Here is a 56,158-nt window from a genome sequence, read left to right on the forward strand (position 1 = left end):
GCCTTATTAAAATTAAATAACTAAAAAAGATGATAAATCTGAGAGTAATCTCAAGTTTATCATCTTATATATCCGACTCATCAGTCCGATTTGACAAAGAGCCTTAATTGCTTGAGTCAAGTTCGTTCATAGCTGATGAGAGTACACCATTAATAAAACGGCGAGATTCATCGTCACTAAATGTTTTGGCAATTTCTAATGCCTCGTTTAAAGAAACTTTGTTTGGAATATCTGAAATAAATAACATCTCAAATAACGCTAATCTTAAAATCACTAAATCTGTTTTAGCAATACGATTGACTTTCCAATTTTTCAAATGTTTTTCAATTACTTTATCTAATTCTTCTTGGTGCTCTTTAACACCTGTCACAACTAATTCCACGTATTGAGGAATTTCTTGTTCTTCTTGCTCTTCATATACATCTAATACATTTTCAATTGCTTCTAAAATTTCTAACTCATCACTATAAAGCATTGAAAAACTTGCTTGAAAAGCGACTTCTCTTAATTGATGCCTAGTTAAATCCACTCTATTCTTCCTCATCTTCTGAATCAAACAACTCGTCTAAATCTGGTAGTGTTACTTTTTCAGGTACAACTCCCACAACATGAATGTTAACTTCAGAGATTTCTAAGTCAGTCATGTATAAAACTTGTTGTTTCACTTTTTCTTGCATATCCATTGCTACTTTCGGCACTGAAACACCGTAATTTAAATAACAGAATAAATCAATTTTGATATTTCCATCATCATTTCTTAAAGAAACACCTTTGTCATGAACAGAGCCACCAAATAATTCTGTTACATTTGAAGCTAAGTTGCCACGCATTGCGTAGACACCTTCTACTTTTGATGCTGCAATCCCAACAATAATTTCTAATACTTCAGGAGCAACAACAATTTCGCCACCGACTTCTTGATTATTGTTACTTAAAACTAAATTTTTATTTTCTGCCATCGATCTCTTCCTCCTTAAGTTAGCGTCCTACGCTCTAGAAACGTAAGAACCATCACTTGTATTGATAATCAAGCGATCATCTGCATTAATAAAGAATGGTACTTGTACCACTAAACCTGTCTCCATTACTGCTGGCTTAGAGCCACCAGATGATGTATCACCACGAATGCCTGGTTCTGTTTCTTTAACATTTAACTCAACTGTATTAGGTAAATCAACACCTAAAGTTTCTGAACCATACATAATGATATTACACTCACTATTTTCCAACAAGTATTTTAATTCGTCTTCAATAACGTCTCCTGGTAATTCAATCTGCTCATAAGTATTTAAATCCATGAACACATGATTTCCGGCTGATTCATACAGATATTGCATTTTTTTGTTGTCGATTTGAGCTTTCGCTACTTTTTCGCCACCACGAAATGTTTTTTCTGCGGTATTACCATTTCTTAAATTCTTTAACTTCGTACGAACAAACGCTGCGCCTTTTCCTGGTTTCACATGTTGAAATTCAATAACTCGAAAAATATTGCCATCAAATTCAATCGTCAAGCCTGTTTTCAGATCATTTACTGATATCATCAATTGCCTCCTGACTGTTCACTTCCCATGAAAAAGCGAACGATTCCTATTCTATAAAATAATAAGCTCTTTTTCAGAGTGTGTCAATCGCTTAATACCATTCTCTGTTACTAACATATCATCTTCAATTCTAACGCCACCAATACCTGGTAAATAAATACCTGGCTCATTAGTAATGATATTTCCTGGCACAAAGGCTTTTTCAGCTAATTTAGATACATTTGGTCCTTCATGAATTTCTAAACCAATCCCATGTCCTGTTGAGTGACCAAAAGCTTCACCATATCCTTTAGAAGCAATATAATCTCTTGCTACTGCATCAAGTTCCACACCAGTCATTCCAGGTTTAGCTACATCTAAAACTTTTTGTTGCGCTTCTTTTACAACATTATAAATTTCTCTTAATTTATCACTTGGCTCACCTAAACTGATTGTTCTAGTCATATCAGATACATAGCCATTATAATAACAACCAAAATCAATCGTAATCATGTCGCCTTGCTCAATTACCTTTTCACTAGCAACTCCATGAGGCATTGCTGATCTAAGACCACTAGCTACAATTGTCTCAAAAGAAACACTACTTGCTCCTAAACTTCTCATGTAAAAATCAAGTTCATTAGCTACTTGAATTTCTGTCATTCCTGGTTTGATATAAGTTAAAATATGAGAAAAAGCTTTATCTGCAATTTCGCAGGCTTTTTCGACAATAGCGATTTCTTCTTCATCTTTAATTTCTCTTAATTCTTCTACCATACCTGATACTGGAATTAAATCCACTTCTAGTAATCCTTCTAATTCAACATATTGTTTAAAGGAAACAAAACTCTCTTCAAACCCAAGATTTTCAATGTTTTTTGATTCTACTAAGTCAGCTACAACTTCTAAAATCGGACCAACATTTTTCACGATTTCAAAGCCGACACATTGTTTAGCAGCTTGTTCTGTATATCTAAAATCTGTAATAAAGAAAGCTTCCTCTAAACCAATAAGTGCTAGCCCTGTTGTTCCTGTAAAACCTGTTAAATATCTTAAATTATAAGGACTCGTTATTAAAAACGAAGAAATTCCTTCTGATTTCATTTGTTCTCTTAAATTGTTTACGCGATTTATCATCTAAAACCTTCCTTTCAAATCTATTCATCCCTATTATAACAAACTAACTTATCAAATAAAACCGATGCATAGATTGAAATAAAAAAACAACTCGTTAAAATAACGAGTTGTTTAACTAAATTATTTAGCTACTGGGTATACAGATACTTGAGTTTTGTCGCGGCCTTTACGTTCGAAACGTACCACACCTTCAACTTTTGCGTATAAAGTATCATCTCCACCACGACCTACGTTTTCACCTGGGTAGATTTTAGTACCGCGTTGACGGTATAAAATTGAACCACCTGAAACAGTTTGTCCATCAGCACGTTTAGCACCTAAACGTTTTGATTGTGAATCACGGCCGTTAGAAGTAGAACCTCCACCTTTTTTAGTCGCGAATAATTGTAAATTCATTTTCAACATGAGTAAAGCACCTCCTCTATATAGTCTTCACACGAATATATTTATTATATTCTTTTTCGATATCTTTTAATCCAATTAATAAACTGTTTAATAAAATAGATGTTACTTCACTTTGTTTACCTGATAAATCAGACAAAGGTTCAATATACAAATACCCATCTTCCACTTCAACAATTGGTTGATAACCAGCTAATTGTTCAATACTATTGACTGCATTTATAGATAAACTAGAAGCTGCAGCACACACAATATCTGAACCCATTTCAGCAAAATCAGCATGACCAGTCATTTCAAAAGAAATAATCTCATCATTTTCTTTTTGTTTAAAGGTAGCTTTAATCATCAAGATACCAACTTTCTAAATTCTTAATTAAGCGTTAATAGCATCGATCATTACTTTAGTGTAAGGTTGACGATGACCTTGTTTACGATGTGAATCTTTTTTAGCTTTATATTTGTAAGTAACAACTTTCTTTTGTTTTCCTTGTTTTTCAACAGTTCCTTCAACAGTTGCACCTTCAACAGTTGGAGCACCAATCTTTGTTGACTCTCCACCTACTAAAATGACTTCGTCAAACACAACTTTTTCGCCAGCTTCAACGTTTAATTTCTCAACGTAAATAGCTTGACCTACTTCAACTTTTAATTGTTTACCACCAGTTTTAATAATAGCGTACATGTTTGCTTCGCACCTCCTTCTTTTTTCTTAGACTCGCCAGCTTAAGCGCCATACACAAGGTATGAACTGAATACTTAGTTTGCGCGGTTGTAGCTGTGGTGCACACAAATACAACATTAATATGATATCAAAAAAAGAAAGCTAGGTCAATAAAAATTTAACCTAACTTTCTTAAAATCTTTAGTCCATTTTAGCAACAAAAAATTCTTCTAAACCAATCTCAATAAACAATTCTGATTTGAACAATTTAGAAACATTTGTCGCCATGTAATGATTTGCGTAAATTTTCCCTTCGACTACCCAAGCATCGGCAATACCTAGTAGTGCGTACACTAAGAAATTATTTAATAATTCTTTTGGTGTTTTTCTTACTGGAATTGAATTACCATAGCTTACATGTTCTAAAATGTAATCATACATTTTATCACTAAATAGTAAACGATATTCTTCTGCATCATTTTCTTTTAATAATGTAACAAAGAATTCTGGTGATTCACCAATATAATCAAATACTCTATCTAAAACAATCTTAGGAATTTTTTTATCTTCATTTCCCTCAAAAGGTACATATTCAACTACATGATCATAAAAATCTTCAATGATTTCTTCCATGATTGTTTCAACAAATGTATCTTTATCGCGGTAATGTAAATAAAAAGTACCTCTTGTTACTCCTGCTTGATTTGTTAAATCTTTAATGTTCATTTCCATTAATTGACGTGTTTTTAACAAATCTAGAAATGCTTGTCTTAATTTTTTACGAGTTTTCACAACTCGTGGATCAATTTTCCCCATTTTACATTCTTCCCCTTATTAAAATTAATATTAAAACAGATTATAAGATAGTTTCCCACAACTTCTAATAACACTCCAACGATTATATATCACATCATACCTTTTTGTCTAGTAATTTAATCTAGAATTGATTTATTATCTATTTATTCCCATTTCCTAATAAATAGACCCTTTTATGCAAAAAAGTTTTTTAAATTCTTTTTAAACTTTATTTAATTTTACTGTTGACATTCACATCAAGTTTTATTATGATATTCATGTTGCTTAAAGCAAACCAGTCGCAGTAGCTCAGCTGGATAGAGCATTCGCCTTCTAAGCGAACGGTCAGGGGTTCGAATCCCTTCTGCGACGTTATATTAAAAAAGCAAAAGACAAATGTCTTTTGCTTTTTTTGTTATATAATAATAGTTTCAACATCTTTTGAAATCATTAATACACCATCACCAAGAGGTAAGATAGTTACAGTTAAATCTTCGTGATTTAATACCACATCATATAATTCATTCAGTTTGCGATAAATGGTTCGCTGACTTCTAGGGATTTCTTTTATGTCATGCATAATGGTTCCTGCTTGAAAGACATCATCAATCATTAAAACTCCATCAACTTTTAATAATCTCAAACATTCAGGTAAAAATTCTATATATTTTGATTTAGCACTATCCATAAAAATAAAATCATAAGGACCTTCCAAAGTCGGTAAAACTTCTTTAGCATCTCCTTCAAGTAATGTCACTTGTTCTTTCACACCTAATTTTTCAAAATTAGCTTTCGCTTTTTTTATCATAACATCAAAGCGGTCAATTGTTGTTACATGAGAGCCTTCTCCCATAGCATCCAACATTAGACTAGCAGAAAAACCTATTGCTGTTCCAACTTCTAAAACATTTTTCGCTTTAATTTGTTTTAAGAAGAATTTTAAAAAACTCGCTGTTTCATTTGGAATAATCGGTACATTATCTATTGTCGCTTGAGCTTGGATTTCCCCTAAAGTTCCAGAAACTTTATTTTGTCTATTTCTAACTAAATCCAATACTTCGTCTTTTAAAACCGGACGATGCATCATTTCATTTCTCATCTTGTCACCCTTCCTTTATTTTCCTTGTTGATTATACAAAGTTTCACTTCATAACACAATTGAAACTTACTTTATGATAATTGGTATAGATTTGACTAAAGTTAAATTATAGCCTATCATAATTTTAAAAACTAATAGAGGTATATTTAAGATATGATAGAAAAAGATAAGTATTTTGATCTGTTAAGTACAAAATTCCAATCTTCAGATGAGATAGTTAGTGAGATTATCAACTTAAAAGCGATTCTTGATTTACCTAAAGGAACCGAACATTTCGTTAGCGATCTCCACGGAGAGTACAGTGCCTTCCAACATATTTTACGTAACGGTTCTGGAAATATTAAGGAAAAAATCAAAGATTTATTCCACCAAACTTTAACTTCTGAGGAACAAAAAGAGTTAGCAACACTTATTTACTATCCTGAAAAAAGGTTAAAAGTGATTACTTTACAAACTTCTGAAGAATGGTATAAAACAACTATTGACCAATTAATTCAATTGATTCGTTTTTGCTCTTCTAAATACACTCGTTCAAAATTAAGAAAAACTTTCCCCAATCGTTTTTCTTATATAATAGAAGAATTATTATCAGAAACAAATGCTCACAATGATAAGAAAAATTACACCAACCAAATTATCGACAACATCATTTCTTTAAATCAAGCAGACAAATTAATCATTGATTTAAGCTACATTATCCAACGATTAGTTGTTGACCATTTACATGTTGTTGGGGATATTTATGACCGTGGCCCTGAACCAGATAAAATTATTGAAAGATTAATGACTCATCATTCTCTTGATATTCAGTGGGGAAATCACGATATTATTTGGATTGGGGCTGCAGCTGGTTCTCCTATTTGTATGATGAATACCATTAGAATTTCAGCTAGATATAATAATTTATCTATCATTGAAGATACTTACGGTATTAATTTACGACCTTTACTAACTTATGCAGAAAAATATTACGAGGATAACCCAGCTTTTAGACCAAAATTAGAAGCAGATCATACTTTTAGTGAAGAAGAAATCTTAGAAACAACCAAAATTCATCAAGCAGCAGCTATTTTACAATTCAAATTAGAAGAACAATTAGTTAAAAGACGTCCTGAATTTATGATGGAGCACCGTTTTTTGCTTAGTAAAACAGATTTTGATAACCAAACAATCACAATTAAAAACCAAACTTATGATTTACACAATACCTGTTTTAATACAGTTAATCCAGAAGCCCCTTCCGAATTAACAACAGAAGAAGCAGAAGTAATCGAGCGTCTTTTACATAATTTTATTTATTCTGAAAAATTAAAAAGACATATGAACTTCTTACTTGAAAAAGGAAATATGTATTTGGTCCACAACGAAAACTTATTAATCCATGGATGCGTTCCTTTAAAAGAAGATGGTAGTTTTCAATCTATCCAATTAAATGGTATCAATTACAACGGTAAGGCACTTTTAGATTTTTTTGAGGTGTCATTAAGAAAAGCTTACCAAACGCCTCATATCCCAGATAATTACGAAACTGATGCTCTTTGGTATTTATGGTCAGGGGAATGTTCTTCTTTATTTGGAAAAAAAGAAATGACTACTTTCGAAAGGTATTTTATTAAAGAAAAAGAAACTCACATAGAAGAAAAAAACGCCTATTACGCCTTAAGAGAAGAAGAAGAAACTATTCGCAACATTTTAGCTGAGTTTGGTTTAAAAGGCACTGACAGTCATTTAATTAACGGTCACACACCAATCAAGGAGATTAAAGGTGAAAACCCAATTAAAGCAAACGGTAAGTTAATTGTTATTGATGGCGGTTTTTCTAAACCTTATCAAAAAACAACTGGTTTAGCAGGTTACACTCTTTTATATAACTCTTATGGCATGCAGTTAGTCGCTCACAAACCTTTTTCATCTATTAAACAAGTCATTGAAGAACAAGATGATATTTTATCCATGAAACGACTAGTTGATCGCCCTGTAGAAAGAAAATTAGTAAAAGACACATCCGTTGGCAGAAAACTACAAAATGAAATTGATGAATTGCAATATTTACTAGATTACGTTAATTATTATTATCAGAAATAACAAAAAAACTATTGGAGGTTGATCAAGGCAATCAATCTCCAATAGTTTTTTTAAGTTATTCCAGTTACTTGAAGCATGACGTTGTTTATTTCACCTTTTGTTATCAGGATCTAAACAACTGCTTCTGCGGTAACTTCATAACTTAAACTCAATCGAAAAAGCCGATTGGTTTTAAGTTCTTCCAGTCACTTGAAGCATGACGTTGTTTATTTCACCTTTTGTTACCTGACCATTTTTTTTACTTTTTCAATGGTATTCATTTTATGTTGCCAACACTCCATAGATAAATCTACTGGGTATTTTTGAGGGTTTAAGTTTCTCTTATATTCTTCCCACAATGACTCTAAATTACTTTGCGCGTAAGCTTTAATATCTTGTAATGCAGGCAAGTCATATACACGTTTACCTTCAATATAGATATCTTGTAAAAGCGGTCTAGCATAGAAATCACTAACTGTTTTATTAATAAATGTATGAACTGGATGGAACATGTATAATTCTTCCTGATCACGTGGATCTTCATGCCAAAGAGTGACATAATCTCCTTCAGACTTACCATCTTTATTACCAGTAATACGCCAAACTTTCTTTTTACCAGGTGTTGTTACTTTTTCAGCGTTACTAGACAATTTAATTGTATCAATCATTTCACCACGGCTATTTTCAATTGAAACTAGCTTGTATACCGCCCCTAAAGCAGGTTGATCATAAGCTGTAATTAATTTTGTTCCAATACCCCAAACATCAATTTTGGCTTTTTGCATTTTTAAATTCAAGATAGTTGCTTCATCTAAATCATTGGAAGCATAAATTTTTGCTTCAGTGTAACCCGCTTCATCTAATTGTCTTCTTACTTTTTTAGAAATATAAGCCATATCACCACTATCAATGCGAACGCCTAAGAAATTAATTTTATCTCCCATCTCATTAGCAACACGAATAGCATTTGGAACACCTGATTTTAATGTATCAAAAGTATCCACTAAAAAGACACAGTCTTTATGTGTTGATGCATAAGCTTTAAATCCTTCATAATCATCTAAATAAGATTGGATTAAACTGTGAGCATGAGTTCCAGAAGCTGGCATACCAAATATTTTAGCCGCTCTAACGTTACTCGTTGCATCACAACCACCAATATAAGCAGCTCTAGTCCCCCAGATAGCCGCATCCATTTCTTGGGCACGTCTTGTACCAAATTCCATCACTAAATCATCTTCACAAACAGCACGAACTCTAGCCGCTTTTGTTGCGATTAAGGTTTGATAGTTAATAATATTTAAAATAGCTGTTTCTATTAATTGACATTGAGCTAATGGCCCTTCAACTTGGAATAAAGGTTCATCATTAAACACCATTTCACCTTCTACAACAGATCTAACTGTACAAGTAAATTTAAAATCTTTTAAGTACGTTAAAAACTCTTCTGGATAATCTGTTGTATCTCTTAAATAGGCAATATCACTATCTGAAAATGTTAAATTATCTAAATAATTAATCGCTCTTTCTAAACCAGCAAAAATAGCATATCCATGTTTAAATGGCATATCTCTAAAATAACACTCAAAAACAGCATGTAAATCAGCTCTATCTAATTCCCAATAGGTTTTCATCATATTCAATTGATACAAATCTGTGTGAAGCGTCAAACTATCATCATTATACATTTTTTTCGTCTTCTCCAATTCTGTTCTCTTTGTATTCTCCCCCTTATTTTACGTCTTAGGAAAAACTTTCTCAACCTTTTTCAATTTTTATTTCATTTACTTCTCATTTCCAAAAGTTTATACTAAGTTTTTTTATTTTTAAGCAACAAAAAAAGGCGAGACAAAAGTCTCACCTTTCAAGCTTTTCACTATAAAAATTATTTTACAGTTACTGAAGCTCCAACTTCTTCTAAAGAAGCTTTTAATGCTTCAGCATCGTCTTTAGAAACGCCTTCTTTGATTGGTGCAGGAGCGCCATCAACTAAAGCTTTAGCTTCTTTAAGACCTAAACCAGTTGCTTCACGAACTGCTTTGATAACTTTAACTTTTGAATCTCCAGCAGAAGTTAATTCTACAGTGAATTCAGTTTGTTCTGCAGCAGCAGATGCTTCACCAGCACCAGCAGCGGCTACAGGAGCAGCAGCAGATACACCAAATTCTTCTTCGATAGCTTTTACTAAGTCATTTAATTCTAAAATAGTTGATACTTTTAAATCAGCAATGATTTGCTCAATGTTTAATGCCATTTTGTTTTCCTCCGTTGTAATCTTTTATAAGATTAATTTTTTATTTTTTTAGTTGAAGATTAAATTACAATTAAGCAACTTCTTCTTCTTTTGAATCTGATACAGCTTTAACTGCGTACGCAACGTTTCTGACAGGAGCTTGTAATACAGAAAGTAACATAGAAAGTAAACCTTCACGGCTTGGTAATTTAGCAAGAGCAACGATTTCTTCAACTGAAGATACGTTTCCTTCGATAATACCACCTTTAATTTCTAACTTGTCTGCATTTTTAGCAAAATCATTCATGATTTTAGCTGGTGCAACCACGTCTTCGTTACTAAATGCTACTGCAGTAGGTCCAACGAATACGTCTTCCATACCTTCTAATCCAGCAGCTTCAGCAGCACGGCGTAAGATACCATTTTTGATAACTTTCATCTCAATGTTTGCATCACGTAATTGTTTACGTAAATCTGTTACTTGTTCAACTGTTAAACCACGGTAGTCTACGACTACAACTGATGCAGCTTCTTTTAATTTAGCAGTAACAACTTCAACTTCTTGAGCTTTTTTAGCGATTGATGCTTCACTCATTTATTTCACCTCCGTAATTATTAGATGGTGGAATTTTTTTACACAAAAAAACCCCATGCCACCGTTGACATAGAGGGACCATTGATTTCATTCAATATCGTCCTCGGTAGGAAATTAAGACTTACGTCACCTACTGTCTTCGGTACAGTTATTATTTAACCTAGACAACTATAACACAGATAGTTGTCTAGGACAAGTTTTTTTCAGAAAAAAATTATAGAGATAAGCTTTCCACTTTAACTCCAGGACCAAATGTAGTAGTCACTGTTAAGTTTTTAATGTAAGCACCTTTTGTTGCAGCAGGTTTTGCTTTAAGGATTACATCATGGATAGCTTTGAAGTTTTCAATTAATTTGTCATCTTCAAATGATACTTTTCCGATTGGTACATGGATGTTACCTTGTTTGTCAACGCGGTAAGTTACTTTACCAGCTTTAACTTCTTCAACAGCTTTAGTTACGTCCATAGTAACAGTTCCTGTTTTAGGGTTAGGCATTAATCCTTTAGGTCCTAATACACGTCCTAATTGACCAACTTGAGCCATCATGTCTGGAGTAGCTACAACTACGTCAAAGCCAAACCATCCACCTTTAATTTTTTCAACCATGTCAGCATCACCAACAAAGTCAGCTCCAGCAGCTTCTGCTTCTTTAGCTTTTTCACCTTTAGCGAAAACTAAAACAGATTGTGTTTTACCAGTTCCGTTAGGTAAAACCATAGCTCCACGGATTTGTTGATCAGCTTTTTTAGGATCAACGTTTAAGTTGTAAGCAACTTCTACAGTTGCGTCAAATTTTGCAATATTAGTTTCTTTAGCTAAAGCAACCGCTTCTGCTGCAGAATAATGTTTTGTTGTATCTACTTTTTTCAATGCATCTTGCATTTTTTTACTCTTTTTAGCCATTTTGTGTTTCCTCCTTGATTGTGGTTATAACGGTCGAACCTCCCACGGAATTTATATCTTTCAATATAAACCGACTGAGAAGCTACTTCTGATATCAATAGAATAAAATTATCCTACAGTGATACCCATGCTTCGTGCAGTACCTTCTACCATGCGCATTGCTGCTTCAACGTCAGCTGCGTTTAGGTCTTGCATTTTTAATTCAGCAATTTCTTTTACTTGTTCTTGAGTTACGTTAGCAACTTTTTTAGAATTTGGCTCACCAGAACCTTTTTCGATTTTAGCAGCTTTTTTAAGTAATACTGCAGCTGGTGGTGTTTTTGTAATAAATGTAAATGAACGGTCTTCATATACAGAGATTACTACAGGAATGATTAATCCTGCTTGGTCAGCAGTACGAGCGTTGAATTCTTTTGTGAATCCCATAATGTTAATACCCGCTTGTCCTAATGCTGGTCCAACTGGTGGTGCTGGAGTTGCTTTCCCTGCTGGGATTTGTAACTTAACTAATTTTTCTACTTTTTTTGCCACGAGACATACCTCCTTAAGTCCGTGATGTGGTTTAATGGGGATGAAAATTTCCCCTCCCACGCTTCTTTTCATATAAAAAGAAGCACGTGTTCAAAACACGTACCTTGATATTATATAAGCTAACGAAATAAATAGCAAGTCTATTTCAGTATTTTCTTTTAATCTTTTTCTACATCACTTTCATTGCAGTAAAAATAATGCCATGATACAGTAGATTAAGTTTTACAACACAAGAGAGGGATGTTTTTATGATACGATTAGCCGATCCAAAAGATGCTAATCAAGCAATGGATTTAGTGATGATTGTTTTAGAGGATATGGAATTAAATGTTTTTAACCAATTACCTAAAACAAAAATAAAAGAATTATTGATTCAAGGATTTATTGAAAAACCAACTTATCGTTATGGCTTTCAAAACGCTATTATTAAAGAAATAAATAATGAAGTCGTAGGTGTTGCTTTTGGTTATCCTGATTCTTTAGAAGAAACTATTGATCAAGATTTTATTGATTTATTAGCTGAAAATGACTTACCTGAGAGCTATAAATTATTTGATGAAGAAGAAACATTTGAAGATGAATGGTACTTAGACACTCTTGTTACCTCCCCTAACCACAGAGGTAAAGGAATTGCTAAAGAACTTTTAGAAGCTTTACCCCTTATTGCCAAAGAGAAAAACTGCGCATCTATTGGTTTAAATGTAGATCAGATAAATCATCATGCCAAAAAACTTTATCTAAATAATGGCTTTGAAAAGGTTGGAGAAATGTTGATTGCTAATCATCAATACGATCACTTACAAAAACAAGTTAGTTAATTAAATAAAGACATAGTATAGTAGGAAACAATCAAAAAGAGACATTCTCTTTTTGATTGTTTCCTTTTTTGATTTTCTGACAGGATAATCCTTGATATATGTTTGAAATTGTTTTATACTATATATGAGTATATGTTCATATGAATTATAAAACATATTAAAAAGGAGGCGTTATTTATGACTCAACAAACTCACAGTCATGATAACCACAATCATACACACGAAAAGCACGCCCATAGTGGCCATAACCACGACCATGATCACGGAAAATTACCTGTCGTTCTATTTTTTATCGGTTTAGCCACTTTTGCTGCCAGTTTTATGGTCACTGAAGGTTTATGGCAAAACTTACTAGGTACTTTAACAATCTTCCTATCTGGCTACCACATTATTGTAGAGGGTATCGAAGACACCATTAATCAAACAAAACAAAACAAAAAATTTACACCTAATGTTCACATTTTAATGACACTAGCCGCATTTGGAGCAGCCATTATTGGAGACTTTAGAGAAGGTGCTTTATTAATTGTTATTTTCGCTGGCGCTCACTTCTTAGAAGATTATGCTGAAGGTAAAAGTAAAAGAGAAATCACTAACTTAATGAATATGAATCCTACTGAAGCTCGTTTAATAAAAGCTGACGGCTCTACTGAAATTGTTGATGTTTCTGTTTTAAAAGTTGGGGACAAATTACAAGTTTTAAATGGGGATCAAATTCCTACAGATGGAAAAATCATTTCTGGTGTGACTTCTATTGATGAGTCTTCTATTAACGGAGAAAGTATTCCTGCTGAAAAAACAGTTGGGGATGATGTTTATGGAAGTACAATCAACGGTACTGGCGCTATTACTATGGTGGTAACTAAAGATAGTTCTGAAACAGTTTTTGCTAAAATTTTAGAACTTGTTAATCAATCTCAAAGTAACCTTTCTAAAAAAGCAACTAAGATTAAAAAATTAGAACCTAAATATGTAAATGCGGTTATTATCATCGTTGCTCTTTACATCATTTTAATGCCACTTGTTTTTGGACATACTTGGTATGACAGCTTCTATAAAGGAATGGTCTTCTTAACAGTTGCTTCTCCTTGTGCCCTTGCTGCTAGTGATGTACCTGCTACTTTATCAGGTATTTCAAACTTAGCTAAACGCGGTGTTTTATTCAAAGGCGGTTCTTTCCTTTCTAACTTAGAAGGTATTAAAGCTATTGCGTTTGATAAAACTGGTACATTGACAGAGGGAAAACCTGAAGTAACAAATATTTTCTTCACTGGAGAAAATGAAGCGAATGCTCAACACTATTCAAATATTATTGCTGCAATGGAAAAACAAGCAAATCATCCATTAGCCGAAGCTATCTTAAGACACTTAAGAGTTACAGAAGAAATTTCACTTGAAATTGATAACCAAATTGGTAAAGGATTAGTTTCAACATACAATAATAAAGAATATCGTATTGGAAAACCATCACAATTTACAAATGTTTCAAATAAATTAGAACAATTAAATCATCTATACGCTGAAGAAGGAAAGACTGTTGTTTACTTCTCAGAAAATAATGAAGTGATTGGATTAATTGCTATGATGGATTTACCAAATGAAAATGCTAAAAAAGTGATTGCTTACTTGCACGAACAAGGTATCCATACAACTATGATTACAGGGGATGCTGAGAAAACTGGTCAAGCTGTTGCTAAACAACTAGGTATGGATGAAGTTGTTGGTAACGTGTTACCTGAAAATAAATCAATGATTGTTGAAGAATTGGAGAAAAAATACGGTTCAACAGCTATGGTTGGTGACGGGGTTAATGATGCACCAGCTCTTGTTAAAGCAGACATTGGTATTGCAATGGGTGAAGGAACTGACATTGCAATTGATGTAGCAGACGTTGTTCTAATGAAAAACGACTTAACTAAACTAAGTTATGCTCATAAAGTTTCTAAACGACTTGATAAAGTTGTTACTCAAAACATTGCCTTCTCAATGTTAGTTGTAGCTATTTTAGTTATCCTTAACATTGTTGGTAAAATGAACTTACCATTTGGTATCTTAGTTCATGAAGGTAGTACATTAGTAGTTCTCTTTAACGGGTTAAGACTATTAAAACCATTAAAAGAATAGATAAATGATTAAAAAGAGGCTTACCAGTTAAGGTAAACCTCTTTTATTCTATTCAAATTCGATTACTTGTTGTTTTTCTGCTGCTTCAAAAATAGCTTCAATTAGTCTTAAAACACGGTAAACTTCTTCATTTTTAACGATTGGCTCAGCATTATTTCTAACGACATCATAAAAATTATGATAGAAATTATCAAAATCAGCTGCTACTTCTTTAATTGGTAAAGTAGTTGTCGCATCCTCTGATGGTGGAGCCATTGTTTTAGTTAAGCCTTGACCTGCTTGAATTGGTACTAAATTATGGTGATCAATGATTCCTGTTTGTTTCACGATTTCACCTGATAAGTCCCAATCAGAAATAACAGCTCCTCCTTCAAACCCTCGCACATACCATCTTGGTAATTTAACAAAGTTGGTTGTTCCAACTTCTACAATAGCTTTAACGCCATTTCCAAAGGTTAGATAACTAATAAAGCCATCATCAACTTCATCTCCTAAAACAAAACTTAAATCAGCTGCCACAGTTTTTACTGGACTATCTACCATAAAGAGCATTTGGTCTAATAAATGTACTCCCCAATCAAGTAACATTCCACCACCATGTTGTTTCATATGGCGCCAGTCTCCAGGAATCCCATTAGCCCCTTGTACTCGTGACTCAATTTGGAATAAATCACCAATTTGTTTTGTTTCATATAAATCACGAATGATTAGAAAGTCATTGTCCCAACGACGATTTTGATGAACCATAAATGTTTTATGCTCAAGTTTTGCTACTGCGATAACTTCTTCTAACTCTTTTGTATCCATCATGACTGGTTTTTCGCAGACAACATGTTTGCCAGCTTTTAACGCAGCTATTGCTAATTCTTTATGTGAGTCATTTGGCGTTGCGATTAAAACAGCTTCCACACTCTTATCATTAAGAACTGATTCTAATGTGTCATATGTCTTAAAGTTATCATTTTTCGCTACTTCCAACCTCTTCTCATCAATATCATAGACACCAATGACTTGAACGCCATCTTTTTCTTGGATTAATTCTCTAGCGTGATAACCACCCATACCTCCGTATCCGATAACAACAAAATTAATTTTTTCCATTTCTAAATAACCTCCTTATCTTAAGCCCACCACATATCAGTTGGTTGGTTTTTAATCATAATTGATTTTAAGTTAGTTACGGCACGGTCAAAGCCTTCATCAATTGACATCAATGGATCTTCATGCTCAATACTTAAAACATAATCATAGCCATATAATCTTAAGGCACTAATAATATCTGACCACTCTTGAATACTATGTCCACAACCAACTGATCTAAATGTCCAAGAACGAGATTGAACATTTCCATAAGGTTGCATATCTGTTAGACCATACATATTAATATTATCTTGGTCTAAAAATGTATCTTTTGCATGGAAATGATGAATAGCATTTTCTTTTCCTAAAATTTTAATAGCTCCTACTGGATCAATTCCTTGCCACCATAAGTGAGAAGGATCTAAGTTACAGCCAATTGCTTTTCCTGCTGCATCTCTTAATTTAAGCATTGTGTACGGTGTATGAGCAGAAAAGCCACCATGTAGCTCAATCCCAATTTTAACACCAGCAGCTTCTGAAGCTTGGTTAATATCTTTCCAATAAGGAATTAGTTTTTTCTCCCATTGGTAGTTATAAATATCACCATATTCAGTTGGCCAAGGAAGAACCGGCCAGTTAACTGCTGTATCTGTTTCATTTCCCGCTGGAATTCCTGAGAAACCATTGACTACAGGAACATTCATTAAAGAAGCTAACTTAATTGTTTTACGTAATAACTCATCCGCTTCTGTTGCTTCTTCTTTGTTAGGTGAAACTGGATTATTGTGACAACTAAACGCACTGATTTCTAAGCCTTTATCTTGTAATTTAGCTAGGTACTCACGTCTTTCATCACTGCTAACTAATAATTTATCAATATCACAATGAGCGTTACCTGGTGAACCTCCTGTTCCAATCTCTACTGTTTCAAGACCACGTTTTGCAACTGCCTCTATCATTTCATCAAAACTTAAATTATTAAATAAAGGAGTAAATACACCTAATTTCATTTTATCTCGTCCTTTCTATCTTAATTCTTTTAATGTTTTTACATTTACTGCTGCACTTTCCATAGGTGTTAATTTTTGGAATGCTTCTTGCTCAATAACAACCCACTCTAAATCAGCGTTCTTAGCCCAGTCTAGATAAGATTCTATTGGTAAAATTCCCTGGCCTATTTCAGTACTCTCTTTTTCTTCACCAACTACAAGCATATCTTTAAGATGCAACCATTTAATATTATTTTGGTATTTATTTAGCCAAGGTAAAACATCTACACCTGCATAAGATAACCAATAAGTATCTACTTCTAATTGAATATCTGGTATCATTTCAACCATTTTCTCTAAAATATTAACATCTGGAATATCCATTATTTCATGAGCGTGGTTATGATAGCCTAAAACTAATCCTTCTGAATTAACTTTTTTAGCAATCTCTTTTAGTTCTAGAATTTTTTCTGTCCATACTTCTAAACTATCTGCTCCCATGTAAGGAACTATTACTGCTTGATTGCCAATTTCTTTTTCAAAATTAATTGTTTTTTCAAAATCATCTCTTAATGATTCAAAGCTAATATGAGCTCCTGAACCCTTTAAAGATAACTCTGCTAATATTTTCTTTAGCTCTTCATCACTATAATCATAATAACCAGCAAATTCTACTCCATCGTAGCCATACTCTTTAACTTTTGTTAAAACCTCTTCAAAATTTTCCTGACACGCATCTTGAACACTCCAAAGTTGTAAACTAATTAAAGGTTTCATTTATTTTACCCTTCCCAATTCTCTAGTATTTCAAGAGGTTGATGATGTCCATAGGTTGGATAAGTACTGTCAGTTGGTGTTGCCCATTTAACAGCATTTTTTATGACACGTTGGACTTTTAGGTTGTAGTATGAAGGATAAGTTTCATGTCCTGGTTGAAAATAGAAAATTTTTCCGTTACCTCTTTTATAAGTACAACCACCTCTAAAGACTTCCCCGCCTTGATACCAGTTAATAAAAATTAACTCATCTGGAGCTGGAATATCGAAATGTTCACCATACATTTCTTCTTTTTCAAGCTCAATATATTCACCAATACCATCTGTAATCGGATGGCTTGGATTAATGTTCCAAATACGGCACGTTTCATCTGCTTCACGCCATTTTAAATCACAAGTTGTTCCCATTAATTTAATAAAGATTTTTGACATGTGTCCTGAATGAAGAACGATTAATCCCATACCTTGTAATACTCTCTCATGAACGCGGTTAACAACTTCATCAGAAACTTCATTATGAGCAATATGCCCCCACCAAACTAAAACATCTGTGTCATTTAAGACTTCTTCTGTTAAACCGTGTTCTGGTTCATCTAAAGTTGCTGTTCTAACGGTGAACTCTTCATCTAAAAAACTCTTTAATTGTCCATGAATTCCTTCTGGATACATTTCTTGTACTTTTTGATCTGTTTTTTCATGGCGATATTCGTTCCACACAGTTACATTAATCATTTTGATTTATCCTTTCAATGAGTTGATTAAAAAGTCTACTGGGATATCATTAGCAGACTTTTACTCTTTTTATTTGTTTAAGAAAACTGGCTCTCCAAGTCTTGAAGATTCATAAATAGCTTCTAAGATTTCTGTTACAACTAAAGCTTCTTCAGGCTTAACAACAGGATCTGTGTCATTGATAATAGCATTCATCCAAGATTGCGCTTCAATAACTGCTGGATCTGATCCAGTTCCGTCATAAAAGGCCACACCACCTGTTTCAAGTTCTATTTTTTTCTCGTATAAAAGACCACGATCTTCGCCGTTAATAGTTAAACCATTTTTCATATCCGCTCCTGCTTTTGTCCCAGATAGACTTGTTTTAGCTTCATCAACCTCTAAGCTATTAATTGCCCAACTAGATTCCAAAATAATAGAAGCTCCATTTTCCATTGTAATAAAACCAAAGGCTGAATCTTCTACAGTGAATTTCTCAGGATCCCATGGTCCCCATGCGTTCGCTGCATTTTTTGTTGAAGATAATTTATGATAAGCATTTCCTACTACATATTTTGGTTTGTAATTATTCATCATCCAAAGAGTTAAATCTAGCGCGTGAGTTCCAATATCAATTAATGGACCCCCACCTTGAGCCTCTTCATCTAAGAAAACACCCCATGTAGGAACAGCACGGCGGCGGATAGCATGAGCTTTTCCGACATAAATATCTCCTAACTCACCAGCTTCACAAATTTCATGTAAATACGTTGAGTCTGTTCTAAAACGGTTTTGGTAACCAATTGTTAATTTTTTGCCTGTTTCTTTAGCTGCTTCAAGCATCGCTCTAGCTTCTTCACTTGTTTTAGCCATTGGTTTTTCACACATAACATGTTTATCAGCATGTAGACCCGCAATAGTAATCTCAGCGTGAGAATTATTTGGTGTACAAACATGGATTACGTCAATTGATGAATCTTTTAATAATTCTTGATAGTCTGCATAAACTTTTGATTCATTTGTTCCGTAATCAGCTTTAGCTTTCTCAGCACGTTCTATATCAATATCACAAAAAGCAACCATTTCTGCTTCTTTTACTTGTTTTAAAGCTGGCATATGTTTTCCATTTGCAATTCCGCCACAGCCGATAATTCCAATTTTTAATGTCATAATAAAAAAACCTCCATCAAAGTTTGTTTGTATCTTAATACTACAAAACTTTGATAAGGTTTTCTTCCTCGTTTCAAGCTCGATTATTCCCGAATATTGTCTTTTGATATTTTAAAGGTGATACACCAACGTGTTCTTTAAACACATGATGAAAGGTTTTAACACTATGAAACCCTGACCTTTCAGCAACTTCAATCATTGGAACTTTTTCATGAGATAAAATATATTTCGCTTGGTTAATCCGGTAATTCGTTAAAAACTGTAAAAATGTTTGTCCTGTATTTTTCTTAAAGAAACGAGCAAAATAGTAGGGACTAAAACCAATATATTTTGAAATCTCTTCAAGGGTTATAACATCCTCAAAATGTTCTTCAATATAAATAAAAATTGCATTTAATCTTTCTAGTGTTTCATGATTATTAACAGCCTCCACAAAACTTTGACTGGTTTCAGCTAGTGTTTTTTTAGGCATATCACGGTAATAAATCGTCATTAAATTTAGCAACTCGCTTAACATCGCATGCTCGTAGCCTATTTCTAAGTTATTCATTTCTTCAAAAAGAGTATCTAAGCAATTTAAAACTTTTTCTTTAACTTCAAAAGGCCAATGAATACTATGATTTTCAGCTTCTTTAAATAATGTGGTTAACTCAACTTGTGATGTGTTTTTAAATAAACTATCTCTAAATAAGTTCAAATCAAACTGAAATACCTTTCGATTACTACCAGGAGAAGCTAGGAAATAATGAGTTTCACCACTTCCAAAAACAAAAATTTCTCCTTCATGAACTTGAATAATCTGATCATTGTAACCAATATTAACAGAACCCTTGGCTACATAAATAATTTCTATTTCTTTATGCCAATGAGGAGATACAATGATTTCTCCCACGTTTTCAAATGTCCTAAAAGGAAAAGATAAGGGCCATTCTGGGATTTCTAAATATAAACTCATAATTGTACTCCTTTTCCTATTTTGGCTATAGTATAGCAAAAAAATAGACTTTGAGCTTAAATAGAGAAAAAAATTATAAAAAAAGAAGTTAACTCGATTAAGTTAACTTCTTTAGTCATTATTATTTAGCGTAATCAACAGCTCGAACTTCTCTAACAACAGTCACTTTAATATGACCTGGATATTCAAGTTCGTTTTCAATTCGTTTTCTAACTTCTCTTACTAAGAGAGTTGCTTCATCATCAGTTACCTCTTCTGGTTTAACCATGACTCTAATTTCTCTACCAGCTTGGATAGCGAAACTTGTGTCAACACCAGGGAAGTCATTAGCAATATTTTCTAAACGCTCTAGACGTTTAATGTAATTTTCTAATGATTCACTTCTTGCACCAGGTCTAGCTGCAGATAAAGCATCCGCTGCTGCTACTAATACAGAAATAACTGATGTAGCTTCCACATCACCATGATGTGAGGCTACCGAATTGATGACTACTGGATGTTCTTTGTACTTACTTACAAGCTCTGTTCCGATTTCTACGTGAGAACCGTCTACTTCGTGATCTAAGGCTTTACCTATATCGTGAAGTAATCCTGCTCGTCTAGCAAGTGTTGCATCTTCACCTAGCTCTTCGGCTAAAACACCAGCTAGTTTAGCTACTTCGATTGAATGATTTAACACATTTTGACCATAACTAGTTCTAAATCTCATGCGACCTAATGTTTTAATTAAGTCAGGATGTAATGAATGAACTCCTACCTCAAATGCTGCATTCTCCCCGTATTCGCGAATGCGCTCATCCATCTCTTTACGAGATTTCTCAACCATTTCTTCAATACGTGCTGGGTGAATTCTACCATCTTGAATTAGTTTTTCTAACGTCATACGAGCGATTTCTCTTCTTATTGGATCAAAACCTGAAAGCACTACTGCTTCTGGTGTGTCATCAATAATTAAATCAATTCCTGTTAGTGTTTCAAGTGTACGAATATTTCGACCTTCTCGACCGATAATTCGTCCCTTCATATCATCATTAGGTAATGTAACCACAGTTACTGTTAATTCTGATACTTGGTCTGCTGCACAACGCTGGATGGCAAGTGAAAGCATATTTTTAGCTTTTCGATCTGCCTCTTCCTTAGCTCGTTGTTCACTGTCCTTAACTAACATAGCTCTTTCATGAGTTAATTCTTCTTCAGTTTCAGCCATAATAATATCTTTGGCTTCTTCCTTGGTCAAAGATGCGACTTTTTCAAGTTCCTCTTTTTGCTGTTCAATCAATTCTGATACTTTTTGTTCTCGCTCATCAATCAATTGTCTCTTAGAATCAATTTTTTCCTCTTTTTCCTCGAGTGAACGTTCGCGTTTCTCAATAGCGTCATCTTTGCGATCAAGATTATTCTCTTTTTGTAATAGTCGATTTTCTTGATTTTTTAATTCTGCTCTTTCTTCCTTCAGCTCACTTTCGATTTCTAGTCGGTAATTTTGATTCTGTTCTTTAGCTTCCAACAAATACTCTTTTTGAAGAGTTTCAGCTTCTTTTTTCGCTTGTTCAATAATGCCTGACGCAGTATTTTTAGCTCCGTCAATTGATTTCTCATGTTGACTTTTTGAAACAAAGTAGCCAATTGTTAAACCTACAATCAATCCGATGATAGTGAGGAGTATCAAACCCATAACAACACCTCCATACTATCTTAATTTGTTTTTTATGTGTAGATTAAAAGTAAAAATATCTCTAAATCATACTCTACAGGTATGAGTGTATAAATTAAACTATACAATCTTCATTTTAAGCTTTGTTAAAAGGAGTGTCAACTTAAATAATAAGGACATTAAGTATAAAAAAACTGTTAAACAGGTACTTACACCTATTTAACAGTCTTTATCATTTTTATTCTTCTAAATCTAATCCTAAATCTTCTACGTCTTCTTCTACTTCTTCAAGAATAACACCATCCATATTGTATGCCATACGAACTTTCTCGTAAACCTCTTGCATGATATCAGGGTTGTCCGCTAAGAATTTCTTAGCATTTTCACGTCCTTGACCAATTTTCTCATCGTTATAAGAATACCAAGCACCACTCTTATTAACGATATCTTTATCTGAAGCCATGTCAAGAAGTTCTCCTTCTTGAGAGATACCTTCTCCGTACATAATATCTACTTCAGCAATTCTAAACGGAGGAGCTACTTTATTTTTAACAACTTTAATTTTAGTACGGTTACCAATAATGTCTGTACCTTGTTTTAACTGCTCTGCACGTCTTACTTCTAAACGAACTGTTGCGTAGAACTTAAGTGCACGTCCACCTGGTGTTACTTCTGGGTTACCAAACATAACTCCAACTTTTTCACGGATTTGGTTAATGAAAATCGCAATTGTTTTAGTTTTGTTAATAGTACCTGATAATTTTCTTAGAGCTTGAGACATTAAACGAGCTTGTAACCCTACGTGGCTGTCCCCCATCTCTCCATCAATCTCAGCACGTGGTACTAAAGCTGCTACCGAGTCAACTACTACAATATCAATGGCACCACTTGATACTAAAGCTTCTGCAATGTTTAACCCTTGCTCACCTGTATCTGGTTGAGATAATAGTAACTCATCAATATTTACTCCTAAAGCTTGTGCATATTTAGGATCTAAGGCATGCTCAGCATCGATAAACGCTGCTGTTCCACCTTGTTTTTGAACTGAGGCAATAGCGTGTAAAGCGACTGTTGTTTTACCAGAACTCTCTGGTCCATAGACTTCAATAATTCTACCTCGAGGATAGCCACCAACTCCTAAAGCTGAGTCTAAAGCTAAAGAACCACTTGAAACTGTAGAAATTTGAGTATCTACTTTCTCACCTAACTTCATTACTGATCCTTTACCAAAATCTTTTTCTATCTTCTTTAATGCTGCATCTAATGCTGCTTTACGATTATCTGACATCTATGTGCCTCCTTCAATTTCTCTCTTCATTATTATAATACTTTCTTTTAAATCAAAAATCAAGATAAAAAGCGAACAAATATTCGTGTCAGCTAATTATTTTTTTCCTTAGTAGGTTTAAAGCTTGTTTAACTGCACCATCTTTAATGTAATCTCGCTCCCTATTAATAAGAACTTCGTAGGAAATAGTCTCTTCGTTTGTAGTTAAAGCGATAAAGATAGAACCGACAGGAAGATTATCTATTCTTTCAGGGCCTGCTACACCAATAATAGATAAACCGTAATCAGTCCCCATGACTTTTTTGATAGACTCCGCTAATTTAATGGCTTGTTCTTCTCCTACGATTAATATTTCTTCTGACTGAACACCTGCTAAATTAAGTAATTGTTGTTTACTTTTATTAGAGTAAGTTACCATACCACCTAGAAAAACTTCAGAACTCCCCTTAATATCAGTTAATCTACCTTGGCATAAACCACCTGAGACACCTTCAATAACAGATAAAGTTTCTTTTCTTGTCTTTAGAAGGTCAATCACAACTTCTTCTAAACTTAAATTTTCTCCGTATCCGTAAAAAAACTCACCTACTTTTTGGTTTATTTTTTCTTCTAAAGCATCTAACATCAATTGTCCTGCATCTTCTGTTTTAGCTTTTGCGGCAATTCGTAACATCACTTCATTTGTTTTAGCATACGTTGCAATAGTTGGATTAGTTTGTGTTGTAATTAATTCGTGTAAATCTTCTGCGAGTTTCGACTCACCAATTCCAATGTATCTTAAATATCTTGAGACTAATTTAGAATCGTTGGGTAAAAGCTCTTGTAATAATTTCTTAGTAACACCTTCTGCCATTGCTTTCATTTCTCTTGGAGGGCCTGGCAACAATAAGTAAGAAGTTGAATCGGCTTGGTACAACACACCACAAGCAAGTCCGGCGTCATTTTGAAGAGTTGTTCCACCTTCAATTGTTAAAGCTTGGCGTTTATTATTTTCAGTAACGCCTCTATTAGAATTAGCAAAATAGGCTTCTAATCGATTCATTGCTTCTTCATCATACCTAATCTCTTTATGTAGAAATTTAGCAGTAGTTTGCTTAGTTAAATCATCTTCTGTTGGTCCTAAACCACCGCATACAACTACTAAATCCGACCTGTTACTTGCTTCTTCTAAACAAACTAATAATCTATCTTCATTGTCTCCAACTACTTGTTGATGGTACAAATCAAAGCCTAAATTACTTAGATACTCAGATAGAAAAGCAGCATTCGTATTAACTATCTCGCCAAGTAAAATTTCTGTTCCAACTGCAATTATTTCAGCTTTCATTTTCTACTCCCTCACAATCAATGTACGTTTATTTTCTTGCTTCATTTTATCATACTTCAAAAAATTCACCTTAAGACTTATTTATTTTTTATTTATTAGTCTTTAAAAAAGTGTCAAAGTACATATGACGTGTTAAAATATGACTATCAAATTGTGTTAAGGAGAATATGAATGGGACTATATAAAAGCGTTTTCGATATTATCGGACCAGTTATGATTGGACCAAGTAGCTCGCATACTGCTGGGGCTGCAAGAATTGGAAAAGTCGTCCGCCAAATTTTTGGTGAACAACCTGATACTGTTGACTTATATCTTTATGAATCATTTGCAAAAACTTATCGTGGACACGGAACTGACATTGCTTTAGTCGGTGGACTACTAGATATGGAACCAGATGATGAAAGACTTTCTGATTCTTTAAAAATTGCTCATGAAGCTGGAATGGATGTTGCCTTTATTCCAAAACCTGAAAAAGCAGATCACCCTAACTCTGTACAAATCATTGTAAAAAAAGGGGAACGTATGATGACTTGTACTGGTATTTCAATTGGTGGTGGAGCTATTCAAATTTCTGAGTTAAATGGCTTTAAAATTAATTTAGATATGTCTACACCTACTTATTTAACTGTTCATCAAGACAAACCTGGAATTGTTGCCCAAGTGACTAATATCTTATCTAAACATGATATTAACATTAGTACAATGACTGTTACCCGCGAGTCTAAAGGGGAAAAAGCAATTATGATTATTGAAGTTGATGACCGTATTGAAGGTTTAACTTGTCATCTAAAAGAAATTGATGGCGTCGATGAAGTTAGCTTTTTTGGTTAAGGAGGAAGATTAATGTTTGAAACAATAGAAGAATTAGTAGCATTAGCTGATAAATACGGTTCCATTCATGAAACAATGATTGTCCTTGAAATGGAACAATCTCAGTATTCTCGTGAAATTATTTGGGAGCATATGGGTAAAAATTTAGATGTTATGATGGCATCTATTAAAAAAGGAGTTAATGGTGTTACTTCTGTAACAGGATTAACTGGTGGAGACGCACCAAAACTAAAAGAATACATTGAATCTGGTCGTTATTTAACAGGTAAAACAGCTTTGACTGCTGCTCAAAATGCGATTGCAGTTAATGAAGTTAACGCTGAGATGGGCTTAATTTGTGCCACACCTACTGCTGGAAGTGCGGGAGTTGCGGCTGGAGTGCTATCTGCCATTACAGATGAATACGGCTTAACTAGAGAAGAGCAAATTAATTTCTTATTTACAGCTGGTGCCTTTGGTTTAGTTATCGCTAATAATGCCTCAATCAGTGGCGCTGCTGGTGGTTGTCAGGCTGAAATTGGTTCTGCTAGCGCTATGGCAAGTGCTGCTTTAGTTGAGTATTGCGGTGGAACACCTGAACAATCTGCTCAAGCTGTTGCCATTACAATTAAAAATATGATGGGCTTAATTTGTGACCCTGTCGCTGGATTAGTTGAAGTCCCGTGTGTGAAGCGAAATGCACTTGGAGCTACTCAAGCTTTCGTATCAGCTGATATGGCTTTAGCTGGTATTACAAGTGTTATCCCACCAGATGAAGTTGTTGAAGCGATGCATATTGTTGGAATGCATATGCCAAGTATCTTCAAAGAAACTGGTGAAGGTGGACTTGCGGCAACTAAAACAGGACGTGCCATTACAAATCGTATTTTCCCTAAAGAATAAATTAGTAGGCGATTTTTATGAAAGAGATTTTTTGGAAAAACTTAGAAGATGGCGCAGTTGAAAGTGCAGAATTAGTTAAATTCAGTCAGTTTTTATTGTCATATTCTTCTATTATAGAGACAGATTCTACGACGTATACTTTGATGGTTTATTTCACTCATCAAGGAGTTGTTAGAGAATTTGAAATTAAAGAAAATGAAGAACTTATTTTTATCGGTAGGAAAAATAGGGATTGGTGGATTAATAGTGATTCCTTATCTAACAGTCAAAACATTGACTTTATTGATATTTCTTTAACCCCATTTACAAACACACTACCGATTCTATTTATGAAAAACAATAAAATAAAAAAGGAAGCTTTTCCGATGCTTTTTATTGATGTTGCTAATCATAAATTTAAAATTGTTCAACAACAATATACTTTAATGGGTGATGAAGTCCTTTATGAGAATTTAAACTCAAACTATTCAAACACCCTAACAATTGATCAAGATAATCTAACCCTAGACTATCCCAATGTATTTACTAGATTAAAAAAAGAGTCGGCTGAAAATTAATTCAGCTGACTCTTTTATGATTTATGTCTTTTATTATCATTTTCTCGAGCAATTTCTTTTTGTTGATCTGCAATAAAGCCTTTATTATCAAAATTATTTACAACTCCTGCTTGAGCTTTATTAATACCGCCTAAACCAGTATCAATCATCTTTCCCCAACCTTTTAACGGATCTTTTCCTTTAGCACGTAGTTCATCATTTTTTAATCGTATTCTTTCTGATTTTAATAACTTTTTATCTGACATCAACAAAACCTCCACTCTTTTCTTTTATTATAGCACAGTTTTATTTATTTTCTTCAGTGTATAAAACACCAATACCAGTTACTGCACTAATAATAGAAAATACAGGTGATAATAAACTAAAGAAAGCAAATGGTAAGTATACTAGAGTTGGAACGCCAAAGGTACTTGCAACAAAGCTTCCGGCAATCCCCCATGGTATTAAGTAGTTAATCACTGTACCGCCATCTTCTAAGGTACGACTTAAAACAACTGGGTCAATATTTTTTTCTTTGAAAGCTTCTTTAAATGCATTACCTGGCAAGATGACTGATAAAAATTGTTCTCCAATAAAAATATTAACACCAATACTTGAAAGTAGTGTTACAACAATTAACTGCCATGTTGCATTTAGTCTTTTAACAAGAGAATTAATCACTGTTGTAATTAAGCCCATTTCCATTAAGATACCACCTAATGATAACGTTAAAATAATCAAAACGACTGTTGGCATCATACTTGAAATACCACCTCTTGAAAGTAGTAAATCAATTTGTGTATTACCTGTTTCTGAAATAAATCCAGACTCAACAACTGTTGCAATATTAGCAATTTTTGCTGATGGGTCTTGAATAATAATCATAATGACAGCTACAATCACATTTAATAAAATTGTAATGATTGCAGGAATTTTTTTCCAAGCACAAATCAGCATTAAAGCTATGGGAATTAATGACCAAAACGAAATAGAAAAATTACCTTCTAAGACATTAATTACTGTATCAATTTCACTTAAATCAGCATTTGTATTATTCAGTCCAAGAACTGCGAATAAAATCAATGAAACAATAAAAGCTGGTACTGTTGACCACATTAAATGTTTAATATGTTTGAAAAGATCTGCTCCAACAATAGCAGATGCTAAGTTAGTTGACTCTGATAAAGGCGACATCTTATCACCAAAAACTGATCCTGAAACAATTGCTCCAACAATTAAGGCTGGATTTAAACCTAATGTTGTTCCAATACCAAAAAAAGCAATTCCGATTGTTGACATAACTGTAAAGGCACTTCCTACAGCACTTCCCACAATAGCACACACTAGAAAGACTGATGGGACAAACCATTTGACACTAATAATCTTAAAGCCTACTACCATTAATGTTGGAATAATACCTGCCTGTATCCAAACAGCAATTAAGGCTCCGACTAATAAAAAGATAAAAATAGGAATAATACCTGGTTTTAATCCTGAGACAATACCGTTATTTACCATTTCTAAAGGCATTTTTCTAATAATCATGTAAAAAATGCTGACACTAATAGCAAATAAAATCGTAATATTGGGTGATAAATGTAGCCCAATAACTCCTACTGAAATACTTAAAATAATTAATCCTAATACAATGCTTGCTTCTAATAAACTTGGTTTTTTGTTCTGATTCATGTTCATTTCTCTCCTCTAGTTTGTTTTTTACTCAACTACTAGATTGACGATAACGAACAATTCCCCCACAACTTTCTCTCATTTCAACTTCCCCCTAAAAAATAAATAAAAAAAGTCGCCCTTATATTAATTAATATAAGGGCGACTTTATTCGCGGTACCACCTTAGTTTTAAAAAGTAACTGTTTACTTTTATCTCTTTATCTAATATTCTCATGTGTTCTTTTTTAGTGTAATTCAAAGTATAAGGTGGATCGATTCGCAGCAACCATCGACTTTCTTAGGCTCATCTCTTATCTTCTACTGATTAAAAAAGTGTAACTTGATTTGTATCTTACCGACTTCCATTTAATAAGTCAAGCATTTAATTTTCAAAAATAAAATTTCCAACTAGCTGAATAACCTCTGGATTTTTTTTAAGTAAGCTATGTTTCCCTTCATTACCAAGGATAATCTGATGTTTTACAAAAAAATTATTTTGTTTTAAAAGAGAATAAATTCCTAGTGAACTATTTAGAGGAACTGTCCCATCTGATAGTTTATCATCTGAAATTTGACCACCAATTAAAAAATAACGGCTTTCACTTGGTAAATTTTGGATTAAGGTTTGATAGTTAGCTAGTTGCTCACTAATTTGTGCTGGACCCTTTTCTAAAATCGATTCTTCGCTTTGCTCGTTATCATCTATAAACTCATTAAAAGGAGCTCCTATAGTGACTAATTTTTCAACTACTGGTTGCGTAGAATCGTTAGAAAAAGTTTCCATGTATAAAAAACTACTAATGCCACCCATAGAAAAACCAACTATATTAACTTTTTCAACTTTGAATTCCGCTTTTAAATAAGTTAAAGCACTTTTTATCCATTCTGCTTGGTGCCACTGACTACTAGTATTATTATCAAAAATTAAATTGATACTAGGGTTATTTTGAGAAAATTCATTTTTTAAGTCTGTTTCAACATCTAGTGTACCGTCCTCAAAAACTCTAATAACCATCTCTTCTTCAGTGACAGTTGATTTTTCCAAAGTTTTTATCATTGTGTTCATAGTGTTAGAATTACCACTATAACCATGAATAAAAATAGTTGGTGTATTAGTTTTAGTTACCTCTTTTGTTTCAATGGTAACTGGCTTTTGACAGGCTGTTAAAAAGAGGAGTAGAAAAAAACTTAAGATTTTTAATTTTTTCATTTAGGTTAATTCTCCTTTTAAAAAAGGGACTGTGACATACTTACGTCACAGTCCCATAATACTTTTTATGATAATTTATCGATTTGGTTGAAATCAAGTTCAGTACTTGTTTCACGACCAAACATATCAATATTAACTTTTAATTTTTGTTTTTCGTTGTCAACTTCAGTGATTTCACCAGTTAATCCTGAGAAGGCACCTTCAACAATTGTTACAACTTCTCCAACTTCAACATCAAAGTCAACTTCACGTTTACTAATACCTAACTCACCTAAAATGTGGTTAATTTCTTCGTCTAATAAAGGTGCTGGCTTACTTCCTGCTCCGTGAGATCCTACAAATCCAGTTACACCAGGCGTGTTACGAACAACATACCATGAGTCATCTGTCATTGTCATCTCAACTAAAACATAACCAGGGAAAGTTTTCTTAGCTGAAATTTTTTCTTTACCGTTTTTAATTTCTCTTTCTTCTTGCTCTGGAACGACTACTCTAAAAATGAAGTCTTCCATTCCCATGCTTTGGGCACGTGATTCAATATTTTGTTTTACTTTATTTTCATATCCTGAATATGTATGTAACACATACCAGTGTTTTTCAAATGATTCCATTTCGGTCTTCCCGCCTTTTCTTGCTAAAATAAAAAAACCTCAGGATATGTGTCCGAAGTTCTTTTCTCTGTCTACAGTATAGCATCCATAGGTAGTTATTACTAGTAATTTTCTACTTAAATGAATGATTTCATAATAACATCAATCACAAAATCAGCTACCCAAAAGAAAGCTGCAAAAAGTAATGTTGATTGAATAACTGTGATAACATCTTTTGTTAACTTAGTCTTTGTAGGCCAAGTAACAATTTTCATTTCTTCAGCTACGCCTTTTAAAAATTTCATTTGTTTTTCTCCTTGTTTGCCGTTGATCTACTGAATCTCGAATTCTTTTCTATACACTATTTAAGTATAGCTTTATTTCTTAAATCATTCAAGTTTTTTATAAAATAAGCACATAAAAAAACAATATCCAAACTCTATTAGATATTGTTTATTTTGTTTCACTATGTAGTGTGTGTTTTTTACAGTATTTACAGAATTTCTTTACTTCTAATCTTTCACGTCTATTAGCGTCATTAACAGCTTTTGAATAGTTTCTAGAACCACAAACTGAACAAGCTAATGCTGATTTTCTAATTGCCACAGATACCTACCTCCTGCACTTTTTATCATCAAGTAAATCTATCATCAATTCCTACATGTGTCAAATAAAACCCTAGTAACAAAATTCTGAAAATTTAGAGAATCTTGTTTTGTTTCTCAAAACAGTTATGTTATTATTACACTATAACGAACAAAAATGAAGGGAGCGTTTTTTTATGCTTATTGAATCAGTCTGTATACCAAAAAGACAACTAACGACAGTTAACGAGTCTTGTACGTTAGAAGATGCCATTACTATTCTTGAAAAATCAGGATTTAGATGTATTCCTGTCTTAGATGAATCTGGTAGAATCTTTAGAGGAAATATTTATAAAATGCATATTTACCGTCACAAAGCTAATGGTGGCGATATGAGTTTACCTGTTACACATTTGATTAAAAACTCAACTAAGTTTATTCATTTAAACTCATCATTCTTTAAAATTTTCTTCACGATTAAGGAACTTCCTTATATCGCAGTTTTAGACAATGACAATATGTTTTATGGTATTTTAACACACAGTAGTTTATTAACTATTCTTTCTCAGTCATGGAACGTTAAAGAAGGACGCTTCGCATTAACAATTGCATCGACTGGAAAACAAGGTGACTTAGCCAACATGACTAAGGTAATCTCTAAACATTCAGATATTGCAAGTTGTATTACTCTTGATGTTGGTAAAGATGAGTACATCAGAAGAACAATCATCACTTTACCTGCTGATACAACTGAAGAAACTTGCGATATTATCGTAAAAGCTCTAGAAAGAAAAGATTTCTTTGTAGCTGAAGTAGAAGATTTAAGTAAAGAATAACAAAAAAGACAGTCACTTTCTTTATTGAAAGTAGCTGTCTTTTTTCGGCTTTATCATGTAACAGAAATCATTTCTATCATAACCTAGTTTTAATTAAAACGATTAAATTTCACGTATTTATTAATGTTATAAATAACAGGGGCTGAAACACTCATAATAATCAATTCACTTAAAAATAGTGAGCCATATGTTCCCCAGAAAAAGGCTGAGCCAATTGCTTGATTACTTAATATACAAATCATAATCGCTATTAAAATCATACTAGCTGAAAAGACTAGGGTATTAAGTATAAGGCGTTTTTTCTCATCTTTAATATATTTTTCAGCTGCTGCTGTGATAGAAAGTGCAAGTAGTGTTTGTCCGCCACCAAAAAACACATCTAACATACCACCTTCAGAGAAAAATAAATTAAACATAACAACTCCCATAACAACTCCCCACATCAGTTTTCTATTAAAAACAACAATGTGATTTAAACTCTCAGATATTCTAAATTGAATAGGTCCTTGAGCAATTGGAGAAACCACAACTGTTAAAACAATATAGATAGCTGCGAGTAATCCATTTATTATAAGTGCTTGGGTGTTCGTTTGAACCTCTCTTTTTTCCATGCTTTTATCTCCTTCCTAGTTTTTTTATCGCAGGATGGTATCAATGAACTGCGGATCGTAAAAACACGAACGAATTTATCTTACTCCCTTAAAGCTCACTTGTCAAAAAGAATTGCAGATTTTAGCCACTATCTTTATACTTAATGTATTAAATAAAGAGGTGATATTATGGCTCTAATCTATAACCGTCTTCAAGAACTAGAAGATGAACACTACGATCTATTATTAGAAGCAGATCCATCGAAAGAACTTGTTTCTCATTACTTTAAAAGAAGTTTAACCTTCGAAGTTTTAAAAGATGGTGTTTTAGTTGGGATTGTTGTCCTAATTGAGACGCGTCCTGAAACTCTAGAGATTGTTAATATTTCTGTTAGTTCGGATTATCAAAATCAGGGGATTGGTCAAGAAATACTGCAATTTGCCATTAACTACGGTAAAGAAAATCAGTTTATTGTCCTTGAAATCGGAACAGGTTCAACTAGCTTTTCTCAACTTTACTTATATCAAAAAATGGGCTTTAGAATAACTGGTATTGATAAGGACTTTTTTGTTCATCATTACGATGAAGAAATTATTGAAAATGGTTTAATTTTAAAAGACATGGTGCGTTTACAATTGTTACTGAACTAATCAAAAAGGACATAAGCTTTTACGCTTATGCCCTTTTTTTATTTATTTTTCTAAACGGTTAAACCATGCTACATATGAATCAACAATGATTTGGAAGAAATTAACTGTGTCTTCTTTAAAAGTTCCATCTTCATTGATTAAGTTCATTACTGAGCCAATATAAGCCTCTGGTTGTGCCATTGCATGAATATTTAAGAAGGTTAGAACTTGTCTTAAGTGGTGGTTAGCACCAAATCCACTAACAGCTCCAGGAGATACACTCACAATTGCTCCAGGTTTGTCATTCCAAGCATTTGCTCCATATGGTCTAGAAGCAATATCTAATGCATTTTTCAATACTGGTGGCACTGAGCGGTTATATTCTGGTGTCACAAAAACAACGCCGTCTAAACCTTTTACTTCTTCTCTAAATTTTGTCCAAGATTCAGGCGTTTCATTATTATCATCATAATCTTGGTTATACATCTCTAAGTGACCTATTTCAGGAAATACGATTTCAAACTCTTCTGGGAATAGTTCAGCTAGCTGTGCAGCCACTTTACGTGTAAATGCTTCTTTTCTTAAGCTTCCTAACATAAAACCAATACGTTTTGTCAAATCAATCAAATCCTTTCTTTTGTCTACTACTTACTTAAGTATAGCGCAAATCGACTATTATTTCAAATAATGACTCTTATGTAAACAATTCTTAAAAAAGACTTTTCTTCTGATTTTTGATATATTACTAGTATTGGTTTAAAAGGAGAAAAAAATGAAAAAGCCTATTCTACATATTATTGTCAATCCTCAAGCAGGCTCTGGTAATGCTAAAAAAACACTTGAGATTGTCCATACTTACTTAAAAAATAATCAAATAACTTATCATACTTATTTAACTGAATATCCAGGTCACGAGAAAAAAATAACTCAAAAATTAATTGATACAGTATTAGTTCCTTGGCAAGAAGATATATTTTTAGAAGCTTTATTACTTGTTATTGGAGGCGACGGGACATTACACGAAGTAACTAACACTTTGTATGACTATCCTAATATTCCAATAGCCTACTTACCAGGTGGTTCAGGAAATGACTTTGCACGTGGTCTTTCTTTAACTAGAAAAACAGAAAAAGATTTAGCCAGACTTGTTTCCGTCAGAAAACCAACAGAAATTCAGCTAATTGCGACAAATTTTAAGAGCCACACATCCCCTCAAGTTGTTCTAAATAACATTGGTATCGGTCTTGATGCTCATATTGTTTCAACTGCTAACAATTCAAAAACAAAGGGATGGTTAAATAAAATACACTTAGGTTCTTTAGCTTATTTGGCCTCTGTTTTTTCTGTTTTAAGTAAACAAAAAGCTTTTCCAATTACTTTTGAAACAAGTGATAAAAAACACGTTTTTCAAAAAGCCTATCTTTGTTCCATTACAAACCATCCTTATTTTGGTGGTGGCATTGCTATTGATCCAACAGCAAATATTAAGTCTTCTGAAATGAGTATTGTTGTTCTTGAAAAAGTTAATGTTTTTATTATTATTTATTTAGTCACTCGTTTATTAATGCGAAAACATTTAAATTCAAAATACATTCATCACTTTAAAACAAATACGTTAAAAATCATAACTAATGAATCTGAATATTGCCAAACAGACGGAGAAATTGTCGGACAGGAGCCTCAAGATATTTCTTGTTCAATGACAAGCAGATTATTTTGGGTATAAAAAAGCATGGGAACTAAGAAATCAATGACTGATTTTTTAATTCCTCATGCTTTTTAATTTGTCATAAAATCGTATGGCGTTACATTTTTCATTCCAATCATCGGGTCAACTTTTAAAAATTTAACCATATCTAGAGTTAATTGATAGTCTAAAATTTCCTCTTCTACTGTATCTTCTACCTCTTCAAATAATGAAATAGTTTGTTCTTTTGTTTTTACTTCTTTTACTACTTCAACAGCTGGTTGTTTTTCCAGCTCTTCTTTAACAGCCTCAGTTTTTTCTTCTTCATAAGCAATCATCTGATGTTCCTGATTTTTTAGCTCTAATTCATCCTCAACTAAGCGATGTCTTAATGTGGTTTGTCTTGGAATCATTTCACTTTCAATCGCTAAACGAAAAGCTTCAGTTTCACCAAGTAAAATCAAGAAATCTTTACTCCGAGTCACAGCTGTATAAATCAGTTTTCTTTGAAGCATGCGACCATACTGTTTCACTAAAGGTAGAATCACCATCTGAAACTCACTACCTTGAGATTTATGAATCGAACAGGCATAAGCAAGGGTAAATTTATTCCATTCTTGTCTCTTATAAGTTACTTCTGTTTCATCAAATAAAAGCGTCATCTCATCAACTTTATCATCAGTGTCTTTTGCATAAGTAATCCCTGTAATCTCACCCATATCACCATTAAATACATTAAATTCAGGACTGTTAACTAAATGAAGAACTTTGTCCCCAATACGGTAGACTTTATCTAGCCATTTGACTTCTTTTCGAGTGCCATCTTCATTACCATTTAGTATTTCCTGCATCATTTGGTTTAACTGGTCAATCCCTGCTTTACCACGATACATAGGTGCTAAAACTTGGACATTTTGCGAAGAAAAGCCTTTATTTTTTGCGCGTAAAACAACTTGTTCGACTACAGATTCAATTTGGTTAACAGAACAAGCTATAAAGGAGCGGTCCTTTTGGTTAGTCGTTAAATCACTAGGTAATTTCCCGTTTTTAATACTGTGAGCTAATGAAATAATTGTCGATCCATCTTCTTGACGGTAAATATCTGTCAGCTCTCTTTTAGGAATTTCTTCAACAGCTAAAAGATCAGTTAAGACTTGACCTGGTCCAACAGAAGGCAGTTGGTCTTTATCCCCAACAAAAATCACTTGCATGTTATTTGGTATTGATTTTAACAAGGTATTAGCTAACCAAGTGTCAACCATTGACATCTCATCAACAATTAACAACCCACCTTCTAATTCACGAGCCTCGTCTAAAACTTCTTTTTCCCTACCTGTTAAGCACAGTAAACGGTGAATAGTGCTGGCAGGAAGACCGGTCATTTCGTTCATTCGTTTAGCGGCTCGACCTGTTGGTGCTGCTAGCAAAATAGGAAACACATCTTGAGTATAATCTTCTAAATTAAGAGACAAACCATTTAGTTCAGCAAAAAGAGTTACAATTCCATTAACAACTGTTGTTTTCCCAGTTCCTGGTCCACCTGTTAAAATGAAAAAAGGTGATGTGATAGCTTCTCTAATTGCTTCTTGTTGTGACGCACCGTATTTAATATTAAATATTTCTTCAATGGATTCGATGCCTTTTTCAATTTCTTTTTTCGGATAACTAATTTCTTTTTTTCGTTTCAGTAATCGTTTAATAGAAGTAGTGATACCTACCTCAGAAAAATAAAGAGATTTTTCATAGAGTCTTGTTCCCTCTTGAATAATGACACCTTCTTCTGACAGTCTAATAACTTCCTCTGCAACAGAAGATGGATTAATTTCTACTGGACGGCTCTTTTCTAAAGTTTCAAGAGCTACTTCTAACATCTGACGAGCTTCCATATAAGTGTCACCAGTGTTTAAACAACTTTGAAACAACTCATGAACAAGAGCAGCTCGAATACGTTGAGGAGAGTCAGCTGCAATGCCGATTCTTTCAGCTAAACCATCAGCTTTTTTAAAGCCAACACCTTCAATATCTTCCACTAACTTATAAGGATTTTCATTAATAGTAGTTAACGTATCTTCTTTATAAAACTGATAAATACTAAAAGCTAGTTGATTACCAAATCCGTATTGATTTAAACCAATAATAATTTGCTCCATGCCATAATTTTCTTTAACAGTTTCAACTAAAGTTTCGATTTTTTTATCTGTTAATCCTTTAATGCCAGTTAAACACTCTGGATTTTCAATAATTTTGTCAATCGCTTCTGGTCCTAATACATCTACAATATTTTCAGCTATTTTTTTTCCAATACCAGGGAATTTGTCACTTGAGAGATACTGAATCATTCCTGCTTGAGAGGTTGGTTTATCTTGCTGATAGCTATCAACTTTTAATTGTTCTCCGTACTTTGGATGATTCACAATATCACCGTAGAAACGGTAAACTTCATCTTCTTGAATTTGACCAAATGTTCCTGTTGCCACAATTTCTTGTGCCATATAAGACGTGTTTGTATCTTTGACATTAACTAGTAACACTTTATAAAAATTCGTTGTATTTTCATAAAAGGTTGTTACAACTTGACCTGTGATAAAATTCTTCTCATTTTCCTCTTCAAACATCAGCTTATCCTCCCTCCTAGACAGTAATAATTAACCTAAGAAACTCTCATCGTTCCATTTTTCTAATGTAAAAATACCGTCAGTGTAATCAATCACACTTAGACTATTATTATTTAAGCCACCTTGTTTACGAATTTCTTCTAAAGGTGTGCCCACTAACGTTTGAATAATAGCTCCTAAAGTCATCCCATGACTAACAAATAATAAAGGACCTTCTTTAGCTTCTGCTATTTTTCCCTTAACAAATGGAACACTTCTTTCAATCATCTCTTCGAAAGTTTCTCCATTAAAAGGTGTTGGGTCATAATCAAGAGGACTATCTCTCATAGCCTTCATCTGCTTAGGATATAATTTTTTTCCTGTTTCAATTTTTTGACCTTCCAACTCACCAAGCCCAAGCTCCTTAAGATTATCACTTAATATAATTTTCGGAGCATGATCTAATTGACTAAGAATACCTTCAGCTGTCAGTTTAGCTCTTGATAAAGGGCTACTATAAATTGTTTCAAAAGGAATTTCCTTTAAATGAATTCCAAGTTGTTTGATTTCTTCATAACTTTGAGGTAAAAGAGGTGAGTCACCTTCCATACCTTGAAATCTTCTTTCCTCGTTCCATTCTGTCTTACCATGTCTCGTAAAATATATTTTCATGATGACTAACTCCTTAGCTTAGTTTATCGTTTTCGTAAATATGAGTTTTCTCTAAATTAGGGAAATCTTGTTGACGTAAGGCTTCATAGATAATTAAGGCTGCTGTATTAGATAGGTTTAGCGAGCGAACATGTTCATCATTCATTGGGATACGAATGCAGCCATCCTCATGGGAGCGCATAAACTCTTCTGGCAAACCAGTTGTTTCTTTTCCAAAAATAAAATAATGATCTTTTCCATCATTATAATCCACATCACTATAAGTTTTTCTAGCAAATTTACTAACTAGATGTAGCTCTTCTCCTTTGATTGATTCAAGGAAACTCTCTAAATTTGGATGGTATTTAATATTCACATCATGCCAGTAATCTAAACCTGCTCTTTTTAAATGTTTATCATCAACTGAAAAGCCAAGTGGTTCAATTAAATGGAGTGGTGTATTAGTTGCTGCACAGGTTCTGGCAATATTCCCGGTATTTGCTGGTATTTGTGGTTCAAAAAGGACAATATGGTTCATTTTAGTTAACTTCTTTCTATATATAATTTAGCTTAAATTTTAAATTTTTCACATAAAAAAAAACGTATCGCCTCGGTGTCAGTTCACTGCGAGTCGTTACGTTGATGGGAGTCATCCCTCAACAACTTTTATCAGAACAGGAATCTGATAAAAACCTTTGAAAATGACTTTACAACAGTATAGCACCTATTAACAATATATACAACCAAAGAAGATGAAAATTACTGTTTTTTTCCAATCAATATTTTCACATCAATAGTTAACTGTTTGAAGGGATGATCTTTAGCGTACTCTTTTGCTTCTGACGTTGCTCCCCAATGGATAGGAGACATCTTTAATATATCTTCATAATCTTTGTGAACAACTGGAAACCGATAGGTTACGCGTTCTTCACTAATTAGTTGGACATCTTTTTTGAATTTTTCATAAACATTTTCATTAGAGTAATTTTGTTTTTCCACATTATCTTGATAGAAAATTTCTCGCATTTCTTTTAAATAGCCAGATTCAGGAATAACTTTTATGATTAAGCCAGTCTTTTTCAAGACACGACTCATTTCTTCGTAATGACTTGGCGAGAAAATATTAAGTAGTATGTCTATACTTTCATTTTGAAAGGGCATTTGAGTGACATCTCCAATAAAGAAAAACGCATCACTAGAAAAGTCACTTGCTAGCTGAACACCGTCTTTAGATAAATCAAATCCTGTCCAAACTGTTGTATCCGATAATTGCTGAGATAGTCGGTTAACAAAACTTCCTTCACCACATCCCATATCAACAACCGTTAACTCTTCTCCTACTTCTTCTATATAGGAAGTTAATCGTTCTTCTAATTTTTGATATAAGCCATTTTGAATCATCTTTCTACGACTAAGTAACATTTCTTTATCATAGTCACTAGTTAAATGATGATTTGGAAAATGAATTGTTCCTTTTTTTGAGAGGTCATACTGATGATTACTTAAACAAATCATAGTATTACCTCTAACTTCTTTAAATTTACTTTGACACTTAGGACATAAAAATAATTCTAAATGAGCTTCTAAAAACTCTCGTCCATAATCTTTTTTCTTTTTTAACATCTCTTAATAGACTCCCTTGTTAAATATTATAACTATTCTATCATAAAAAACTCTCGCCATGCTTATTCCTTGTGCTATACTATTGTTAAATTATCAATTTATACTGGAGGATTCCCTTGTGATTATTAAAGAATTTTGCGCAGAAAACTTTACAAATATTCCAAGCGCCATTGCTTCTGGTGCTAACAGAATCGAGTTATGTGATAACTTAACTGTCGGTGGAACAACTGTTAGTAAAGGAGTTATGACTGAAACACTTGCTTATTGTGCTGAAAAAAATGTACCTGTCTTCCCAATTATTCGCCCTCGTGGTGGAAATTTCGTATACACAGATACTGAAATTAAAATTATGGAAGCAGATATTTATGAAGCTAAACAATTAGGCGCTGACGGTGTTGTTGTCGGTTGTTTAAATGAAAGTAATTGGATTGATGAAGAGGCAATGGAAATTCTTTTAGATGCTGCTAGTGGTATGCAAGTGACTTTCCACATGGCTTTTGATGCTATGAGTCGCGATAATCAATTTAAAGCAATTGATTGGTTAGCTGAGCACTCTGTTGATCGTATTCTAACTCATGGTGGAATGAGTGGTACTCCTATTGAGCAAAATCTAGAATACATTAACGATTTAATTTCTTATGCCAATCAACGTATTACTATTTTACCTGGTGGTGGACTAAGCTTTCAAAACATGGACTCAGTTGTTTCTTTCTTACAAGTTAAAGAAGTTCATGGCACAAAAATTGTCAACTTACCATTTAAATAGAAGAGGTTGTCACAGAAGTGTTCAGCTTCAATAAATAAGGAAAATAGACTATGACAAAACTAAGTCATAGTCTATTTTTTACATTTTTCGATTTTTCTTTAAGGATAATATCATCCATGTAATTAAGAGCACAGAGACAATAATTAAATACAACCAACCGTATTCAGAATCCACTACAGGCAAATTAATATTCATCCCATAAAAACCTGTTATAAGGGTTGGAATGGCTAAGGCAAGTGACCAAACTGTTAAAAATTTCATCGTATCATTTAAATTATTATTCATAATACTATCAAATATTTGAGAAATTTTGTTAACAATATTTGCCTCAAGTTGTACCATTTGAGCAATTTGTTTTGCTTCAATTAAAGCATCTTCTAATCTACTTTTTTCATTTTCTGAAAAAGATTTATCTATTTTAGGTGACAGTAACATCTCAATCACATCAATATTTCCTTCTGTTGCACTTTCAAAAAAGGTTAGTGTTTGCTGTAAATAAGCAAGCTTCACTAAATCTTTATTCGCTAATTTTTTCGTTAATAAATCATCTAACACATGTCTTTCTTTAGTCAACTCTCTTAAAGCTGGTAAGTAACTATCGACTAAATAATTAACACCTTCAATCATTAAACTAGTTGATGTATAGTCATTTTCAGTCTTTAAATTTTCTTTAAAAAGGGTAAGTTCGATAACTTCCTCTCCCTCATTAAAAGTAAACTATAAATCATGCTTAATTAAGAAACTAATAGGACGAGAAAGATAACGATTAGGCTTATTTAATTTGGTTGGCACATGAATAACTACTAATTCCAACCCTTCAACTAAATCATGAATATGACCGCTTTGTTCATAAATATCTGTTACATAATCTAACATTTCTAAAGGAATATCATAATCATTTAACAACGTATTTTTCTCAGTTTCAGTTAACTGGTTAGTTTCAATCCATTTCATTTTAGAATTAACTTTATGTTCAACTAGCATCTCTTTCTCCCTTCTTGTCGAGGCTGTTTCTTTCTCAATGATAGCACAAAAAGTTTAGGCTGTGACAGAAGTGTTTAGTTTCAAGAAGTAAGAAAAAAAGTTGTGACATAAGTAAAAACTTACATCACAACATCTTTGTATGAAGGAACATTTATTAATTTTTATTTTTTCTTACGTTTTGCTTCCTTAATTATTTTCAAAGCTCTTTTTCTCGTCTTTATATTTGGACTTTTGAGTCTTCTATAAGCACTTGAAATATCTGTCTTCTCCATTAATTAACCTCCTTTTAGCCACTATCTTTCAGCTAAATATTCTCTAATTTGAAGTTTTTCATCATATGTTAAATCATCTGCCCACAAACGGTTGATAAGCTCTTCTTTTAACTCCAAAGTAATCTTCCAAAAACCATCAATTAATTGTAAAGAATCTAAAGCAAAGGTATGAAAAATAGGATAAATTTTTAAAAATTCTTCTAAAGTTAAGTTTTCTTCCTCATAAAAATCTTTTACCCAGCCCTTCTCTATAGCTTCTTGAGTAGGTTCACCTGTTTCTAAAAGAATCCCTTTTTTTACCATTAAAGAATACATCTCAGCCTTATCTACAAGACTAACTTCCTGATTAGCTAAATGAAAAGCAAGGCTATCTTCAACTAAAGGTGGATAGATAATTTCCATTTGAGTAACCTCCTAACTATAAAACCTTGCGCCCTTTATAATAACCACTTGGCGAAATATAATGACTTCTTGTATACTCATTAACTTGTTCATCAAAACTTATTTCAGCTGATTTAACACTTTGATGAGTTCTACGCTTATTTTTTCTACTTTTAGACTGTTTTCTTTTAGGAACTGCCATTTTTTTATCCTCCTAATTGTCTACCAACTTGCTTTTTTCACTCCAGGAATCTTTCCTTGATAAGCTAATTCTCTGAAATTAATACGCGACATACCAAATTTACGCATATAAGCTCTAGGTCTGCCATCAATCTCATCTCTTAACTTCATTCGATTAGGATTAGAATCTTTGGGCAATTTTCTAAGACCTTCATAGTCACCAGCCGCTTTTAATTGTGCTCTTTCATCCCTGTACCTAGCAACTAACTTTTTTTGTTTTTCATATTTAGCTATTTTTGATTTCTTTGCCATATTTTTCTCTACTTTCTAATTTCTTTAAATACCATTTTCTTTCTCAATTTAGGTGAGTATTTTTTTAATTCTAAGCGCTCTGGTGTGTTACGCATGTTTTTACTTGTTAAATACAAACGCTCACCTGTTTCTTTACATTCTAAAATAATATTTTTCCGCATCCCTTTCACTCCTAATAATTAATGAGCTAGTATTTCTTGAGCAATTTCCTTACCACTTAGAGAATCACTATAGTAAGTTGGCCAATTTTCAAGTTCATCATATAGTTTTTTCTGACTTTCATTACCAAAATAAAGATGGAAGTGTTCTGCTTTAACATCAGATATATTATGATCGCTAAACTGAATATATTTAAACGCACCATTTTCTGGATTTTTCGCTTCAAAACAGTAACGAACACCACGATTTCCTTTTTCATAATTTAAGATATGATAGCCACTTGGTTTGTACTCTGATGAAAAAGATTTACCATTTGTATCTGTGTAGGTAATGTAGTTATTTACAATGCTGATTTTAGCGATATCTGTTTTATAACCAGCTGTGTAGTACTCTTTATATTCCTTGGCTGATTTATCTTTATTAATTTTGGCTTTATAATCAAAAACTTGATCCATTGTTCCATCTAAAACAAAAGGATAAACTGATTGCCAATCTCCTGCCCAATTTGAAAGACTTCTTTCTGTAATATCACTATCTTTAAAGTAGCCATTGTGAACAGTTTTTTCTTTTTCCTTTGTTACTTGCATTTCTTTTTGACTAGTTGAATCAGTTGTTTTTTTCAATGCCTCAAGATTCTCTTCCATAACGCTGACATAGTCTTTCCCGGCCTTAATATCTTTTTCAGATAACCCTTCTAATGTATTTAAAACAAGTAGCTCAACTTTTGCTTCTTTAGCTAAAGTTTTAGAAATAGCATCATTGGCATTTGATTCAAAATAAATATATTTTATATCATTGTCCTTAACGTATTTTTTTAATTCAGCTAACCTTGCTGGTGACGGTTCCTCGTCTGGTGAAAGACCTGCAATTGGCACTTGATTTAACCCATATTCAGTTGCTAAATAACCAAAAGCTGCATGTTGAGTGACAAAGTTAGGTTGTTTAACATCTTTAAAATTTGTTTCGTATTTCTTATCTAATGCTGATAGCTCCTTTAAATACTCTTCTGTATTTTTATCTAATTCTTCTTTTTTGTCAGGATAAGCTTTCACTAGTTGGTCTCTAATCTCTTCAACTTCTTTAATCGCTAAATTAGGAGCTAACCAAACGTGAGGGTCTAATTCATGATGATGTCCATGTTCTTCTTCACTGTGTTCTTCTTTTTCTTCATCATGATGGTGGTGATGGTCATGTCCATCATCAGAGCCTGGTAATAAAACTAAATTTTCAGTAGCTTTGATAACAGAAACTTTCCCTTCTTTTAAAGTAGAATCAATCGCAGGAACCCAAGTTTCCATATTTTCATTATTATAAACAAAGACATCTGAGTCTTGAATTTTTTTTAAATCTTTTGCAGAAGGTTCATAGTCATGTGCTTCTGTTCCAGAAGGAATCAACATTTCAACTTCTCCTAGGTCCCCTACTACATGTTTTGTAAAATCATACATGGGATAAAAACTAGTCATTACTGAAATTTTATCAGTCTTACTTTCCTTATTAGTTGTAGTCGTTTGATTGGAACACGCTCCAAACAATCCTAATAAAAAAAGTGAAGATGCTGTTATCCATAGTTTTCTCTTCATAAATTCTCCTCCATTTTCTTCTTAAATCGTAATCGTTACGTTTTATAATTATGAATATTATCAAAATAATAAAAAACTGTCAACACACAAAAAAAGAAAGTAGCAAAAAAGCTACTTTCTTTTTTAGATATTATTGAATGGCTTGCTCTAAATCATTTATTAAATCTTCTACATCTTCTATTCCACAAGATAGTCTTACTAAGGTTGGTGTAACGCCCATTTTCAAACGTTCACTCTCCTCCATACAAGCATGAGACATCAGCCAAGGATAAGATAAAATCGACTCCACACCACCTAGACTAACAGCAACAATCGGCACTTCACATTTATTAAATAATCTTTCTACGTGTTCTTTTGTTTCAAGTTCAAAAGATAAAACTGCCCCTCCAGATTTCGCCTGAGTCATATGGATATCGTAATTAGTATGGGTTTCAAGTCCTGGATAATAAATTTCTTTGACTTGTTTTTTTGTTTTCAAAAAATCAGCAATTTCTTTGGCATTCTTAATAGATTTTTCCATACGAAGTCCCATAGTTTTAACACCGCGTAACACTAACCAGGCATCTTCAACACTTAAAACACCACCTAAAGCTTTTTGATGTCTCTTTAATGTTTCATTTAGTTTGTCATCATTAGTAACAACAAATCCAGCTACAATATCACTATGACCGTTAATAAATTTAGTTGCACTATGGATAACCACATCTACACCAAGTTCCAACGGACTCTGCTCAAGAGGAGTCATAAACGTATTATCACAAGCTGTTAATATCTGATGTTTTTTAGCAATATCGCAAACTTTTTTTAAATCAGTAATCGTTAATAATGGATTTGATGGCGTTTCTAAATAAAACATTTTCGTATTTTCTCTAACTGCCTCTTGCCATTCATTAACATTTGATTCATCAACAAAAGTATATTCCACTCCAAAACGTTCTAAAAATTCTGTGACTGTCTGAAATGTACCACCATAAATATTTTTTCCAAGTACTAAATGATCGCCACTTGATAATAGAAAAAGAACTGAATTAATCGCAGCCATTCCTGATGAAAAAGCTAATCCATGCTTAGCATCTTCAAGCATGGCTACACATTTTTCTGCTGCCTCAACTGTTGGATTACCAAATCTTGTGTAATTAAATCCTTCATGATTAAAGACATCTGATTGATGAAAAGTTGAAGCTTGGTACTTAGGAATAGATGATGCTCCTGTTTCTTGGTCGATAACTGGATAACTATGTAATAATTTCGTATTAATATTCATTCTCATATCCTCCGTTTTTTCCATTAAAAGTGCTTTCATTGGTAGTAATTACTAAAAAAATACCATTAATTAAAAACACTTGTCAATATAAATAATAAAATTTTATCATTTACTAATAAAAACTAAGATACATTTTAATATATAACGAATCTTATCTTAAAATAAAAACGCTATAAATTAACATTTGTGTTGACATCTTTTTTTTCATGTGTTATTTTTTCATTATAAAAATATTTTTTGATATTTTTTTATCAGAGATTGTGATAATAATAACTTACAATCAAAAAAATGATGAACGGAGAATGTTACATGTCAAAAATCCCACCAGCAATCGGCCCTTATTCAACTTATAGAGAGACAACTGATTTGATTTTCGTTTCAGGTCAACTACCTATCAATGGTGAAACTGGAAATATTGAATCTGAAGAGTTTTCTGGCCAAATCAAACAAGTCATGGAAAATATGGCACTTATCTTAAAAGAAACTGGCAAAACTTTTGATCAGGTTGTTAAAACAACTTGTTTTTTAACTGATTTAAGTTATTTTGGAACTTTTAATGAAGTTTATGGTAGTTATTTTAATGAAGAATTCCCTGCAAGATCTGCTTTTCAAGTTTCAAAATTACCAAAAGATGCTTTAGTTGAGATTGAATTTATCATTCAAAAATAGGAGGTAACACCTTGGAAATAGTAATTATCGGCGGTATTGCAGCAGGTATGAGCGTTGCTGCTAAAGCAAAAAGAACTAATAAAGATGCAATTATTACAGTTATTGAAAAAGAAAACTTTATTTCATTTGGAGCTTGTGGACTACCTTATTACTTAGGAGATCAATTTGACGATCAAGGCGAATTTTTCTCTCGAACACCTCAACAAATTATTGATTCAGGTATTAATTTAATGCTGACTTCTGAAGTAACAGAAGCTAATCTAGAAAAAAAAGAGCTTACTATTTTTAACAGTACAACAAAAGAAACGACTACAAAATCATACGATCGTTTAATGATTGCTACAGGAGCTAATCCCATTGTTCCTCCAATCCCAGGTATCGACTCAACAAACGTTTACACTGTCACTAAACCAGACCGTGTTAAAGAACTAAAAACTAATTTAGTTAATTACAAAAACATTGTTGTCATCGGTGGTGGATTTATTGGGATTGAGGTAGCTGATCAATTAGCTGCTAAAGGAAAAAATGTGACCCTAATTGAAGCAGATCAAACAGTTATGAGCGGTCCTTTTGACCTAGAGTTTTCAGAAAGGTTAGCTCTAGCAGCAAAAGAAGAAGGTGTTTCAATTCATGTTAATGAAAAAGCTCAAGAATTTTTAACTGAAGATGGACAGGTCGTTTCTGTTAAAACAGATAAAGGTGAGTATGAAGCTGATGCTGTCATCGTCGCAGTTGGTTTTAGACCAAACACGCAGTTTTTAAATAACCAACTTGAAACACTTCGTAATGGGGCTATTGTTATTGATGCTTACGGTAGAACATCAATGAAAGATGTTTACGCTGGCGGTGATTGCGCCACTGTTGAGCATCGATTAGCTGGCACTATGTATTTGCCTCTAGCAACTGTTGCTAATAAAATGGGGCGTATTATCGGAACAAACATTGCTGTTAGTGAAGACAAACAAATTCCATTTAATGGCGCTTTAGGAAGTAGTGCTATTAAAGTTGGCGACTACGAAGCTGCTAGCACTGGTTTAACTGAGAAACACGCTAAAGCTCTTGGCTTAAATATTAAAACAACTTGTGTTGAAACTAATAATCACTCAAATTATTACACAGTTCAAGAAAAAATTACGATTAAATTAGTTTATGACGCAGATACGCTAGTACTTTACGGAGCACAACTCTTTGGTAAAAATGAAACAGTTCTTCGTGCTACAGGTTTAACAACTGCGATTCACGCTGGTTTAACTACAACTGAAATTGGTTTTATTGATTATTCATATGCCCCGCCATTTGCTTCTACTTGGGAAGCTATCAACGTCGCAGCTAACACTGCTAAATAAAGGAGAATAAAAAATGATTGAATCACCATTCTTTGCTCAGTTTTTAAAAGTAAGTAATTTTTACACAGTAATTTCTATTGTCTTGTTGGTTGTTGCTATTTTTGTTTTAAAGAGTTTAAAAGACAAAAAAGTTAGTTTCTCAAAACGAATGATTATTGCCCTTATCATTGGTCTTGTTCTTGGGATAGGTATTGATTTAGTTGGTAGTCAAAACCCACTATACTTAGAACATGCTCGTGGTGAGATTGCTGTTTGGTATGATTTAATTGGTTCTGGTTTCCTAAAACTAGTTCAATTATTAGCTGTCCCTGTCGTGTTCTTATCAATTATTAAAGTGGTAGTTGACGTACAAGGTGATCGTGTTAGAAGTTTAACTGGTAAAACATTCGCCACACTTTTAGGTACAACTGCTATTTCTGCAGTAGTTGGTATCTTCGTGGTAAAACTTTATCAATTAAACGCTGTTGATTTTGCTGCTGATTTAGCTGATGCAAAAGCTGAGCGAATGAGTGATATCGCCTCTCAAAGTTTCCCAGAATTTTTTGTAAACTTAGTTCCTAATAATATTATTAATGTTATGGGAGATAACGGAAGTATCGTATCAGTGGTTATCGTGGCTGCTTTATTTGCAAGTGCCATTCGCTTCTTGAAAGTTAAGAAACCTGATCAAGTGGCACCATTTGTTACTTTATTAAATTCTTTACGCGTAACTGTAAACTCTGTATTAACTAACATTATTAAGTTAATGCCTTACGGAGTTGTTGCTCTTGTATCTAACACTATTATTTCAAACGGTGTTCAAGCCATTACTGGTATGTTAGGCTTTATCGCTGCCCTTTATACAGGTGTCTTAATTATGTTAGTTGTATATGTTGTTATCTTAATCTTACTTGGTGTTAACCCAATCATTTTCTACAAAAAAGCTTTTACAACTCTTTTATTCGCCTTCTCATCTCGTTCTAGTGTTGGTACTTTACCATATACATTAAAAACATTAGAAGATGATATGGGAGTTTCTGGAGAAACTGCTAACTTTGTAGGAACACTTGGTACATCTGTTGGTATGAATGGTTGTGCTGGTGTTTTCCCTGCTATGCTTGGAACTTTAATTGCAGCAGCTGCTGGTGCTGAAATGAACTTCTCATTCTTCGTTTTAGTAGTGGTGGTTGTAACAGTTGGTTCAATTGGTATCGCTGGAGTTCCTGGTACTGCAACAGTTGCCGCTACTGTTACTTTAAATGGTTTAGGTTATGGTAGTACAATCTCAAGCATTGGCGCAATCTTTGGTATCGATCCGATTATTGATATGGGACGTACAATGTTAAACGTTGCTGGCTCTATGGTATCTGCCATTGTTGTTGATAAATGGGAAGGTACTTTTGATAGTAAAGCATTTGCTGCACCAAAAGCTGTTACTTCTGAGGAAGAATAAGAAAAGAGGCTGTGACTAAATTTAGTCACAGCCTCTTTTTACTCTTCACTAACTATTTTGACATAACGATAAATACTTGGTTCTGAAATTTTTAAAATATCAGCAACTTTGGCTACAGCTCCTTTTATTTGGAAGACACCTTTATCGTTTAATTGACGGATAATGGTTAACTTAGCTTCTTTGTTTAAATTAACTTTTCCGCTTAGTAAATCAGGTTCTACTATAGAATTTACCATATCTTCAATTGACTCTTCTAAAATTTCTACAGTATCGTTTCGTCTATGATTCTCTAGATTTAAATCATCTAATGACTCATTTCCTAAGCCAACTAATTTTAGTATTTCTTGAGACAAGTCTTCGTATTGACTAATGTCTTGGTTGATACAAAGTAATCCTTCAAGATTACCTTCTTCATCTTTTATAAAAAAAGTTGAGCCTTTTAAGGTTTTTCCATTAATGGTTTCCGCCTTATAATTAACAACAAAATCTTCTCTTTCATGAGCCTTTGAACTCATTAATTTCAAGGCAAAATCTGTAATAGGTGAATTAGTTGTTCTACCACTAATATGACTATTTTCAATAGCACCTATGTGATAATTCCCTGATTCTAAAACGTGTAACACAATCTCAAAATTACTCCCTAAAGAGTGGCCTAAAAAAGTGGTTAAAGCTTTATACAAATTCAGTTTTTTAGTATTCATATGTTCTCCTAAGCCCTTTATATTAATAAGATTAGAATACCATACAGTATCACTTTTTTTAAGTGGTAAATCAACTTTTAACTTATTTAAAAAAACATCTTTTTCTAATATAACTTTTAACTTCTTAATCCTCTTCCTTTGTTGATTAAATACCAACAAACACTATACAGGACAACAATAAAAATAATAATAATTGAAAATGAAACAGTAATAGAAACATCTTCTATCCCTAAGAAACCATATCTAAAACCTGAAATCATGTACACAATTGGGTTAACCTTTGAAACACCTTGCCAAAATGGCGGTAACATTGAAATCGAGTAAAATACTCCACCTAAATAAGTTAAAGGTTGTAGAACAAAAGTAGGTACAATTGAGACATCATCATAAGATTGAGCGAAAATCCCATTGATTAAACCAGCTAGAGAAAATAAAATAGCAGTCATTAATAACGTAATAATAACGATTGGCCATGAAACTACATTTAACGGTACAAATAATAGGGAGATAATCGTCACTAAAGTTCCCACTAGAAAACTTCGGCCTAAACCACCAATCACAAAGCCCCAAATAATAATATGAGTTGGCACTGGTGCTACAAGTAATTCTTCAATGTTTTTCTGGAATTTTTGAGAGAAAAAGGACGATGACACATTGGCATAAGAACTAGTAATAGCTGACATCATAATTAGCCCTGGTACAATAAATTCCATATAAGAAAAGCCACCCATATCACCAATTCGACCACCAATCATTTTTCCAAATATAACAAAATAAAGAGAAGTTGTAATCACTGGTGGTACAAGGGTTTGTACCCATATTCTTAAATATCGATTTGTTTCTTTAACAGCTAAACTTTTTAATGCAGTAAAATAAAGATTATTCATTGTCTTCCTCCGTACTATGTTCTCCTTCAGTTAGTTTTAAAAATAACTCTTCTAAACGATTTGATTTATTTCTCATAGAAGTCACTGTAATTCCTTGGTTTGATAGTTGAGTAAAGACATCATTAATCCCTTGATCTTTTTGAACTTCTACAGCTAAGGTTTGTTGATCTTCTAATTCATAATGATAGTCAACTAATTTAATTTCTTTATTTGTTGGAACTATATCTAAAATAAAAGTTTCTGATTGTAATTTAGACAGTAGTTCTTTCATACTTGTATTTTCAATTAATTCACCTGATTGGATGATCCCAATATTGCGACATAACATCTCTGCTTCTTCTAAGTAATGAGTAGTTAAAATAATAGTTGTCCCTGCTTCATTTAACTCTTTTAAGAACTCCCACATATCACGACGTAACTCAATATCCACACCTGCTGTCGGTTCATCTAATATTAACAATTTTGGCTCATGCATTAGAGCTCTAGCAATCATTAGACGGCGCTTCATACCACCTGATAACATTCTCGCTCTTACATTTCGTTTTTCCCATAGGTTTGATTGTTTTAAAAATTTTTCACTTCGAATTAACGCTTCTTTTCTTGGCACTCCGTAATAGCCAGCTTGATTAACAACAATTTGTTGCACTGTTTCAAAAGGATTAAAGTTAAACTCTTGAGGTACTAGTCCAATTTGTTGCTTCGCTTTAACTAAGTCTTTATCTAAGTCATAACCAAATATTTTCACTTGTCCACTTGTTTTATTAACTAGTGAAGTCATAATACCAATCGTGGTTGATTTCCCTGCACCGTTTGGTCCTAACAATGCGTAAAAGTCACCTTCTTCAACAGTTAAATCAACACCTTTTAAAGCTTTAACTCCTGTGTCATAAGTCTTTTTCAAATTATTGATTTCTAATGCGTATACCATAATAGCTAAACTCCTTATTTTTTTGCATCATTAAATACTTTTTCCATACTTAAAAAAAGTTCTGCTACACTTTCCTCTTTTATTGAATAGTGATGCCACTGTCCCTTTTTTTCTACAGTAATTAACTTTGCTTTTTCTAATATTTTCATGTGATGAGAAAGCGTTGGTTGAGTCACATCAAAGTGATCTAAAACTTCGCAAGCGCACATACTTTTTTCTTTAGAAAGTAGCTCAATAATTTTCAGCCTTCTTGTGTCAGCTAAAGCTTTTAAAACTAAAATTAAATCACTTGTTTCCATTAACTCTCCTCCCCTACATAGATAACTATCTATGTAAGATTAAATTAAATCAGAAAACTTGTCAAGAATTCAAATTATTAACGAAATAACTTAGCTAATAAAACTAACAATTTCATTAATATCAAAAAAACAGAACCATGCTTAAACAAGGTTCTGTTTTTGATATTAGGTATGCTATTTGGTTTTTATTATATTAATCTCTATAACTATTATGAACACTAAAACTTAGTTTGATGTTTGTTTCGCAATGGCGTTAATTAAAAAATGAATTCTAAAACTTCTGTTGAGCGGCTTTCTCCTAGTTGATTTTTCCAATTATTGTTGATTCTTCGAATACTTTTAAAACCAACAGATTTATATAAACTTAAAGCTTTTATATTTTCAGGATCCACACTAATTTCTATTCGCTCTACTTCAGATTTAGATTTAATAATATTTATTCCCTTTAAAAGAGCTAACTTACCGTAACCTTTTCTTTGATAGGCATACTCTCCTATTTTTATATCAAACGTGTATGTATTCATTGATATTTTTTTATAAGCAAATTCACCTATTTCGATTTTTTCTTCACTTAGGATTATTAAAAAATCTGCGTTTTCCTCTTTTTGATATTTTTCAATATCTTTAAAAACTTCCTCAATTGTAATAGACAAACCATTAGGGAAGCCGACTTCTTTCATTATCTGGCCATCAGACCACCATTTATGAATAATCTTAACGTCTTCTGCTGTTGCTGGTCTTAAAAATACTGCTTGTTTATTTGTCATCACTTATCCTTTTTTTATCAATATATTATTAATAATTAGCTTCGTACAATCGTCTTTAGTTAGAAAAAATAGGGGGCCTTTTATACCATTATCTCTTCTAAGTTCCTATAAAAAAGCCCATGAATAAGCTAGCAATATTAAAATAAATTAACACACTTGTTAAATCACTTAGAGTCGTTATAAAGGGCCCACTGGCAACAGCTGGGTCAAAGCCGATTTTTTCCATTAATATCGGGATAAAACTTCCGGCTAAATTAGCTACAGTAATAGCACATAACATAGCAATGCCAATAACAAATCCTAAGATAAAGTTGTTCTTCCAAAAACCAACAACAATAAAAATGACTAAACCAGTCACGCAACCGGTAATTAATCCTGTTAGAACTTCACTTATGATTAATTTCGCAAAACTCATGTCTTTATCATCAGAGATAGCAAGTTTTCTAACTGCAACGGCTAATGACTGCGTTCCGGCGTTTCCAGCTGTTCCTGTGATAAGCGAGATAAATACGGCTAATATGCTGGCTTCATTAATTAACACTTCGTAATGGCTAATTAAAGTCGCTGTAGACATTCCTAAAAATAGTAAGGTAATTAACCAAGGTAATCTTTTAATAGATGCTTTTAAAGGTGTTTCTGCAATAGCTTCAACGTCAACCCCAGCAAGACCAGAGTAATCACTAGCTGCCTCGTCATCAATAACGTCAATAATATCATCAACTGTAATAATACCAAGTAACTCTTTACGAGAATTTACAACTGGAACTGCTAAGAAATCGTAGTCCCTAATAGTTTTGGCTACATCTTCTTGGTCTTCTGTTACATCAACAGAAATCACACGCTCTTCCATCATCTCAGAGATTAACATATCTTCACGGTTTAGAAGTAAATCTCTTAAAGAAATAATTCCCTCTAAATGATTATGACTATCCACAACATATATATAATAAATAATTTCAGCCTGTGTTGCTTTTTTTCTCAAGAGATTAAGAGCTGAACGAATAGTTTGGTTAGCAACAATAGACACGTATTCCGTTGTCATAATCGCCCCAGCTGTTTTATCTTCATAACCTATTAAAACTTTAATCCGGTTAACATTTTCAGAAGTCATTAAACTTAAATATTTTAAAGCTTCTTCTTTATCTAATTGATTTAAAATGTCGGCAGCGTTATCTGCATACATCTCACTTAGCATATCTGCTACATAACGTGGTGCCATCTCAGATAGATAATCTTTCATATCTTCATGATCTTCTTCAATCACATCAAACATATCAGCTGTTTCTTTAGGAGATAGATAAGTGTATAAACGCAGACGCTCTTTTTCATCTAACGTAAAATAAAACTGACCTTGTTCATAGAGATGCCATTCTAAAAACATTTCTCTAAACTCATTCATTTTATCTGCGTGAAGCAATTGCCTTAATAAATCAAACTGTTGCTCCATTTCAATATTTTCATTCATAAGGTTTGCCCCCTTTTTATTGATTCATGACCTGTTTCATATCTTCTGGAATTTCTAGAGTTAAGATCATCGGTTCATGAGTAAAGGGGTGTATAAACTCTAAACGTGTACAGTGAAGCGCTTGTCTATCAATCCCTAAATCCATGTTACCACCATAAAGATTATCACCTAAAAGTGGACAACCAACACCTGAAAAATGAACTCTGATTTGGTGTGTTCTGCCTGTTTTTAGCTGAATTTTGACTTGGGCTACTTCTGCCGTTTTCTTTTCTAGCCAATAATTAGTAAGTGCTTCTTGACCATCTTCTGTCACTTGTCTTTTGATTAAAGAAGTCATATCTCGACCAATCTTTAGATCTATCTGCCCCTCTTCAGATAAATCATCAATCTTGCCACTAACTAAAGCTGTGTAATATTTATTTAAGGTTTTATTTTGCAATTGTTTATCAAGCATCGCATGAGCAAATCCATGTTTAGCAAATAACATCAACCCTGTTGTGTCACGGTCTAATCTGGTTACAACGTGAACGACGCGGTTAACGTATTTTTGCTCATTATAGTAATGTTTGACTCTGTGGGCCATCGTGCCAACTGGATGATACTGAGCTGGAATAGAAGCGACATCTTTTGGCTTATTCACAACAAGTAAATGCTCATCCTCAAATACAATTTCAAGTGGTGCATCATAAGGAATTAACGTTTCATGTTCCCCTTCATCAGGAATAATGATTTTTACAATATCTCCTGGCGTCACAACATGTAAGGCATTTTGAACTGAGTCATTGACTAACATCGTTCCACCATGGAATTTAATTTTTGCTAATAATTTTTTTGAAACACCTTTTCCCTTTAAAAAAGTTTTCAATTTTACTGATTCATTTTCAACTTGCCAAACAAACTCCATCCTTACTCTTGTCCCCTTAATTCCCCAATAAATGCATCATTTACTCGACGCCAAAAATGCGTATGGCGGTACGAAGCAAATTGTATTCTCTGTTCTGCTAGTTCTACTTTAATAGAAACTAAGTTTTCTTCTGTTGTCACTAAATGGTCAATGTGGACTTGATAGCTTTCTCCTCTATCTAACTCTAGAGTAATCCACTCATCTTTTGCAATAATCATTGGTGAGCCTAATGAACGATACACCCTGTTATTAATTGAGGCCACTTCATTTAACTGCATAGCATTAACCCTAGGATGAATGACGGCTCCACCTAAGCTCTTACTATAAGCTGTTGAGCCAGTTGGTGTTGAGACACTTAGCCCATCTCCACGAAATTTTTCAAATAACTCGTCTTTAATAAGAACTTCTGCTACCATTGTGCGATTTAAATTTTTTACTGTTACTTCATTCAAAGCTAAAAATGTTTTATTTTTAGTATCATCTTCATAAATTAAAGTAATATTTAATAAAGGATAGGAAACACTTTGTGAGTTATCTTTTTTCAAACTTTCAACTAAATAATCAAGTTCATAATCACGCCAGTCAGTATAAAAACCTAAATGACCTGTATGAACACCAATAAAACGAATTTTATCTAATTCATTGACATATGAATGAAAGGCATTTAACAAAGTGCCATCACCACCAACTGTAATTACCACATTTGGCTGGTCTAAAGTCAACTCAAAAGAAGCTTCTGCTAGTTTTTCTCTTAACTCAGCAGCAACTTTAATTGATTTTGGAGCCTTGTTGGCAATCACAGCGATTCTCATGATGTTTTCCCGTCTCCTTCTGTGTTTTCTTTTTTAGTTATTTTCTTTGGGCGCCTGTAAGAGAATAAATGTTGTGCTTCTTGAATTTCATCTCTAATTTTAGACATTTCCTCATCTAATAAAAAGGCAGCCTCTGCAGTTTTTTCTAGTCGTGTATTAATTTCTTCTGGAAACTCTCCTTGGTACTTGTAGTTTAGAGAATGCTCAATCGTTGCCCAGAAATTCATTGCTAGTGTTCTAATTTGGATTTCAACGAGGATTTTTTTCTCTCCTGAAATAAGTTGCACAGGATACTCA

General features: G+C 33.2%; 66 protein-coding genes, 1 tRNA gene and 2 other annotated features (1 of these 69 cut by a window edge). Of the genes, 14 read left to right on the forward strand and 53 right to left on the reverse strand.

All coding sequences use genetic code 11. From position 1 onward, the window contains the following. Positions 1-103 precede the first annotated feature (103 nt). From nusB to DFR54_RS08645, 8 genes are all read right to left on the reverse strand, one after another. The gene (gene nusB, locus DFR54_RS08610) at positions 104-529 is read right to left on the reverse strand and encodes a transcription antitermination factor NusB (protein ID WP_207027874.1); all 426 of its coding nucleotides are present in this window, start codon (positions 527-529) and stop codon (positions 104-106) included. A gap of 1 nt (position 530) precedes the next feature. Then, positions 531-959, reverse strand: a complete 429-nt coding sequence (locus DFR54_RS08615; protein WP_114289877.1) for an Asp23/Gls24 family envelope stress response protein — start codon at positions 957-959, stop codon at positions 531-533. A gap of 27 nt (positions 960-986) precedes the next feature. Further along, complete coding sequence (efp, locus tag DFR54_RS08620; RefSeq protein WP_086341235.1) at positions 987-1,544, reverse strand: elongation factor P; 558 nt, start codon at positions 1,542-1,544, stop codon at positions 987-989. A 51-nt stretch (positions 1,545-1,595) separates the two neighbouring features. After that, positions 1,596-2,660 (reverse strand): M24 family metallopeptidase, encoded by a 1,065-nt coding sequence (locus DFR54_RS08625; RefSeq protein ID WP_170126946.1) that lies wholly within the window; start codon positions 2,658-2,660, stop codon positions 1,596-1,598. A gap of 120 nt (positions 2,661-2,780) precedes the next feature. Next, entirely contained in the window at positions 2,781-3,065 is a 285-nt protein-coding gene (rpmA, locus tag DFR54_RS08630) for a 50S ribosomal protein L27 (RefSeq protein WP_086341234.1), read from the reverse strand. A gap of 16 nt (positions 3,066-3,081) precedes the next feature. Beyond that, positions 3,082-3,408 (reverse strand): ribosomal-processing cysteine protease Prp, encoded by a 327-nt coding sequence (locus tag DFR54_RS08635; protein WP_114289878.1) that lies wholly within the window; start codon positions 3,406-3,408, stop codon positions 3,082-3,084. 27 nt (positions 3,409-3,435) lie between these two features. After that, positions 3,436-3,744, reverse strand: a complete 309-nt coding sequence (rplU, locus tag DFR54_RS08640) for a 50S ribosomal protein L21 (protein ID WP_086341232.1) — start codon at positions 3,742-3,744, stop codon at positions 3,436-3,438. Between the two features lie 19 nt (positions 3,745-3,763). Beyond that, positions 3,764-3,843 (reverse strand) — a sequence feature (ribosomal protein L21 leader region). 81 nt (positions 3,844-3,924) lie between these two features. Beyond that, positions 3,925-4,539, reverse strand: coding sequence for a TetR/AcrR family transcriptional regulator (locus DFR54_RS08645; RefSeq protein WP_086341231.1), 615 nt, complete (start codon positions 4,537-4,539; stop codon positions 3,925-3,927). Between the two features lie 277 nt (positions 4,540-4,816). Here DFR54_RS08645 and DFR54_RS08650 point away from each other — a divergent pair. After that, positions 4,817-4,890 (forward strand) — tRNA-Arg (locus DFR54_RS08650). Positions 4,891-4,933: 43 nt separating this feature from the next. Here DFR54_RS08650 and DFR54_RS08655 read toward each other — a convergent pair. After that, positions 4,934-5,617 carry an O-methyltransferase gene (locus DFR54_RS08655; RefSeq protein ID WP_114289879.1) on the reverse strand — a complete coding sequence of 228 codons (684 nt, stop codon included), beginning with the start codon at positions 5,615-5,617 and terminating at the stop codon, positions 4,934-4,936. A gap of 153 nt (positions 5,618-5,770) precedes the next feature. Between DFR54_RS08655 and DFR54_RS08660 the strand changes: the two genes are divergently transcribed. Beyond that, on the forward strand, positions 5,771-7,702 hold the full coding sequence (locus DFR54_RS08660; protein ID WP_114289880.1) for a fructose-1,6-bisphosphatase: 1,932 nt from the start codon (positions 5,771-5,773) through the stop codon (positions 7,700-7,702). A gap of 221 nt (positions 7,703-7,923) precedes the next feature. Here DFR54_RS08660 and DFR54_RS08665 read toward each other — a convergent pair whose 3' ends face one another. The 5 genes from DFR54_RS08665 to rplK form a co-directional block, all read right to left on the reverse strand. Next, positions 7,924-9,369, reverse strand: a complete 1,446-nt coding sequence (locus DFR54_RS08665; RefSeq protein ID WP_114289881.1) for a nicotinate phosphoribosyltransferase — start codon at positions 9,367-9,369, stop codon at positions 7,924-7,926. Between the two features lie 197 nt (positions 9,370-9,566). Next, on the reverse strand, positions 9,567-9,935 hold the full coding sequence (rplL, locus tag DFR54_RS08670; RefSeq protein WP_114289882.1) for a 50S ribosomal protein L7/L12: 369 nt from the start codon (positions 9,933-9,935) through the stop codon (positions 9,567-9,569). Positions 9,936-10,005: 70 nt separating this feature from the next. Further along, positions 10,006-10,509 (reverse strand): 50S ribosomal protein L10, encoded by a 504-nt coding sequence (gene rplJ / locus DFR54_RS08675; protein WP_086341226.1) that lies wholly within the window; start codon positions 10,507-10,509, stop codon positions 10,006-10,008. A gap of 35 nt (positions 10,510-10,544) precedes the next feature. Next, positions 10,545-10,670, reverse strand: a sequence feature (ribosomal protein L10 leader region). Positions 10,671-10,723: 53 nt separating this feature from the next. Next, on the reverse strand, positions 10,724-11,413 hold the full coding sequence (rplA, locus tag DFR54_RS08680; RefSeq protein ID WP_086341225.1) for a 50S ribosomal protein L1: 690 nt from the start codon (positions 11,411-11,413) through the stop codon (positions 10,724-10,726). 108 nt (positions 11,414-11,521) lie between these two features. Then, positions 11,522-11,944, reverse strand: coding sequence for a 50S ribosomal protein L11 (gene rplK / locus DFR54_RS08685; RefSeq protein WP_086341224.1), 423 nt, complete (start codon positions 11,942-11,944; stop codon positions 11,522-11,524). Positions 11,945-12,192: 248 nt separating this feature from the next. On the opposite strand from rplK, the gene DFR54_RS08690 reads away from it, so the two are divergent. Next, complete coding sequence (locus tag DFR54_RS08690; RefSeq protein WP_114289883.1) at positions 12,193-12,762, forward strand: GNAT family N-acetyltransferase; 570 nt, start codon at positions 12,193-12,195, stop codon at positions 12,760-12,762. A gap of 177 nt (positions 12,763-12,939) precedes the next feature. Beyond that, on the forward strand, positions 12,940-14,886 hold the full coding sequence (locus tag DFR54_RS08695; RefSeq protein WP_114289884.1) for a heavy metal translocating P-type ATPase: 1,947 nt from the start codon (positions 12,940-12,942) through the stop codon (positions 14,884-14,886). 48 nt (positions 14,887-14,934) lie between these two features. Here DFR54_RS08695 and DFR54_RS08700 read toward each other — a convergent pair whose 3' ends face one another. The 9 genes from DFR54_RS08700 to DFR54_RS08740 form a co-directional block, all read right to left on the reverse strand. After that, a complete protein-coding gene (locus tag DFR54_RS08700) occupies positions 14,935-15,987 on the reverse strand; it encodes a Gfo/Idh/MocA family protein (protein WP_114289885.1) in 1,053 nt (350 codons plus the stop codon). Positions 15,988-16,007: 20 nt separating this feature from the next. Beyond that, positions 16,008-16,976 carry a sugar phosphate isomerase/epimerase family protein gene (locus DFR54_RS08705; protein WP_086341219.1) on the reverse strand — a complete coding sequence of 323 codons (969 nt, stop codon included), beginning with the start codon at positions 16,974-16,976 and terminating at the stop codon, positions 16,008-16,010. A 15-nt stretch (positions 16,977-16,991) separates the two neighbouring features. Continuing rightward, a complete protein-coding gene (locus DFR54_RS08710; RefSeq protein WP_114289886.1) occupies positions 16,992-17,732 on the reverse strand; it encodes a sugar phosphate isomerase/epimerase family protein in 741 nt (246 codons plus the stop codon). A 5-nt stretch (positions 17,733-17,737) separates the two neighbouring features. Beyond that, positions 17,738-18,463 carry a ThuA domain-containing protein gene (locus DFR54_RS08715; protein WP_114289887.1) on the reverse strand — a complete coding sequence of 242 codons (726 nt, stop codon included), beginning with the start codon at positions 18,461-18,463 and terminating at the stop codon, positions 17,738-17,740. Between the two features lie 69 nt (positions 18,464-18,532). Further along, entirely contained in the window at positions 18,533-19,612 is a 1,080-nt protein-coding gene (locus DFR54_RS08720; RefSeq protein ID WP_114289888.1) for a Gfo/Idh/MocA family protein, read from the reverse strand. A gap of 73 nt (positions 19,613-19,685) precedes the next feature. After that, entirely contained in the window at positions 19,686-20,567 is an 882-nt protein-coding gene (locus DFR54_RS08725) for a helix-turn-helix transcriptional regulator (RefSeq protein WP_114289889.1), read from the reverse strand. A gap of 121 nt (positions 20,568-20,688) precedes the next feature. Next, on the reverse strand, positions 20,689-22,242 hold the full coding sequence (gene rny / locus DFR54_RS08730) for a ribonuclease Y (RefSeq protein ID WP_086341214.1): 1,554 nt from the start codon (positions 22,240-22,242) through the stop codon (positions 20,689-20,691). A 217-nt stretch (positions 22,243-22,459) separates the two neighbouring features. Next, entirely contained in the window at positions 22,460-23,509 is a 1,050-nt protein-coding gene (recA, locus tag DFR54_RS08735; protein WP_114289890.1) for a recombinase RecA, read from the reverse strand. 88 nt (positions 23,510-23,597) lie between these two features. After that, positions 23,598-24,836, reverse strand: a complete 1,239-nt coding sequence (locus DFR54_RS08740) for a competence/damage-inducible protein A (RefSeq protein ID WP_114289891.1) — start codon at positions 24,834-24,836, stop codon at positions 23,598-23,600. A gap of 171 nt (positions 24,837-25,007) precedes the next feature. Here DFR54_RS08740 and sdaAB point away from each other — a divergent pair, with 171 nt between their 5' ends. Genes sdaAB through DFR54_RS08755 form a run of 3 tightly spaced genes read left to right on the forward strand, consistent with a single transcriptional unit; the run spans position 25,008 to position 27,106 of the window. Beyond that, entirely contained in the window at positions 25,008-25,667 is a 660-nt protein-coding gene (sdaAB, locus tag DFR54_RS08745) for an L-serine ammonia-lyase, iron-sulfur-dependent subunit beta (protein WP_114289892.1), read from the forward strand. Between the two features lie 12 nt (positions 25,668-25,679). Beyond that, a complete protein-coding gene (sdaAA, locus tag DFR54_RS08750) occupies positions 25,680-26,549 on the forward strand; it encodes an L-serine ammonia-lyase, iron-sulfur-dependent, subunit alpha (RefSeq protein WP_114289893.1) in 870 nt (289 codons plus the stop codon). A 17-nt stretch (positions 26,550-26,566) separates the two neighbouring features. Next, the gene (locus DFR54_RS08755; RefSeq protein ID WP_114289894.1) at positions 26,567-27,106 is read left to right on the forward strand and encodes a putative glycolipid-binding domain-containing protein; all 540 of its coding nucleotides are present in this window, start codon (positions 26,567-26,569) and stop codon (positions 27,104-27,106) included. A 14-nt stretch (positions 27,107-27,120) separates the two neighbouring features. Here DFR54_RS08755 and DFR54_RS08760 read toward each other — a convergent pair whose 3' ends face one another. The 6 genes from DFR54_RS08760 to rpmG (DFR54_RS08785) all read right to left on the reverse strand — a co-directional run bounded on the left by DFR54_RS08760 (position 27,121) and on the right by rpmG (DFR54_RS08785) (position 31,161). After that, positions 27,121-27,351: a hypothetical protein gene (locus DFR54_RS08760; protein ID WP_114289895.1), complete on the reverse strand. Its 231-nt coding sequence runs from the start codon at positions 27,349-27,351 to the stop codon at positions 27,121-27,123. 40 nt (positions 27,352-27,391) lie between these two features. Next, positions 27,392-28,774, reverse strand: coding sequence for a Na+/H+ antiporter NhaC (gene nhaC / locus DFR54_RS08765; RefSeq protein WP_114289896.1), 1,383 nt, complete (start codon positions 28,772-28,774; stop codon positions 27,392-27,394). Positions 28,775-29,137: 363 nt separating this feature from the next. Continuing rightward, positions 29,138-29,965, reverse strand: a complete 828-nt coding sequence (locus tag DFR54_RS08770; RefSeq protein WP_114289897.1) for an alpha/beta fold hydrolase — start codon at positions 29,963-29,965, stop codon at positions 29,138-29,140. Positions 29,966-30,030: 65 nt separating this feature from the next. Further along, complete coding sequence (gene nusG, locus DFR54_RS08775) at positions 30,031-30,576, reverse strand: transcription termination/antitermination protein NusG (RefSeq protein WP_086341204.1); 546 nt, start codon at positions 30,574-30,576, stop codon at positions 30,031-30,033. 116 nt (positions 30,577-30,692) lie between these two features. Beyond that, the gene (gene secE, locus DFR54_RS08780) at positions 30,693-30,860 is read right to left on the reverse strand and encodes a preprotein translocase subunit SecE (RefSeq protein ID WP_086341203.1); all 168 of its coding nucleotides are present in this window, start codon (positions 30,858-30,860) and stop codon (positions 30,693-30,695) included. A gap of 148 nt (positions 30,861-31,008) precedes the next feature. Then, on the reverse strand, positions 31,009-31,161 hold the full coding sequence (rpmG, locus tag DFR54_RS08785; protein ID WP_086341202.1) for a 50S ribosomal protein L33: 153 nt from the start codon (positions 31,159-31,161) through the stop codon (positions 31,009-31,011). Between the two features lie 175 nt (positions 31,162-31,336). On the opposite strand from rpmG (DFR54_RS08785), the gene cbpA reads away from it, so the two are divergent. After that, entirely contained in the window at positions 31,337-31,975 is a 639-nt protein-coding gene (gene cbpA, locus DFR54_RS08790; RefSeq protein WP_086341201.1) for a cyclic di-AMP binding protein CbpA, read from the forward strand. 89 nt (positions 31,976-32,064) lie between these two features. Here the strand turns inward: cbpA and DFR54_RS08795 are convergent, their stop codons facing one another. Beyond that, positions 32,065-32,586 carry a QueT transporter family protein gene (locus DFR54_RS08795; RefSeq protein ID WP_114289898.1) on the reverse strand — a complete coding sequence of 174 codons (522 nt, stop codon included), beginning with the start codon at positions 32,584-32,586 and terminating at the stop codon, positions 32,065-32,067. Positions 32,587-32,754: 168 nt separating this feature from the next. Between DFR54_RS08795 and DFR54_RS08800 the strand changes: the two genes are divergently transcribed. Further along, entirely contained in the window at positions 32,755-33,216 is a 462-nt protein-coding gene (locus DFR54_RS08800) for a GNAT family N-acetyltransferase (RefSeq protein WP_114289899.1), read from the forward strand. A 42-nt stretch (positions 33,217-33,258) separates the two neighbouring features. On the opposite strand, the gene DFR54_RS08805 is transcribed toward DFR54_RS08800, so the two are convergent. Continuing rightward, complete coding sequence (locus DFR54_RS08805) at positions 33,259-33,813, reverse strand: NADPH-dependent FMN reductase (protein WP_086341198.1); 555 nt, start codon at positions 33,811-33,813, stop codon at positions 33,259-33,261. 154 nt (positions 33,814-33,967) lie between these two features. Between DFR54_RS08805 and DFR54_RS08810 the strand changes: the two genes are divergently transcribed. Continuing rightward, positions 33,968-34,921 (forward strand): diacylglycerol/lipid kinase family protein, encoded by a 954-nt coding sequence (locus DFR54_RS08810; protein WP_114289900.1) that lies wholly within the window; start codon positions 33,968-33,970, stop codon positions 34,919-34,921. A gap of 53 nt (positions 34,922-34,974) precedes the next feature. Here the strand turns inward: DFR54_RS08810 and recD2 are convergent, their stop codons facing one another. The 4 genes from recD2 to DFR54_RS08830 all read right to left on the reverse strand — a co-directional run bounded on the left by recD2 (position 34,975) and on the right by DFR54_RS08830 (position 39,750). Further along, a complete protein-coding gene (gene recD2 / locus DFR54_RS08815; protein ID WP_114289901.1) occupies positions 34,975-37,497 on the reverse strand; it encodes an SF1B family DNA helicase RecD2 in 2,523 nt (840 codons plus the stop codon). A 30-nt stretch (positions 37,498-37,527) separates the two neighbouring features. Beyond that, positions 37,528-38,148, reverse strand: a complete 621-nt coding sequence (locus DFR54_RS08820; RefSeq protein ID WP_114289902.1) for a histidine phosphatase family protein — start codon at positions 38,146-38,148, stop codon at positions 37,528-37,530. A gap of 13 nt (positions 38,149-38,161) precedes the next feature. Next, on the reverse strand, positions 38,162-38,665 hold the full coding sequence (trmL, locus tag DFR54_RS08825) for a tRNA (uridine(34)/cytosine(34)/5-carboxymethylaminomethyluridine(34)-2'-O)-methyltransferase TrmL (RefSeq protein WP_114289903.1): 504 nt from the start codon (positions 38,663-38,665) through the stop codon (positions 38,162-38,164). A 221-nt stretch (positions 38,666-38,886) separates the two neighbouring features. Continuing rightward, on the reverse strand, positions 38,887-39,750 hold the full coding sequence (locus DFR54_RS08830; protein WP_114289904.1) for a methyltransferase domain-containing protein: 864 nt from the start codon (positions 39,748-39,750) through the stop codon (positions 38,887-38,889). Between the two features lie 121 nt (positions 39,751-39,871). Between DFR54_RS08830 and DFR54_RS08835 the strand changes: the two genes are divergently transcribed. After that, positions 39,872-40,516, forward strand: a complete 645-nt coding sequence (locus DFR54_RS08835; RefSeq protein WP_114289967.1) for a copper homeostasis protein CutC — start codon at positions 39,872-39,874, stop codon at positions 40,514-40,516. Between the two features lie 78 nt (positions 40,517-40,594). On the opposite strand, the gene DFR54_RS08840 is transcribed toward DFR54_RS08835, so the two are convergent. From DFR54_RS08840 to DFR54_RS08880, 9 genes are all read right to left on the reverse strand, one after another. Next, on the reverse strand, positions 40,595-41,206 hold the full coding sequence (locus DFR54_RS08840; RefSeq protein ID WP_282957104.1) for a magnesium transporter CorA family protein: 612 nt from the start codon (positions 41,204-41,206) through the stop codon (positions 40,595-40,597). Positions 41,207-41,233: 27 nt separating this feature from the next. Beyond that, positions 41,234-41,500 (reverse strand): magnesium transporter CorA family protein, encoded by a 267-nt coding sequence (locus DFR54_RS08845; protein WP_114289906.1) that lies wholly within the window; start codon positions 41,498-41,500, stop codon positions 41,234-41,236. Between the two features lie 161 nt (positions 41,501-41,661). Beyond that, on the reverse strand, positions 41,662-41,772 hold the full coding sequence (locus tag DFR54_RS08850; RefSeq protein ID WP_114289907.1) for a putative metal homeostasis protein: 111 nt from the start codon (positions 41,770-41,772) through the stop codon (positions 41,662-41,664). 21 nt (positions 41,773-41,793) lie between these two features. After that, complete coding sequence (locus DFR54_RS08855) at positions 41,794-42,174, reverse strand: hypothetical protein (protein ID WP_114289908.1); 381 nt, start codon at positions 42,172-42,174, stop codon at positions 41,794-41,796. 16 nt (positions 42,175-42,190) lie between these two features. Next, positions 42,191-42,355 (reverse strand): 50S ribosomal protein L32, encoded by a 165-nt coding sequence (gene rpmF, locus DFR54_RS08860; protein WP_086341189.1) that lies wholly within the window; start codon positions 42,353-42,355, stop codon positions 42,191-42,193. A 20-nt stretch (positions 42,356-42,375) separates the two neighbouring features. Beyond that, entirely contained in the window at positions 42,376-42,645 is a 270-nt protein-coding gene (gene rpsN / locus DFR54_RS08865; protein WP_114289909.1) for a 30S ribosomal protein S14, read from the reverse strand. Positions 42,646-42,653: 8 nt separating this feature from the next. Next, complete coding sequence (rpmG, locus tag DFR54_RS08870; protein ID WP_086341187.1) at positions 42,654-42,806, reverse strand: 50S ribosomal protein L33; 153 nt, start codon at positions 42,804-42,806, stop codon at positions 42,654-42,656. Between the two features lie 18 nt (positions 42,807-42,824). Beyond that, positions 42,825-44,387 carry a zinc ABC transporter substrate-binding protein AdcA gene (locus DFR54_RS08875; protein ID WP_114289910.1) on the reverse strand — a complete coding sequence of 521 codons (1,563 nt, stop codon included), beginning with the start codon at positions 44,385-44,387 and terminating at the stop codon, positions 42,825-42,827. Between the two features lie 130 nt (positions 44,388-44,517). After that, positions 44,518-45,651 (reverse strand): trans-sulfuration enzyme family protein, encoded by a 1,134-nt coding sequence (locus tag DFR54_RS08880; protein ID WP_114289911.1) that lies wholly within the window; start codon positions 45,649-45,651, stop codon positions 44,518-44,520. Between the two features lie 309 nt (positions 45,652-45,960). On the opposite strand from DFR54_RS08880, the gene DFR54_RS08885 reads away from it, so the two are divergent. The 3 genes from DFR54_RS08885 to DFR54_RS08895 are packed head-to-tail and all read left to right on the forward strand — an operon-like array spanning position 45,961 to position 49,098. Continuing rightward, entirely contained in the window at positions 45,961-46,320 is a 360-nt protein-coding gene (locus DFR54_RS08885) for a Rid family detoxifying hydrolase (RefSeq protein ID WP_086341184.1), read from the forward strand. An 11-nt stretch (positions 46,321-46,331) separates the two neighbouring features. Beyond that, positions 46,332-47,666, forward strand: coding sequence for a CoA-disulfide reductase (locus DFR54_RS08890; protein WP_114289912.1), 1,335 nt, complete (start codon positions 46,332-46,334; stop codon positions 47,664-47,666). Between the two features lie 13 nt (positions 47,667-47,679). Continuing rightward, the gene (locus tag DFR54_RS08895; RefSeq protein WP_114289913.1) at positions 47,680-49,098 is read left to right on the forward strand and encodes a cation:dicarboxylate symporter family transporter; all 1,419 of its coding nucleotides are present in this window, start codon (positions 47,680-47,682) and stop codon (positions 49,096-49,098) included. Positions 49,099-49,136: 38 nt separating this feature from the next. Here the strand turns inward: DFR54_RS08895 and DFR54_RS08900 are convergent, their stop codons facing one another. The 9 genes from DFR54_RS08900 to yjbM form a co-directional block, all read right to left on the reverse strand. Next, entirely contained in the window at positions 49,137-49,799 is a 663-nt protein-coding gene (locus DFR54_RS08900) for a helix-turn-helix transcriptional regulator (RefSeq protein ID WP_086341181.1), read from the reverse strand. A gap of 116 nt (positions 49,800-49,915) precedes the next feature. Then, complete coding sequence (locus DFR54_RS08905) at positions 49,916-50,686, reverse strand: ABC transporter permease (protein WP_086341180.1); 771 nt, start codon at positions 50,684-50,686, stop codon at positions 49,916-49,918. After that, on the reverse strand, positions 50,679-51,614 hold the full coding sequence (locus DFR54_RS08910) for an ABC transporter ATP-binding protein (protein ID WP_114289914.1): 936 nt from the start codon (positions 51,612-51,614) through the stop codon (positions 50,679-50,681). Before DFR54_RS08910 ends, DFR54_RS08905 begins: the two co-directional genes overlap by 8 nt. Positions 51,615-51,628: 14 nt before the next feature. Further along, positions 51,629-51,913, reverse strand: coding sequence for an ArsR/SmtB family transcription factor (locus tag DFR54_RS08915; RefSeq protein WP_114289915.1), 285 nt, complete (start codon positions 51,911-51,913; stop codon positions 51,629-51,631). Between the two features lie 257 nt (positions 51,914-52,170). After that, positions 52,171-52,680, reverse strand: a complete 510-nt coding sequence (locus DFR54_RS08920) for a GNAT family N-acetyltransferase (protein ID WP_114289916.1) — start codon at positions 52,678-52,680, stop codon at positions 52,171-52,173. 97 nt (positions 52,681-52,777) lie between these two features. Continuing rightward, the gene (gene mgtE / locus DFR54_RS08925; protein WP_086341175.1) at positions 52,778-54,145 is read right to left on the reverse strand and encodes a magnesium transporter; all 1,368 of its coding nucleotides are present in this window, start codon (positions 54,143-54,145) and stop codon (positions 52,778-52,780) included. Positions 54,146-54,161: 16 nt separating this feature from the next. After that, positions 54,162-55,049, reverse strand: coding sequence for an RluA family pseudouridine synthase (locus DFR54_RS08930; RefSeq protein WP_114289917.1), 888 nt, complete (start codon positions 55,047-55,049; stop codon positions 54,162-54,164). A 2-nt stretch (positions 55,050-55,051) separates the two neighbouring features. Beyond that, positions 55,052-55,861, reverse strand: a complete 810-nt coding sequence (locus DFR54_RS08935; protein WP_114289918.1) for an NAD kinase — start codon at positions 55,859-55,861, stop codon at positions 55,052-55,054. Continuing rightward, positions 55,858-56,158: the end of a GTP diphosphokinase gene (gene yjbM / locus DFR54_RS08940; RefSeq protein WP_206172101.1), read on the reverse strand. 371 nt of this gene lie beyond the right edge of the window; 301 of the gene's 672 nt are visible here — the last part of the coding sequence; the start codon falls outside the window, past its right edge; it ends in the stop codon at positions 55,858-55,860. Before yjbM ends, DFR54_RS08935 begins: the two co-directional genes overlap by 4 nt.

It is taken from the genome of Vagococcus fluvialis (assembly GCF_003337315.1).
GTDB lineage: Bacteria > Bacillota > Bacilli > Lactobacillales > Vagococcaceae > Vagococcus > Vagococcus fluvialis.

Coding starts and splice junctions, on each gene's coding strand:
- DFR54_RS08880 (WP_114289911.1), bottom strand. CDS start 45,651: ATGAATATTAATACGAAATTATTACATAGTTATCCAGTTATCGACCAA.
- DFR54_RS08845 (WP_114289906.1), bottom strand. CDS start 41,500: ATGCTAGTTGAACATAAAGTTAATTCTAAAATGAAATGGATTGAAACT.
- nhaC (WP_114289896.1), bottom strand. CDS start 28,774: ATGAATCAGAACAAAAAACCAAGTTTATTAGAAGCAAGCATTGTATTA.
- nusG (WP_086341204.1), bottom strand. CDS start 30,576: ATGGAATCATTTGAAAAACACTGGTATGTGTTACATACATATTCAGGA.
- rplU (WP_086341232.1), bottom strand. CDS start 3,744: ATGTACGCTATTATTAAAACTGGTGGTAAACAATTAAAAGTTGAAGTA.
- DFR54_RS08895 (WP_114289913.1), top strand. CDS start 47,680: ATGATTGAATCACCATTCTTTGCTCAGTTTTTAAAAGTAAGTAATTTT.
- DFR54_RS08625 (WP_170126946.1), bottom strand. CDS start 2,660: ATGATAAATCGCGTAAACAATTTAAGAGAACAAATGAAATCAGAAGGA.
- DFR54_RS08655 (WP_114289879.1), bottom strand. CDS start 5,617: ATGAGAAATGAAATGATGCATCGTCCGGTTTTAAAAGACGAAGTATTG.
- secE (WP_086341203.1), bottom strand. CDS start 30,860: ATGAAATTTTTAAAAGGCGTAGCTGAAGAAATGAAAATTGTTACTTGG.
- DFR54_RS08850 (WP_114289907.1), bottom strand. CDS start 41,772: ATGGAGAAGACAGATATTTCAAGTGCTTATAGAAGACTCAAAAGTCCA.
- DFR54_RS08635 (WP_114289878.1), bottom strand. CDS start 3,408: ATGATTAAAGCTACCTTTAAACAAAAAGAAAATGATGAGATTATTTCT.
- DFR54_RS08935 (WP_114289918.1), bottom strand. CDS start 55,861: ATGAGAATCGCTGTGATTGCCAACAAGGCTCCAAAATCAATTAAAGTT.
- DFR54_RS08615 (WP_114289877.1), bottom strand. CDS start 959: ATGGCAGAAAATAAAAATTTAGTTTTAAGTAACAATAATCAAGAAGTC.
- rplA (WP_086341225.1), bottom strand. CDS start 11,413: ATGGCTAAAAAGAGTAAAAAAATGCAAGATGCATTGAAAAAAGTAGAT.
- sdaAA (WP_114289893.1), top strand. CDS start 25,680: ATGTTTGAAACAATAGAAGAATTAGTAGCATTAGCTGATAAATACGGT.
- rpmG (WP_086341187.1), bottom strand. CDS start 42,806: ATGCGGAAAAATATTATTTTAGAATGTAAAGAAACAGGTGAGCGTTTG.
- DFR54_RS08910 (WP_114289914.1), bottom strand. CDS start 51,614: ATGGTATACGCATTAGAAATCAATAATTTGAAAAAGACTTATGACACA.
- DFR54_RS08645 (WP_086341231.1), bottom strand. CDS start 4,539: ATGGGGAAAATTGATCCACGAGTTGTGAAAACTCGTAAAAAATTAAGA.
- DFR54_RS08700 (WP_114289885.1), bottom strand. CDS start 15,987: ATGGAAAAAATTAATTTTGTTGTTATCGGATACGGAGGTATGGGTGGT.
- rpmF (WP_086341189.1), bottom strand. CDS start 42,355: ATGGCAGTTCCTAAAAGAAAACAGTCTAAAAGTAGAAAAAATAAGCGT.
- DFR54_RS08705 (WP_086341219.1), bottom strand. CDS start 16,976: ATGAAATTAGGTGTATTTACTCCTTTATTTAATAATTTAAGTTTTGAT.
- DFR54_RS08710 (WP_114289886.1), bottom strand. CDS start 17,732: ATGAAACCTTTAATTAGTTTACAACTTTGGAGTGTTCAAGATGCGTGT.
- rpmA (WP_086341234.1), bottom strand. CDS start 3,065: ATGTTGAAAATGAATTTACAATTATTCGCGACTAAAAAAGGTGGAGGT.
- DFR54_RS08795 (WP_114289898.1), bottom strand. CDS start 32,586: ATGGAAAAAAGAGAGGTTCAAACGAACACCCAAGCACTTATAATAAAT.
- DFR54_RS08690 (WP_114289883.1), top strand. CDS start 12,193: ATGATACGATTAGCCGATCCAAAAGATGCTAATCAAGCAATGGATTTA.
- DFR54_RS08660 (WP_114289880.1), top strand. CDS start 5,771: ATGATAGAAAAAGATAAGTATTTTGATCTGTTAAGTACAAAATTCCAA.
- rplJ (WP_086341226.1), bottom strand. CDS start 10,509: ATGAGTGAAGCATCAATCGCTAAAAAAGCTCAAGAAGTTGAAGTTGTT.
- DFR54_RS08740 (WP_114289891.1), bottom strand. CDS start 24,836: ATGAAAGCTGAAATAATTGCAGTTGGAACAGAAATTTTACTTGGCGAG.
- DFR54_RS08800 (WP_114289899.1), top strand. CDS start 32,755: ATGGCTCTAATCTATAACCGTCTTCAAGAACTAGAAGATGAACACTAC.
- DFR54_RS08715 (WP_114289887.1), bottom strand. CDS start 18,463: ATGATTAATGTAACTGTGTGGAACGAATATCGCCATGAAAAAACAGAT.
- rplL (WP_114289882.1), bottom strand. CDS start 9,935: ATGGCATTAAACATTGAGCAAATCATTGCTGATTTAAAAGTATCAACT.
- sdaAB (WP_114289892.1), top strand. CDS start 25,008: ATGGGACTATATAAAAGCGTTTTCGATATTATCGGACCAGTTATGATT.
- DFR54_RS08755 (WP_114289894.1), top strand. CDS start 26,567: ATGAAAGAGATTTTTTGGAAAAACTTAGAAGATGGCGCAGTTGAAAGT.
- DFR54_RS08810 (WP_114289900.1), top strand. CDS start 33,968: ATGAAAAAGCCTATTCTACATATTATTGTCAATCCTCAAGCAGGCTCT.
- efp (WP_086341235.1), bottom strand. CDS start 1,544: ATGATATCAGTAAATGATCTGAAAACAGGCTTGACGATTGAATTTGAT.
- DFR54_RS08695 (WP_114289884.1), top strand. CDS start 12,940: ATGACTCAACAAACTCACAGTCATGATAACCACAATCATACACACGAA.
- DFR54_RS08770 (WP_114289897.1), bottom strand. CDS start 29,965: ATGAAAAAATTAAAAATCTTAAGTTTTTTTCTACTCCTCTTTTTAACA.
- recD2 (WP_114289901.1), bottom strand. CDS start 37,497: ATGTTTGAAGAGGAAAATGAGAAGAATTTTATCACAGGTCAAGTTGTA.
- DFR54_RS08820 (WP_114289902.1), bottom strand. CDS start 38,148: ATGAAAATATATTTTACGAGACATGGTAAGACAGAATGGAACGAGGAA.
- DFR54_RS08915 (WP_114289915.1), bottom strand. CDS start 51,913: ATGGAAACAAGTGATTTAATTTTAGTTTTAAAAGCTTTAGCTGACACA.
- cbpA (WP_086341201.1), top strand. CDS start 31,337: ATGCTTATTGAATCAGTCTGTATACCAAAAAGACAACTAACGACAGTT.
- DFR54_RS08875 (WP_114289910.1), bottom strand. CDS start 44,387: ATGAAGAGAAAACTATGGATAACAGCATCTTCACTTTTTTTATTAGGA.
- DFR54_RS08855 (WP_114289908.1), bottom strand. CDS start 42,174: ATGGAAATTATCTATCCACCTTTAGTTGAAGATAGCCTTGCTTTTCAT.
- DFR54_RS08885 (WP_086341184.1), top strand. CDS start 45,961: ATGTCAAAAATCCCACCAGCAATCGGCCCTTATTCAACTTATAGAGAG.
- mgtE (WP_086341175.1), bottom strand. CDS start 54,145: ATGAATGAAAATATTGAAATGGAGCAACAGTTTGATTTATTAAGGCAA.
- DFR54_RS08665 (WP_114289881.1), bottom strand. CDS start 9,369: ATGTATAATGATGATAGTTTGACGCTTCACACAGATTTGTATCAATTG.
- DFR54_RS08930 (WP_114289917.1), bottom strand. CDS start 55,049: ATGGAGTTTGTTTGGCAAGTTGAAAATGAATCAGTAAAATTGAAAACT.
- rny (WP_086341214.1), bottom strand. CDS start 22,242: ATGGGTTTGATACTCCTCACTATCATCGGATTGATTGTAGGTTTAACA.
- DFR54_RS08920 (WP_114289916.1), bottom strand. CDS start 52,680: ATGACAAATAAACAAGCAGTATTTTTAAGACCAGCAACAGCAGAAGAC.
- DFR54_RS08725 (WP_114289889.1), bottom strand. CDS start 20,567: ATGAGTTTATATTTAGAAATCCCAGAATGGCCCTTATCTTTTCCTTTT.
- DFR54_RS08720 (WP_114289888.1), bottom strand. CDS start 19,612: ATGACATTAAAAATTGGAATTATCGGCTGTGGCGGAATTGCAAATGGA.
- recA (WP_114289890.1), bottom strand. CDS start 23,509: ATGTCAGATAATCGTAAAGCAGCATTAGATGCAGCATTAAAGAAGATA.
- DFR54_RS08900 (WP_086341181.1), bottom strand. CDS start 49,799: ATGAATACTAAAAAACTGAATTTGTATAAAGCTTTAACCACTTTTTTA.
- rpsN (WP_114289909.1), bottom strand. CDS start 42,645: ATGGCAAAGAAATCAAAAATAGCTAAATATGAAAAACAAAAAAAGTTA.
- DFR54_RS08905 (WP_086341180.1), bottom strand. CDS start 50,686: ATGAATAATCTTTATTTTACTGCATTAAAAAGTTTAGCTGTTAAAGAA.
- DFR54_RS08760 (WP_114289895.1), bottom strand. CDS start 27,351: ATGTCAGATAAAAAGTTATTAAAATCAGAAAGAATACGATTAAAAAAT.
- trmL (WP_114289903.1), bottom strand. CDS start 38,665: ATGAACCATATTGTCCTTTTTGAACCACAAATACCAGCAAATACCGGG.
- DFR54_RS08830 (WP_114289904.1), bottom strand. CDS start 39,750: ATGTTAAAAAAGAAAAAAGATTATGGACGAGAGTTTTTAGAAGCTCAT.